Here is a 49049-nt window from a genome sequence, read left to right on the forward strand (position 1 = left end):
TAAAATTATGAATTTTTTTAAGAAAAATGAGACTAAATATGCTGCATGGGAATAATCAACTTTTAGACGCCAGGGTAATATGGTATCTAGTGTTTCGGCTTTAATAAATCCTTTCAAGAAACGCCCAGCAGCTCCCTGCACAATGACGATGCTCTGAAGATCTGTATCAACTCTTGGGCGCCAGTCATCTTCCTGTTTGGCTCCTAAAATTACCGTTGTTTCATTATTTCCCTGAGCAAGATCAAAAATGTCCTCAACCCTTCTAAACTCTCCAGGTTCTTGCTGCCCATTAAGTAGATTTTGATAATATTGAAATGCCGCAACATCAATATGTCTTGCCACTTGTGGAAGAATACTTACAGGGGGCAAACACGTGCTTGCAATTGCTCCATCTGCTCTGACAATCTGAAATCCTACCATGTATTCTTTAACGGTGTGTGGATCAGGTGAGGTCGAAAGCAAAGCAGAACTCTTAGGGTTGTGTATAAACTGAGCAATATCTAAAATAAAAGGTCTTTTGGCATAGACACCAGCACCAAATCTCCCATCTAACGCGATGTTTGCTACTTCTTTAAATCCTGACATCCCACGATGTACCCTATCTTTCTTGCTTGGCAAACTGTTTAATAACGCAGGGAACTCTAACCTTGCTTTTTTAACAGATACATGATGCATACCCTCCACATGGGGTGTTTTGAGAGGTCCAAAAAGTTTTCCTACTCCGCCAGGGTTTGTAACAAGATGATGAAGCACTTTACGGTATGGGGTAACAACTCGAGTTGATTTGCCTAACATAATTTGGCCCTCCGGTCTTATTTTAAGCCGATGCAAATATTTTAGTTAAATTGCTCACAGTTTAATCATAGCAGAGAAATTTATGTTTAAAAAATAGGCTGAATGGATTGGTTTTATAGGCTGTATGATGAAATTTTTTAAGCCCCCAATGTGCTGGAGGCTTAGAAAAGGACTTTTGTCGAATAATTATGTTTATAGATGCAGTGAGCTATCAACAGTTGTCGGTGGGATTGGTATTTTTCCAGGAATTAATTCAGCTTCATGTGTTACATACTCCAAAAGCGGTTCAACAGCACCAATAGGAATATCCTTAGGGACACCTCCCAATACTTTGGTTTTGCCAGTCGTTGTGAAATTATCTAAGAGCTCTTGATATTGAGAGGACCTCATCAGAGCACAAACATCGTCCATCGTTAAAATTCTACGGTCATCTGTTATTAATCCCAATTCTTGTGCACGCTTGTTCATTCTATCAAGATATTTGCCAAACATCGCTCCCTTACCAGAAGCTGTTGTGAAAAGCTCTAACGACATTAAATTTTTGCAAAAGTCTGGATTTGTAATGGTTACAACATCAAATGTTTCTCCCTCGGTTTTTGTAAAACCCTGCAATATTCGTCCAGAAGCGTTTTTGACAAGTTTTAACGTATGAAGATGTCTGAGTGTTGGGTGCCACTCATCTTCTGGTGTAGCGCCCAAGACGGCAGTTGTTTCATTGTTTCCCTGAGCGAGATCAAAAATATCCTCACTTCGTGTTCGGTTCCCCAATTTTAATTGTTCGTCGATAATATCTTGGTAATGTTTAAAGTGCTCCACATCGATAAGACTTACTACTTGTGGATGAAGAATTACAGCGGGCATGCCTATTGTTGCAATGGCTCCTTTCGCTTTAATAAGCTGATATCCCACCATGTATTCTCTAACGGTATGTGGATCAGGTGAGGTCGATAGAAGCAATCTACTCTTTGGTTTCTCTATAAATTTAGCGATATTTAATGAAGGATTTCTCTGCTCATAATTCCCCTTACCAAATTTACCATGTCTTGCAATACTTTCTGGTTCGGCAAAACCTGCCATCCCTCGATGACGTAGATCCTTATCAGGGGATAAACTACCCAGCAGCTGCGTATAACCTGTCTTTTCCCTTGTTACGGGGATACCTTCAAACTTTGGTATTTGAGGTAGTTTACTGCTAAAAATTGTCCCTATGCCACTGCTGTGACTCACTTCCCCTAGAATGGTTTGGCCTAATGGAGTTCGACTTAACTGGCTGACTTTACCCTTCATGATTTGGATCCTCGTGGTATATTTCAAGCATAAATAATTAAATTTAGTTTAACTGTTTCTTATTTGATCATAGCACAGGGAAATTTTTGTTCAAAAAATAGGCTGGGTTATTCCATAAATGAAATTAAGAGTAGTTTATGTGGAAACTATCGATAGTCTCTTGTTGAGACAATGTACACAGGAACCTTAGCCTGAGTATTCTCAGGCTTACCGGTTTTGCTTTGCTATGCGTAGCCTAAAGTATCATAGGCTGCGGATGGAGAGTCTTCTGCTTCCATCGCAGCTGTAGAATGATTAAAAATACTTTTACTAACTAATACAGATAGTTTTTTAGCAGATTCTGGTGTTCCAGAAGATTCTGTTTTTTCTGTTGCAACAGCACCCACTGGGGCAGAACCGGGTGGTGCTTGCAGAGTACGATTTCTTGTCATTGCCTCTTTTATCTGGAGCAAATCAGGTAATAATTCAAAAATCAGTTCAATAATTTTCGGTGCCAGTACCTTTTGATGGTGAAATGCAGAAGGCGAATCTTTATTTAAATCAAAGTCTTGGGTTTCTGTTAAAGGATCCCCATGCTCTATATAATTTCTCAAATTTCTTAATGATTCATAGCGTACAGTCAAGTACTTTGAAACTTGGGCTTCAGTATACCCTTTAATCGTATCAAGATGCTGTAAGAGTTGACCGGCATTATATTCCAGCGCATCACTTAATTGATGGTTAGAAACTAACAGTTGCACGAGATCAGGTTGTCCATGCCTGGCATGATATAAATCACATTCTTGCATATTTTTTTGAGGCTGCCCGTGAATAAGATACCCACATTCCTCCAAAAATTCGTGCATGTTGCTTAAGGCTTCAATAGCGGCATTGACCCTTTTCAATGGAGTAAGCGTATGCTCAAGAGCCGGAGGAGCAGTAAATTGTCTGGCAAGTTGACGCATATGGTCTAATCCAACAAAAACGTTTTCTCTTTTCAATTTACGTAAATTTGCTGTAGCCTTTTCTTGCATACGTTTCTGTTGTCGTTCCGCCTCTGTGGTTCGTGGTTTTGCGGCGACATTCAGGAGTATTTGCGCCATTCTTTTATAGTGTGATTCATGCTCCGTTTTTTTGAGTTTAGCGAAAGGTTGTACTATTTCACCTAACCTTTTTTTATTAGGTACGTCCGTTGTCCCATCAAAAAGTGCACGACACTCTGTAATGATTTCTTGTTGATCGGGAATAGTAACTAACCCTTGTTTGAGTAAACCATTAAATAGTGTAAAAAATTCATCTTCTTCTTGTTGAGATATTCTTCGTTCAGAAGCTTCGACAACAACCTCTTCTTTACCTTTCGCTTTTTCTTGGGCTACTTGAAAACGTTCTTGTTCCGCTTTTAATACGCGTGCCCAATAATTCTTGGGATCCTCTTTATAGGTGCCATAGATTTTTTGACGTGCTTCAATAAACTTCATAACTCTTACGAATAGGCTGTACATTTCTACTGTAGCCATTTTTTCCAGCCTGCCTTTATCCTTTAGCAAGTTATCGATAATAAATTTATTATTTCCTTCATCTTGGTGGCAAATGCCATCGCGTATGGCGATTAAAGCACGAAAATCAATTGTTTCATCAAACTCCGTAAAATCGGATTTTTTTCCAGTTAACAATTCACCTATTCGTTGAAATCTTCGTAACATCGCATGTTGTCCGGCTTTCGTTGAGAGGTCGAGTCTTCTGCGATATTGTTCACTCGGAGATGACGTCGAAATTAAAATTTTTATGCCGGATGAGAATGTATCTACGCCTTTTTGATCATATGTTTCTCGGTCAAAATAGTTAACCAGATTGAGCAAATCAATTAAGTATTTAGTTTCTAAAAAGTAACGAGTTATCGCTTTTACATTAGGCAAAACCAGTGGTCTAACTGTTGTGAGGGCAGTAGGTTGCAGCTCTTTAGTGAGAAGCGATGTAAAGAACACATTCAAAGCATCCAGTTCACTCAATACAGATGGGATTGCCTCTTCAATGAGTTCTTCTCTCTCAGAATTTTCTTGAAAAAGTGATTGTTCGGCGTCATCAAAATGCAAATCAGTTAATTTTTTTTCTAGCGAGAGAAGAAAAATCATGTTCGGTGATGTTTTTGCTGTTGCACCACCAAGTTGTTCGAGGGTTATCCAGCTTAAAGGCGCAAGTAAGGTCTTATATTTGCCACGCAATGATCCGGATAAGTTACTAATAATGATAGAAAACTTGGTCATACATTCTCTTATATAATCAATACGTTGATAATAGAGAACTTCTCTTTCAAAGGGACTCAGTTGGCATTCAACAAACGTAGAGTCGTGTAAGTTTTTATGATAATGCGCTAGATGTCTTATTATATGTAAAAGGCATATGAGCCGCTTAATATCAGATTGGGCATTTTCTTGATCGGTAAGGAATTCATTTTTTAAGGGGAGTTTATTAAATAAGGCATCAATCGATGTGCATGCCTTCATATATTCAGCATTTGAATGAGCAGCTATTTTATAAACAGCTTGGCTTAGCAGCTGCATCCATACTGGCTTTAGAAGCTTGTTTGCGTTGGCATTTGCCTTTTCAAGTAGAAAATGTAGCGTATAATTCTGATTCACTATTGTATAATCAATAGGGCTAAAGCCATTTTCTTTGATGTTCACATCCAAAGAAAGTGCTTCTCTGCTTCTGATCAATACAGTCAACAACTCGGTAAGGGCTGTATCTTCAGTGACGCAGTTTTCGCACCCGTGTAGCAGAGCTTTGTTGTATTGTTTCTGATGAATTAACTCCAAAATCAACTTATGTTTTTCTGTTGTTTTTATTTGACCTATTTCAGCAATTAAATTGTCGTGTGCTTCTTGTGTAGGCATCAACATTACCTCGAGCTAATTGTTGTTTTTTTACGCTTTTGTTTTATTTAATGCGATCAAGAATTAAATAATATTCAATATGATCAATTGATGAATGTATGATGCAATAAATTTATTTTCAAGGTTTATTTTTGTTTCTAGGTGTAGATCATGAGAGCTTAGTGATAAAAAGATGATTTCAGGCCATGATTAATATCTATATCGTCTGATAGATTTTGGACTATGCTATATAGCAGTGATCTGGAAATTAATGTTTTTCGTTAGTTAACATGGAGTGTATTCATGAGCGAAATTAAAGTAGAGCGATTAATCAAAGGTATCCTGGTACGTGAAGGTGCTGGAGTGAAATTACATCGCTATATTGGTATCGAGAGAAGCAATGATTTCGAGCCTCTTCTCTTGCTCGATTATTTCAACAGCACTGATCCTTTGGATTATATGGCAGGGTTTCCTTCTCATCCTCATCGTGGTTTTGAAACAATTACTTATTTGCTCGATGGGAGTATTACCCATGAAGACAATAAAGGGCATAAAGGAGTTATTACTGCCGGAGACGTGCAATGGATGACCGCCGGAAAAGGAATTATTCATTCAGAAATGCCCTCAAGCAATGGCCAATTGCATGGTTTTCAGCTGTGGTTAAATCTACCTGCATCAGAGAAAATGCGAGCCCCTCGTTATCAAGAAATGCAAAGTGCTCAGTTGCCCGTGGAAACAAATGACTCAGGTGGTCAAATCAAAGTAATTGCTGGCCAGACCGATAAGGGGACCATTTCACCAATTACCGGTATTGCCACTCAACCTTTATTATTCGATATTATTTTGCCGCCCGGTGCGAGCATACAACAACATATTCCCAATGATTATCAAGCGATCCTTCTTGTTATTTCAGGAACTGTTCGTATCGGAGAACAGTTAGTACAACATGATACTTTAGCAAAACTTAGTGCTGGGGAAGTTTTGCTTTTGAAAAGTGAGACGGCAAGTCAATGCATCTTGATCGCAGCCGCCAGAATTCATGAACCTATTACTCGTCATGGACCTTTTGTAATGAATACTCAGGAGGAAATAATACAAGCAATGGATGATTTTCGCAGTGGTCGATTTTGATTTTTGTGATCGATCGCAATTTACTGATTAAGAAATTTTACTAAAAATTGGTCTAAAATTGGATTATTAGGTTGTAGAAAAGGCAAGTGAATGGGAGTAAAACCTGTGCACCCAAGAAAAGAGCAATCTGCCAAAGAAATCTATAGGATTGTAGATCAATACTGTGAAGCAAACATGCATAGTAAATACCGATCAAGTTCAGCTATATCTCTAGTTTTGGGTATCTCGGATGTTGATGCTCAGAAATTGATCCATAAAATCCTGATGGCTTTACCTGATTGCTTTTTTTATTTGGCAAAACCAGAGCGCATTAGCGAGATGGTAAGTTTTATTGCGCAACAGTATTTGCTTTTTCAAGCTCAGGAAAATGTTAATGATGAGTTATTCCCTAACTTACTTATTAATTTTGTGGACAACTTAGTCGAAGAAATCATGCTTCGTTATTTTTCATATAATTGACCAGGTGATTTATGACACGAGAAGAAATAATTCAAGGAACAGGACTTAGCAGCGAAGATCTGGATGCATTATTTTTGCTGAATAAGTTAATGCCAGCAGATAACCCTGGTCAGGATTTAGAGTTAACCGGTAAAGAAAAAGAGAAGGTCGTTGCTTTTTTAGAAAAAGCGATTGGTAATATGGATTTAAACGGGCAAATCTTGGAGTTAGGAAAACTGAAAGAGCAAGATACTGGGATCAGATTTGCTGTGATTCGGACGCTGAGAAATCTAACTTTTAAATCAAGATATTGGCATGAAACTCATTTTGATGATCATGATAAAACCACACCTCCCAAATTAGGTGCTTTAGCTGATCTAGGATCACTTGCTCAGGATTTAGCGGTATTCGAATCATCTGGCATCATCAGGGAAAGCTCTCTTTTATCCCAGCTTTATCATGATGCTCAGTGGGCATTATGGTCAGGTTATTCTAAAAATCTTGATCTTTCTTCTAATCTTAAGACGATGGCTTTTGAGATTAAAGCGACAAAAGTTGGGGCGCCTATGTTTTTCCAAACAAAAAATCAAAAAGATGCATTCAACTTGGTTGAATTTCTTTATAGCGAGGAATTTCGGATTAAATTGGATAAGTTAATTGAACGTGACGAAACAAAAGAATTTTTAAAAGAACATTTAGGTGATGATTGGCTACAGCAGTTGGAAAATAAATTTGGGATAATTCAACGTGAAATTCATGATGCACAGCTAATAGGTCCCGCTCATCAAGAGCTGGTGCATCAGGATACTTCGGCTCAAGAACTTTTTCGTGCAGAAGATAAAAGTCCAGTGACCCTTATTTGCTCTCCATTTGTCGGCAATTGTACTATGGCTGTTGTTAGGGAGTTAAATACTCAGATTATGCAGGAGTTGCAAAATAAGGGGGTGACGGAAAACCCTTCTTCTTTGTTGCAATTACCTGTTAATGACGAAGTGGGCGCATTATCTCCTTCCCGTTTTATCGATGCACTGGATAAATGGGGCGCTTTAGAGCGAATACCTAAATCAGCTATGATGAAAGAGCGTTTGAGTGGTACTAAAGATGAAAGTGAAGGTGAGCATCCTCAGCCCAAGTGATAGAAAGAGCCCTCACCCCCAGCCCCTCTCCCGCAAGCGGGAGAGGGGAGATTATTTTTAGATTCTCCCACGCAAGCACTACAGATTCCCTTCTCCCACTTGTGGGAGAAGGGCTAGGGATGAGAGCTACTTAAGCCACTCGGTTAATAACGACTCCATCGTTTTGCGCGCGTTTTTCAAAGAATCTGAGTCAAGTGAAGATGGACTATGTAAATCATCACAATGAGCTGCTCCTTGAATCAATTGATAAGTCAATTTAGGATTAATCGCATTGCCATTTTTTTCTGCCAAAGACAGCGTAGACCAGGGATCGTTTTCTCCATTAGTGAAATAAATCTTAGAAGTTAGAATATCCATTAAAGGAAAGTACAGCGTATTATTGAGGTCTGTCGTGTTAACCGGTTGAGTTAGGCCAAACAAGCGTTGGCATACTTTATGATGATAATCCAGATTAATTAATGAAGAACGGGTAGAAAGAGCCGGGTTGGGATGGGCGTTTTGCCAATAACCGTATTCTTTACAGGATTGATAGTACCATTGGCGCATTCCCAAGCCATCTTTATAATCACTTGGATTTTCACTCATGGCTCCTTGAGCTGTCATCTCTACGGCATTGACCCGCATGTCTTTATATAATTGTTTTGCGAACTCAGCATAACCTTGCAGTGGTGTTGGGCTGCTCGCTAAGCTGGAACAAAATGCATCGCGCATCCCATATTGCACCGCTGCAGCACCGGTATCTGCAATCAAGTACAAGAAGTCAACCGGATCCTCAACCGCAGATGCATCAAATAGTGATTTCATTTGCGCCCACTTCGCTGCATCATTCAAGCTGGCTTCGATCTCACTGACCACCTCGCGCATTTGACTGGCACATTGTGAGCCGGCAACTTGCGTGACATGCGCATCATACTCAACGAAATCTTCTTTCGCCATTACGGGTGCAGACGAAGCCAAAGCGCCTACCACCAAATAGGGAAATTTTAAACGATAATAAGCCGATAAAGAGCCAGGGTAAGACCCCCCAAAGGCAACCCATTTTCCATTCCAATTTCTCTCATTTTTTAGTTGGCGTTGGAAATAGGCCAAATCATCTAAAGCCGCTTCTGTGGTTAAAAAACGCAAGCTTTCAGTTGATAGTGAATTGAAGGGTAAACTCTCACCATAATATCGATGCTCTAGGGCAACCAGTTTGGCATGAAATTTTTGGGCGTAATTTCTGATTGCACCATTTAATGCACGTTTCGTACAAGCTGCTTCACCGCAAATATAAAAGAACACGGGGGAATCATCTGTAGGACCATAAGATTCATCGATGTAGTAACGTTGTGAAAAAGTACCTACTGCAGGATCATTATGATCGATCAATTGCTTGAAATAAGCGGGATGAATCGTTTCTTCGGCAACCAAAGGTTTTTTTTCTTCTTGTTGTTTTTGCACATAGCGTTCTACTATTCCTGCGTGAACGGCAGAAAATGCAGTATAAAGGCTAAAGAAAAGTACGGTATATTTTTTAGCAAACATCATATTATCCTTAAAAGTTAAGTCCATTTGTAAGTTAAGCTGGGCCTATGATTCGAACACAGCGAACAAGTAAGGAGCCGAATGAGCCATTTCTCACATTAGCTCCCTGAGTACTCTGCTTGTTACCTATAAATTCCTGATACCAGGCATCAGAAGGCGCATTGTTGTATTCCGTAGAACTCCAATATTTGCCTGATAAGTCAGTCAGAAATCCTAAACTATATAAGTTAGTAACGACATTTGGAAATCCACTAGGACATCCCGCATCGCTGCCGTTAGGTATACTCGGATCAAATATTCCAAGTTCACAAACTGAGGGTAAATACCAGGTTCCTGCCGTTACCGGACCGATATTGTCCAAGGTAATGTTATAACATAAAGTAGCGGCATTGGACTGCATTTGTTCATAAAAATTAAATATCTGGGTTGTATTACAAAATCCATCGGTAGCGCCATTGCATGCATCAGGAGGATGAGTAGACGTTTCAGTGATGCCAGGAATAGTCGTCGTATCCTCACTCCAAACGGAACTTGAATCAGCATCTTGTATTACATACATGTTTGGACTTTGCACCGAATAGACCAGATAACCAGAAACGGAAAAAGCTAATGCCATTGTAGGTGGCGAGCTGATGTTATCTCCATTAACGAGGATTCCACCTTGAGCAACAAAAGCCTCAAAAGCGTTTGAAGTTAGGGTTAAGTTACACGTTCCATTCCCCGGAATAACGCTGCAGGTTGAGCTACTGACTGTCGATGTCCATGCAGGAGGTAGATTCACGGTCACATTATAAGCTGGATTGCTGGTTAGATTCATTACGGTAAAACTAACTCCAGCTGAATCACTTACAGGAATAACTGCGGTTGCAGGAACAGAGATTACTGTGGCTGGAGCAGGGCTGACATTGATTGTTATTGGAACTGAGTTTGAGGCGTTGCTCGCAGAAATTGTTGCAGTAGTACTGCCTGCACTGGAATCCGATATGAAGCTGAATTGGCACGAAGCATTTGGCGCCAAGGCAGAAGGACAATTATTTGTTTCTATAATGCCAAGAGTAGGAGAGGCTATTGTAGCCTGTACATTATTCGCATTCGCATTACCAATATTGGTGACCGTGACGTTCTGTGATGAACCCCCGAAGGCTAAATTGACTGTAGTTGGTGTGGCAGTCAATCTTGCCTGACATGCTAATGCCTGCATATCAAAAAAAGTCGAAGTTGTATTTGTCCCTTTGACCAATACATTTGGAGTTAAAAAGGCTATTGATGTATTGGTAAAAAAGGAAATCGTGCAGCTGTGTCCGGGTTGTAATGAAGCAGGGCAGCCATTGTTTTGCACTACAAAGGTATTAAAATTAGTGTCTGAAGAAGATGCTTGTATGTTTTTTGCTACAATTCTGGAGTTATTCGTAATCGTAATTGCACCCGGCTTAGGAAGACACTGAGTGAGGTTTTGGCTAATTTGGATGAGACAATTTTTCAATGAATTAGAGCAATTTTGCGCAGTATTTCCAGAGTTAATGGTCAATGTCGCTTTTTTCTTTATTTTAGGAGATTCTTGTGCCCATAAAAAATGTATTGGAACCATTAAAAATATAACACAATAGAACCATCGTAATTTTGAGCGACTCATGAATTCATCCTTATACTTAACTGGGCGCAGTTATGCAACCATATACAGAGCCTATCTTTTTTGCAAGAGTATAAGGTATTGTAATTTAGTGTAAATAATACAACTCATTAAGGATAGATGATGACTATAGGTAATAAACTACGCGTACTCTGTTTTCTAATTGTTGCCACCCCAGTATTTGCTGCAGAGAGCACATTACAATCAGCCAATAACACGGCTGCATTGATCATGCAGGTTAAGGGCGACCATAAAAATGCTGCGAGCTACTGCTCGCCATCATTACAAAATTGTACGATTCAGATTACTCAAAATAGCATAGGATGCCTGTCTCAACCTGGTTCTATTTTAATTACCAATAATTCGCGTATTAATGCGATGGACATTAATGCTTCATCGACTGATTCCAATTTTAATACCTTTGTGGTGCAAAACAATGGCTGCCCTGCTACATTGCCTCCGGGAGCAAGGTGCACGATTTCTTTTTTTACGAATGACCCAGTAGCCTTTACAGTGCTCAATGTGATTGTTAAAGGAGCGAATACCAGTACCACTTTGTTTAACATAGAGGCTTTTCAGTGTGGCTAATTTGAGCGCTACTATAGTTGGAAGTCAATTGTGACTGTAACTGATACTGGAAATACGCGTGCATGCGACATCAGGGCATCACCAACCTATGAGTTAATTCCTTGAAAAAATTGGATTTTGATTGTAATGAATTGTATAGGGAAAAATTTGCACAATTGGACTTGTGGATTGTTTATTTTCATGCCATCATGGTGCCATTGTAGGTTTTTTGAGTGATTTTTATGTTAAAAAAACTTCTGAGCTTTACTCTTGTTTTGGTCACTTATGATGCATTTGCTGTAACTGAGCTGGATTTATATCAAGCGCCATTAAGCAGTTTGAACCAATTTTCACTCAAGAAACCCTCTAACGTGAAAGCACGTGCTGCAGCAACTCCAAGTGCAGAAAAAAATACATTACAGCAAGTCAATCAGACTCAGGAACACTTAAAAACAATTATGCGGTATCAACAAATGTATCGAGGAATCCCAGTTGTTGGTGCACAAATTATGATTATCAAAGAGGATGGACAAGTAAACGGACATTTACTCAATGACATCCAACTAAATATCCAACCTGCGCTGACCTCGAATCAAGCCATTGATTTAGCTAAAAAATCTTGGTTTAGTTTTAATTCGCAAATGCCTACCTATGAAGAGTTGAGCGAGCTACAAATCAGAGCAGATCAACAGAATGAATTAAAACTGGTTTATCAGGTTTCATTTAAAACAACTCAGGGGGATAATAAGCCGGCATGGCCATTCTTTATTGTCGATGCACAAAGTGGTGAAATCACCAAGCAATGGAATAATATAAAAAATTATATGGATGGCGGTCCTGGTGGAAATGAAAAAGTTCATGAGTATTGGTATGGAAGAGATGGATTACCTTTTTTGGAGGTAATCCAAAATGGCAGCCAATGCATTATGGATACCGCCAAAGTAAAATTGGTTAATCTGGGATCCGCTTGGGATTGGAATGATCTTTTGACCACCCCTTTTCAATACTCTTGCAACAAGAATATAGAAGAAAACATTAATGGTGCCTTTTCGCCAACCAATGATGCATATTATTTTGGCCAAACAATTGTAGACATGTATAAAGAATGGTATGGGATCAATGCACTACAAAATACGAATGGTACGCCAATGCAGTTAGTGATGCGCGTTCATTTTGGCCAACATTATGATAACGCTTTTTGGGACGGACAATTCATGTCTTTTGGCGATGGCGAGGATTTTTATCCTTTAGTTTCTTTGGATGTAGCGGGTCATGAGGTCACACATGGTTTTACAGAGCAGCATTCAGGCCTTGAGTACCATGATCAGTCTGGTGCTCTTAATGAATCTTTGTCTGATATGGCCGGCCAAGCAGCGCGTGCTTATCTCTTGGAAAAATTTCCGCAGCTTTATAACAAACTTTACCTGGAACCCAATACAGTAACATGGGGTATTGGCGAGACTATTGTGCGCGAATCTTTTGGTAAGGCCTTGCGCTTTATGGATTTCCCTTCTTCGGATGGCAGTTCTGCTGATTGTTTGGATAAAAATTTGGCCCAAAGTCATGGTGCCTATTGTGCGATTAGTTATCCCGAATTACTTGCGTATGCAAAATCACGTATTCCAAACCCTCAAGAGAGACAAAGTTTCATTGTGCATACGGCGAGTGGGGTATTTAATAAAGCATTTTACTTATTGGCCAAGAATATAGGTATAAAAAAAGCTTATCAGATGATGATCCTTGCTAACAGCAAATACTGGACGCCGACGACCAACTTTATTAAAGGCGCCTGTGGTGTGCTTTATGCTGCGAAGGATTTGAGTGTGGATCAACAAATGGTTGCGTCAGTTTTTAATCAAGTCGGTGTGGATACGACAAGTTGCATGGCAAGTTAAATCGTACTCTTTTTTTCTAAATGTAGCCTGGGTGAAGGCAAAGCCGTAACCCGGGTTTCAGATAAAACGTCGGCACCCGTCCCTGGGTTCCGCTTCGCTTCACCCAGGCTACCTTGATTACAAGACCGAGTTGAAAGTGGTTTATTTGTGTCCTTATGCAACTCAAAAAGCACCTTTTTTGCTCTGCATGTTATTTGCTGGTCAGTAGAATTAGTATATAATAGCCAGTTCAATATTTATTTAGGTTGTTAGCCGAATGGTCATCTTTTTTATTACTCTAAGCATTCTGGTCTTAAGCCTGCTTTGTGCTGCCGTGATGGTGTTCAAGCTCATTCGTCAGCCCGCCGAGCCTTTATCTTTAATGCAGTACTTAAAATTAGGTGTCAGTGGAGTTATTGCTTTTATAGCAGATACTTTGGGTGTTGGGAGTTTTGCCGTTAATGTTGCTTTGGCAAAGTTTATGAACACATTTCGTGATGATGAAATGCCAGCTGTGAATAATGGTGCTCAAGTTATTCCCGGCGCGATCGAATCATTATTTTTTATGGGTTTGATTGATGTGGATTTAACTACTCTTCTAACCCTAGTTTTGGGCACTTGTGCTGGTGGCTTACTTGGTGGTTTTGTAGTGAGTCATTTGAGCAAGCAAGCCATTCGTTTGTCTATGATTTGTTGTTTTGCTTTAATTATTTTGCTCTTAATTTCACACCAGTTCCGTTTATTACCTGTTGGTGGTGAGCTCACAGAGTTGCATTCCTGGAAATTGATCGTAGGCTTTTTAGCAATGGTGGTTTGTGGTGCTTTAACCTCGGTAGGGGTTGGTTTATTCGTTATGGTGCAAGGAGTTCTCTTTTTAATGAATATTTCACCAGTAGTTGCATTTCCAATTATGACTACTGCCGGGGCCATGCAACAACCGTTAACTACCTTGGTATTCTTAAAACACAATAAAATCCCTCTAAAGAAAACCATGATTCTAAGTTTTTCAGGTTGTTTGGGCGTTCTAATTACAATTCCTATTTTTATGGAGTTAACCATTACCTGGCTGCATTATCTTTTATTATTCATCCTGACTTATAATTTCTTTGCTGTGGGACGTACGTATTTACGTTCCAGACCCAGCAAAGATTACATACACACGCCAACACCTGCTTCTCTTGTAGCAGCTGAATAATGATCGATACGTCACACGCTCATTTGGTGGGCGTGTGAAGTATATAGTATGATTAGCTAATTTTAAGATTAAAGTAACCATTCAGGGGTATGCTTGAATCTTGGGGAACGGTTGGATTTTCGCGGAAGGTGCGCCAAATACAGCCGTTCAGTGAATAGGGCATTAATAAAGAACCTGCTATGGATGAACCAGTCAGTAAATCACAGAAAAAAAGAGAAGCCGATTTCTTGCAAAAAATGGGTGTAAAATTTATCGACTTGAGTTTGGCTAAACTTGATTTACTCCCTCTTTCCGAAAATTTGTACAAAGCGATTATCGAGGCAAAATCAATTAAAAGTCATGGCGCCAAAAGAAGACAAGCACAATTAATTGGTAAGCTGATGCGTGCTTCTGATTATGAAGAAATTTTGGCTGCTTATGAGCGTTTGCTTGAGGAAGATAGTGCTGTAACCGCATCTTTTCATGAGGTTGAGCATTGGCGTGACCGCTTGCTCAATGAAGGAAAGGAAGCATTAACCGCATTTATTGAAGCCTATCAACCGGAAGATGTTCAGCATTTAAGACAACTCATTAAAAAAGCAATTGATGATCAGCAGAAAGAAAAAAATACAGGCGCCGCCAAAGCACTGTTTCGCTATTTGAGGTCATCCATAGAATGAAATACTCTCTATTCATAAGCTGTCCACGCGGGCTTGAATACTTATTAGAAGAAGAATTAAAGGCCTTAGGCCTATCGGTTACACGTGTCAGTCCGCAAGGAGTGTATGGAGAGGCTAATTTGTTGACTCTTTATGCATTATGTCTTTGGTCAAGAATCGCCAATCGAGTGCAATTAATTCTTTTTAGTGGATACGCTGGCAATGAACAAGCCCTGCACCAACTGTGTACAGAGTTTCATTGGCAGACAGTTTTCTCGCACGATAAAACAATAGCGATTGAATTCCATGGCTCTTCTGAGCACATTCGCAATACCATGTATGGTGCTCAGGTAGTTAAGGATGGAATCGTCGATCATTTCCGTCGGTTAGATCATTCTCGTCCTTCAGTGGATAAAGAAAAACCACAAATTCTTATCCACGCTTATTTGAAAAATGATGAGATCACAGTGAGTTTTGATCTTACTGGATACAGCTTGCATCAAAGAGGATATCGCCAGAAAGCAGGTGCCGCTCCATTAAAGGAAAATGTCGCCGCTGCATTACTTATGCGCGCTAAATGGCCAGAATTGGCTGCTAAAGGGTATGCATTGCATGATCCTTTTTGTGGTGCAGGTACTTTGGTTATTGAAGCAGCCATGATGGCAGCACATATTGCTCCTGGGTTGTTGCGCCAGGATCAATCCTTACAATACTGGGCACAGCACCAATCCTCATTATGGGAGAAAATGCGGGTAGATGCCTTGCAACAAGTTAAATCGATGCCTTTGACCTTATTGGGCACGGATGCGGACAACAAAATAATTGCCATAGCACGTGCAAATGCTGAACGTGCGGGTGTAGCCCCATTGGTTGAGTTTAAAACGCAAGCATTAAAAGAGGCTAAGGCTTCAACAAAAAAAGGATTAGTCGTATGTAATCCTCCCTATGGTGAACGTCTAAGTGACGCGACACATCTGGTGCCGCTCTATCAGCAACTGGGTAAAATTTTACATGACCATTATCAGGGTTGGCAGGCAGCAGTTTTAACTTCTAATCCGATTTTAGCTAAGTCTTTGGGACTACGAGCCAGTAAACAATACACGCTATATAATGGTGCACTGGAGTGTAAGCTTTATTGCTTGGATATTCACGTAGCGAACGAGCTCAAAGGGAGCATGAGTCATACTTTATCCGAAAGCGCACAAATGCTGTTCAATCGATTGGAAAAAAATTATCGTCATTTGCAAAAATGGGCGAAAAAAAATCATATTTCATGTTACCGAATCTATGATGCTGATTTACCTGAATATGCCTATGCTATTGATGTATATAATGATTATGCTGTACTTCAAGAATACGCTGCTCCTGCAAGTGTTCCTACCCATAAAGTAGAGAAACGTAGTTTAGAAGTAATGCAAGTTGTTCCAAAAGTGTTAGGACTAGAGTCTAGTCATTTGGTAATAAAGCAACGTAAACAACAAAAGGGAACTGAGCAGTACCAAAAACTAGGGCAAAGTCATCAAATCATGGTTGTTACGGAAGGCCATGCTAAATTAAAAGTTAATTTATATGATTATCTGGATACGGGTTTATTTTTGGATCATCGCATAATGCGCTTAAGCTTCGCCAAATTAAAGCCAGGAACACGGTTTCTCAATTGTTTTTGTTACACTGCGAGTGCCAGCGTCCATGCAGCTTTAGCGGGTGCGTTAACTACCAATGTCGATCTTTCCAATACTTACTTACGCTGGGCTGAAGACAATTTCAAGCTCAACCATATTGATTTATCCAAACACCAGTTTGTGCAGTTTGATTGTCGAGAATGGATGAGAGTTGCACGAGATCGTTTTGATGTTATTTTTTTAGATCCACCTAGTTTTTCTAACTCCAAACGTATGGAAGATACTTTGGATATCCAACGTGACCATGTTTCCTTGGTAAATTCTGCCATGCGTTTGTTAAACCCAGATGGAGTTTTATATTTTTCAACTAACTTACGCCAATTTAAATTGGATCCTCAACTTAAAGAAAAATATTCAGTACTAGACATTAGTGCGCAAACGATAGATCAGGACTTTAAACGGAATCAAAAAATTCATCATTGCTTTAAGATAATGATGTCGCAATTTGCCGGTACTTAAGTTGATGATATTCGTGTACAGGGAGTACAAATGAACAAACACAAGAAAAAACACATATTGACCCCGGCTAATGTATATCAGCATATGCTGCGTAATGCTTTTTTTGGGTTTCTAATGACGGCTGCGGCACTTTTTATAGGTATGTGGGGATATCATTATTGGGAGAATATGTCCTGGGTTGATTCATTCATGAATGCTTCTATGATTCTTTCAGGTATGGGACCTGCATCCAATTTGGTCACAATTCCTGGAAAAATCTTTGCCGGATGTTATGCGTTATTTAGTGGTTTGGCCTTTATAGCAATTATGGTGATTATACTTTCCCCTCTGATTCATCAGTTTTTTCGCAAAATTCATTTGGAAAGCAAAACAATCTACTCTGACGAGTAGGTTAATATTAGTCCTTGTAGCCTGGGTGAAGCGTAGCGGAACCCGGGGTTGACTGACAGCTATTCCCGGGTTCTGCTACGCTTCACCCAGGCTACTCTAAAGCCCAGCCTGCAAAAAATATCCTAAGTAATTAAAGAGTATCTTTTTCCGTACCATATATTTGTGCTTTTAACGATTGCATGAGTCCGGCCATAAAAAATAGCTCTGCAACCAAGTATAAAGGAGCGATGAGTGCTTGGCTCAAATTATCCATGAATGCTGGCTTCTTGCCTTCCAGATAATGACCGTAAAATTGTAAACCCCAGCCCACAATAAAAAGAACGACAAAGGACCAAACGCCTAATGTTGTAGGGCCATCTTGGCTAAACCAATTTGCTATTAATAGCAGGATGAGCATTATTGGCGTAAGTGCCAAAGCCAATTGCCAATTTAAACGGAAATAATAAATTAAGGCAATCAACGTTCCCAAACAGGCAAGATTTGTAGCAAAAACACCTGGCATAATTATTTTCACAAATCCCAACAGGATCATTACAGACAAAATAATGATGGGGACTCCTGCCATGTGAGTATAACGTGTCTGAACGTTTTGGTGATATGCAGCATAAAATTGTGCTTGTTCAATAAAGGGTTTCATTTTAAAAATATTCTGATTGAGATTCTTAAAACATAGCACATTCTCTTAAAAAAAGCAGTTGTATTCATTCCAAAAAACGCCCACATTGGGTATGGGCGTGAATACATTATATCTGTAGTGTTCGTTAGCATAGAACATAACAGGCATCTGATTTTATTGGCTGGGTGTCTTGGGCTCGAACGTCGTCTCAACAGAATTTGTAGATCCAAGCTTCATGCCACTGAGTTGTTTCTCAAATATCGCATGGTTATCATGTGAGCCCGTGTTTATTATAGGGAATACAATATGATCAAAGGAAAGAGCGCGCTTTTCAATTTCTTCAGCATATATCTGTGCCACGATTTTTGGATCATTTTTAAATTCCCCGCAACCCCAAGCGCCTAAAATTACATTGCGTTTTCCTTCAAGAATTAAAGTATCGAGTTGGGCTGCAATCCTTCTTCTCAAATCAGCTGTATATAGTGTCAGAGCTTTGTGATCCAAATCATGTGATTCAGCAGTGGAAAGTTCTGGGGCCGCTGATCTTAATTCGTAAAATGGGAAAATATCTGATGGGGGAAGAAATGAATAACTCCGACTGCTGTCTGGAATACGTCTATCGGGTGCAAAGTCCTCAAAACCAGAGGTGATAAGCGCTACTTCCGGCCCTCTGAAATATACTCTAGGTTCTTGGTCAAATAATACCTTATACAATATAGGTTCAGATACTTCTCGATGTTTTTTTAAGATCTCACGTTCCCCATCAGTCATTTTTATCTTAGCTTCTAACAATTTTCTTGCCGTATCATTATAGCGAAAGGTCATAGTGTCCTTATCTAGAAATATCATTTTGCCCAGTAGGGATAGCGCACAAGTGCTTCGTTGCCACATATTTTCTTCTTGGGCACTTCCACCTTCCAAAGCGGCACCTCCAGGATAAATCGAATTTGCCATATTGAGTACAGAATAAAGTACGCCATGTTTCTTGGTTGCTTCGAGTGTTGCAACGCCCCAATCTTTATGAACTACTTCAACTGACTTTGGAGGAATTATTCTTTGCTTTGCCCATTGGCTAATATTAAATTGTGCTTGTCTTTGTAATTCCTGGAGTTTATTAGGATCAAAGATGCAATCCAATGTTTTTCCCATACTTTTATGTCGCCATCTATTCCCAGAAATAGAACCTGAAAGAAAGCTGGGTTTATGTGATGCATATACGTCTTTAATTAGTGAAGAAGAGCCTGATTGGGCTCTAAATAGCTTTGCTTTCATTTCTTCTATCCTTAATGTCTAGCGCTAATACTCTATTTTGCGGACGCGATGTTCTTAAAAACTTAATGGAATAGTTTTTATTAAGAATTACCCTAAATTATAGAGTAAAGTAATAGTCAAATTTTTTGGAGTGCAACCGCTTTGAGTGGTATTCGATTAAATTTTCCTTGTATACACGTTAGCGCGCTCTTTTCTTTTGGTTTTTGATAAAAGTTTTGAACATGCAACAAAGCAAATTATTTTCCAATAGCAAACTTCTAAGCAGTTGTATCTTTACTATTTACTTTTCATTATGTTGAGCCAAAAGTAAAATTAGTAAACCAGAATGCTCAAAAAAAGTCAATTTCGTTTTTTATTGTCAAACAGCTCAAAAAGAAATTAGAGAACAGTAATGAAGAATTTTATATCACCATAACATGGCATTTTTGCATTACGGTTCCCTAATCATTGTAAATTTTTGGCTGTTTTAGTCATTCTTTTATTTCCTATTCTATATATGCGTATGGCCCATATCCTCTTTAAGGATGGAGTTTCGCTCCAATTCCTCTCGTAATGTTGACTTCAGGTATTCCAGCATCTCAGGACCATGAAGCGCCTTTGGTACAGAATCTAGAATAGTTGTGCCTGATGGTCCTGCTGCTGCTAAAAACAATACATTTAACTCTGGGTCACTCACGATTAGAGCAGCATCATCGACGGTTAAGACGCGTTGACCAGGCTCCAACTTCTTAGCACTTGTCATTGTATCGGTTAAGATTTCAAGATGTTCTGGCTTTTTTGTAAGTACAATTTTTACAGCAAGTGCTCGTTCATGGTAGTCAGGATTAATAAATGTTTCTACCAAACATGATGAGACGGGTACTAATCCTAATCTTGGCCGTCCTGTACCTACAACATGAAGTATTTTTTGTACATGCCTATCTACACTATACATTCCACCAAAACTTACGCCCTTTTGCTTACCAACTACGGCACATATTTCATCACACTGTGCTGTGACCTGAGCAACATCAGGAGCTTCTTTATCATAATCTCCTCCTTGCAACAAGCGCTCAACTGCTTTCTTTTGCTCTTTTTCGCACATTTGCGGACACATTATCGCTTGCTCGCTGATATCGGTGAATACAGCAGGAAGACATCCTATTGCAATTGCACCATCTCCCGGTAACCAGTATCTGTTTGCTCCATAAAGATTAGCTGTGCGTATATTATAGGTAAATGATAACAGATTAGGATCGCCTCCTCTGATTACTTGTCGACCTATATCACTGTGTTCTACATCTTCAACTTTTGATTTTATAAATTTTGATGATGGTTCAATTTGCGTAATCTGTTTAATTTTTAGCATATGGTTGAGCTGAGCTTTCGTCATACCACGACATATTTGTTTCGAACCCAGTGTTACAGTTCCAGGATCCCATACTTTAAGTTTGCCTTTGGATAAAACTTTAGAGACAGAGCCAACCACGCCACCTGTTGATAGGGTATTTTTTACACTTAGACTGAATGCTAATTGTGGCAATTTATACTGCATAATAAACCTCCAATATGTTCACACAAGTTAAAATTTGTACTTAAGATTTATGTTTAGTATGGTTGACAGAGTAGTAATATTCAAACATTTGAACATATTGGTCAAATTAAATAGCAATAGTTTGGAGGATGTGCAGGCATTCGGCGCAAGAGGGTTTGTAATCTAGTTTTTGTTTTTTAAATGATTGTTTTTTTGAACATATTATTGGTGGTCTTTGGCAAGCAGTGACATTGCGCAATTATTTTTTTTAGGAGAGTCTTTATCTCACGAGGTTAGCCATTTTTCCATCATTTATTAAAAAGGTTAAAGTCCAGTACTATTTATCAAAAGAGTATGTTCCTACAACATAAAGAACATTGCCGTTAGTTGATGAGCCTGGAACATAGGCGGCTTTTAAGGAAAGTTTTTTATAAAATACTCCTGCCCATGGAACTGCTCCTGGAAAAGGAATATTGTGTAGGATATCGGAACGTGATGTAACTAATACAGAAAATCCCAATCCCGCTTTGAAGTCTTTAGTCAGGTTTGCTACTTTTAAGTAGGCATATCCAGCGGTTGGTTCTAGATTGCGATGAGAGTCCAAAAAAGCAAACGCGTACAGACCGTGCCAATTACCTTTCTCGTCAAAAAAACCTTTGCCAAATCCTCCGCCCCAAGCAAGCTCGTTGTATTTTTTTTCTCGGAGTCGTTCGGCAGAATAGGTAAAGCGGTTATGCCAAGCATAGCCAGAAAGGTACAGATCCGTACTTCCCTCAGTCCATGTCTGATATAGGTGATGACAAAAAGGTTTAAATAATGAAAGACAATATTTACTCCCTGGAAGTTCTTGGGTTGTCGATGCAAGTTGCTTGTTTTTTTGTTCTTCTTGTGCTGTTTCAATTGCAGTAGAACTTGCCTTATTGGTTTTGTTATAAGATATTGATGAAGAAGGAATTCCGGATGGACTACTACTGTATGTATTAAAAGAAAACAGTGTTAATAGACCAGTAGTGATCATTCGTATAGTAAAGTTTTTCATTTAATTTAAAACCTAAGCGGGATCTATACTAAAAAATATAAATTTTGGTTAGGATTTCCTATTCTTGGTTTGGCAGCGTTCTTGCTTATTTATATAGAATATGAGTTTCAAACTGTGAGCATACCATGGACTTGTTTCGTAAAAAAGAGATCAATGCATCATTGATAGAGGAATCCAATCTTGCTAAATGTTTAACAGCTTTTGATCTGACCCTTTTAGGTATTGGGGCCATTATAGGTGCTGGTATTTTTATTTTGACAGGAATTGTTGCTGCTAGGGATGCTGGGCCAGGGGTTATCTTTTCATATGTATTGGCCGGGTTTGCTTGCATCTTTTCCGCTTTATCATACGCTGAACTGGCTGCATCTATAGGTGGATGTGGTAGTGCTTATGGATATGCTTATGCAGGTTTTGGTGAGTTAATTGCCTGGATTGTTGGTTGGGATTTGTTGTTGGAATATGCCATTTCTGTATCTGCGGTTTCTGTTGGATGGAGCAGCTATGCAAATGATTTTCTTATGGCGATAAAAATAAATCTTCCTAAAACATTCTTACATGGCCCGGCAGAAGGTGGAATTTTTAATCTATTAGCCTGTGTGATTATCACAATATTAACCGCATTGTTAATATGGGGGGTTAAATCTAGTTCCCGAGTAAATAATATTATGGTGCTGATCAAACTTTTTGTTGTGCTTCTTTTTATTGTGGTCGCGACAGGAGAAGTTCATCCATCTAATTGGTCTCCTTTTTTACCTTTTGGTTGGGAGGGTGTAATTAAAGGCGCATCATTAATATTTTTTGCCTATATTGGATTTGATGCAGTATCTACAGCTGCTGAAGAAGCAATCAACCCGCAGCGTGATTTGCCCATAGGAATAATCGGTTCCTTATTTATTTGTACTGTTTTATATATTATCGTTTCCGGGTTATTAACGGGGATAGCGCATTACAGTACGCTCAATGTTGCATCTCCAATTAGCCATGCTTTATTAGTTTTAGGTCATAAATCAGTAGCTAGCTTAATCAGTGTTGGAGCAATAGCAGGATTAACTACCGTCATGCTGGTATTATTTTATGGTTTAACGCGCGTTATGTACGCAATGACGCGTGATGGTCTGTTACCTAAGTTTTTTTCCCAAACAAATCCATATACTCGTACTCCCATACGGGTTATTTTATTGTGTGGCATTTTAATGGCCTCACTTGCCGCCTTTATTCCTATGGATGTGTTGGCCGAATTGGTGAATGTAGGCACTTTATTTGCTTTTTTTATTGTCTGTGCTGGCGTATTGTATTTACATTACAAAAAGCCAGAGATGAACCGCCCGTTTAAAACCCCTGGAATGCCCTATGTGCCTATTTTAGGAATGGCAACCTGTTTTTATCTAATAATTCATTTGCCTTCAGTGACTTTATTTCGTTTTGTGATTTGGATGGTGGTTGGATTGGTAATTTATTTTTCTTTTGGCCATGCTCATAGTGCTTTGGCAAAAAAATAGAAATCCCCTCTCCCATTTGTGGGAGAGGGGTGAGGGTGTTGATGGCGCGCATTTTTTATCTTTCACAATCAATACCCTCATCCGCCCTGACGGGCATCTTCACCCTATATGGAGAAGGGACATTACACTTAATTTTATGGCATTGGCGCTCAGCTCTTCCTAGATATGGCTTAATATCAGTGCCGCAGAAATCACTCCGGCTGCAGGAATTGTAATGAGCCAAGAAAAGAAAATTATTTTGATGACATGCCAATGTGTCCCGTTAATTCCATTAACTAAACCAACCCCGGCAATTGCTCCTGTTACGGTCTGGGTAGTTGAGACAGGAATGCCGCCTTGAGTTGCAATAAAAAGTGAAACGGCTGCGCCAGTTTCAGCAGCACAACCCTTCATTGTATCAAGTTTTGTTATTTTGGTACCCATAGTGCGTACGATGCGCCATCCTCCGGCTAGCGTTCCAAGACTAATTGCCGCCTGACATGAAATAACGACCCACCAGGGAACATAAAACGGACCTTGAATCCATGCCGATGAAAACAGTAATATGGAAATGATCCCCATAGTTTTTTGTCCATCATTACTGCCGTGGGTCAAGCTCAGTAGAGCAGAGGAGCACAACTGAAATCCTTTAGAGATTTTGAATTCAGTTTCCTTTTTATTGCGCAACAATTTATTAAAAAAACAAGTAACAAGTAGTGCAACGCATAATCCAAATGCCGGCGAAATAAAAATTCCTCCGATAACCTTAGCAAAACCAGAAATTTTAAGTGATGCAAATCCACCTTTAGCTATTGCAGCACCAGCTAACCCGCCAATAAGCGCATGAGACGAACTTGAAGGTATTCCATAATACCAAGTGACAAGGTTCCAAAATATGGCACCAATCAATGTGGCCAAAATGAAATGTGCATCGACAAAATCGGTATTAATCAGCCCACTACCAATGGTTTTTGCTACAGCCAGATTAAAAACTAAAAAAGAGATGAAATTGAAAAAAGCAGCCCATAATACCGCTTGTTTGGGGGTCAAAACTTTGGTAGTAACAATAGTCGCTATAGAATTTGCTGCATCATGGAAGCCATTGATAAAGTCAAAAACATAAGCAATCAAGATAACAAAAAGAGTGAATAAAATGGCTGAGTCCATATTCAATAGCTCCTTGTGCCATAACTTTATCTAGCCTAAACAAAGCATAACCTCTAGGAATTCAACCTTTTAATTTCGGTTCCGCTCCGTTTAATCAGCTCATTATACATAGTAACTACTTTTAGTCATTAATTTAGAGACAATACGCATTAACTGTTTCACAATATATGGAAGCTCAATAGCCCCAGCATTCAATGCTGCAGTTGCATGTTGTTCTTCATCTTCTTTCATTTTGATGAGGATGGATTGCGATTTTTTATCGTTAACTGGTAATTTATCTAAATGACGTTGTAAGTGAGTAGAGACCTGTCGCTCGGTTTCTGCAACAAAACCTAAGCTGATTTTATCCCCGGCCAAGCCAGCGACTGCGCCTAAGATAATGGATCCACAGTACCAAAAAGGATTTAAAATACTTGGGCTTGAATCCAATTCCGCTAATCGCGTTTCACACCAGGCCAAATGGTCGGTTTCTTCAGCCGCTGCATCGCTCATTTGTTGTTTAATATGAGTTAATTGTGCTGTTAAAGCCTGGCCTTGATACAGTGCTTGGGCACAAACCTCACCTGCATGATTGACACGCATGAGCCCGGCAATGTGTTTCTTTTCTCTTATAGAAAGGTCTGTGTCGGTAATTTGTTCTGCTGGAGAGGGACGAGCACTCATTCTCTGTGCAGGAGGAAATAAAGTGCGTAGTGCATTATCCACTTCCGATATTAATGTATCGAGCATGTTGTTCATATGAAACATGATTTTTTGTTATTGAAATCGTAGATCTTTATCTATGGTATACTGAGGCCCGCTGTTACTGCCAGATATTTCTTCGGTTTTTAAGAAAAGTTTTAAACCTGGCCCTGAAGTACTTGTTCTACCTGGTCCAGAGATATTTGGTTCATCTAGCATTGTAAAATCATCTCCAACCTCATTGGAACTCTCTGTCCGCTCAAAATGAACTGCCACATTACTTGGGGGGATAAGACTGCTTTTACTTTGTTCTACAGGTTCATTGTTCTCAGGATAAATAGTTTTTCGGCCAAGCATATGCAGGACACCTAAGGACAACGCTCCAATCGCAAAAGTGAGGGCTGTTCCTGTAGCAGCTGAAATCGATACGCTCAATAAAGAAAATAATTGCACAAAAGGGTAAGCCAGGAGATTTAGCATGGAAATTGCTCCAGGGCCCATGTGAGGTATGAGTGCTGCTACTATAGGAGGGGCGAATATCGCAAGCGTGGTTATTATCGCACCAATAAAACATACAGAGGCTAAGGCACTAAGATATCCTAAAGCAGGATGAATCTTATGAGCTGCTTTAAAGCTGGTCATAGGCGATGTAATGGTTCTAACCAGATAGTTTGCGCCTTTAAATAGTCCTTGTAATCCCATAGCTGCGAGTAGCAAAACACTGCGCATACCCTGGGTTATACCATTGGTAGGTGCCCAAGAAAGTAGTCCATTTTTTAAAAAGGAAAATGTTTCACTAAGCACATTAAGTGGAAACTCAATGACAAGTGACAACAAATTAGTTAATGGGGAAGTAATAAATTTCAGAGTGATAACATAAGCTATTTTAGAGCCTTTTGCCTGTGATGGCCAACCCATAAAGTAATGCCCAAAGTGATAATCATCCCTTTCATCTTCGTTAACAAGAGGCAAAAAAGTATCTTGCCAGGCCTTTTTCAAAAAGGAAAAAAAGGATACATCTACTAAGGTTGGTGAGCCTTTTCTAAGTATTTGGGCTGAGTTTGTTACGGGGTTTTTGGAAAGATCTGCAAGATCCTCAGGTGGTGGATTGTCACCTGTACTCAGATAATCTGCTAATGTTTTAATGAGATTCGCTGTATGGTAACCACAAGTAATGCCGTCAAAAAACGATTGTGTTCCTAAAGCATGGTACGTTGCAGATTGGATTTGCTCAATACCTAAATGACTTAAGTTAACTGTTTGGTCAGGACTTGCGAATGGATTTAGAGTATGCCATATCGCACTCATAATACCGCCAATGCTATTTTTGGATTTAGGAAGCGAAAAAAATCGTTCAGGGTTACTGTCTTTGGAGTCATAGACTATAGGTTGCTTATTGGGCGGGAGATGCATCGTAACAATATGCTTTTCCGTAGCTCCTTGACCGACCACTCCAAGTAGGACATGGGTTTGGGCTAAATCCACTCTTTTTTTAAGAGCATCAAAGAACCCACGAAGTGATTCAACGTGTACAGGGGTACGTACTATAACCACTTGATCTTGTTTTTCAAAAGAATAGTGTAAACCCTCTATATCAGAAATAGTCTCAATGGGTTTATTTCTTTCGAATAGGCTCGGAAAAACTAGATCATGGATTGGTGAATAACCTGACATAATAACCTTATATCCGATATATCTATTTAAAGTATATTTTTAAAGTATATATTGGCTAATATTAACACAGTATTAAGTGATTTGATATGTTGAGTAGTGCATGCATCCGGAACTTGGCTATTGTCGAATCCAATCTTGTACTGCTGCGATGGTTTCTTGATGTACTTGGAGAAACTGTTGGTAAAGTGCTTGCGGATATATTTTCGGATGGTGTTGGAAGTGTTGTTCCAACGCTTCGCATGCATGACGCATGCGAATGGTGCCACAATAAAGTGCACTGCTTTTCATTTTATGGGTGATCTTATGAATTTCAATGAGATCTTGTTTCTCCCAAGCTTGGGTTGTTTTTACTAAATCTTTGGCATTTTCTTCAATGAATAGCGGCAGTATTTTTTTGAGTGCTGTTTCTGAGCCTAAATTGTTTACACCATGAGTCAAATCAAATAATGGATATTCATTAATAGGCAGCATGGCTTCAAATTTTGTAGAAGACAAATCATAAGCTTGTAAATTGGCGTTGCTGTAATAATGTTCCAGGAATTCTTCCAGTATATTGCTACGAAGAGGTTTAGTAATTACCCGGTTCATCCCTGCTTGCAAACACTCATTTTCTACATCAGCTGCTGCATGGGCCGTCAAGCCAATGATCGGTGTGTGGGGCCGATTATGGTTTTGCTCATACAAACGAAACTGTTTTGCTAATTGTATCCCGGTAATATCAGGTAGGCCAATGTCACTTATTATCCAATCAAAAGTATGCGATTGAAACAGTTCCAGTGCCTTGCTTCCTGTAGATGCTGACAAAAATCGGATCCCATGTTGCTGCAAATGATTCTCTATCATTTTTAAGGCAATCGCATTATCTTCAACAAGCAGTACAAAAGGTGAATTACTGACTTCTAAAGTATCTTTTTTCACCGTGATGGGAGATGGGGCTGGCTGGTGTTTATTTTCAGATTTTTCTGCAAGAAGCACAGGAATTGTCAGTGTGAATGTAGTCCCAGCATGGAGTATTGAGTCGACGCGTATTTGTCCCTTTAAGAGTTGAGTGTAGCGCTTCACAATATGCAACCCTACGCCATGGCCTGAATAAATACCTTGATCGGCAGGCGTTGCACGATAAAAACGTTTGAAAATTTTATTTTTATCTTTAGGTTTAATGCCTGGTCCGGTATCTTTAACAAAAAATTCCAGGGACATTTTTCCATGACCATGCGATTTGGGTTTGACTCCAATTTCAACAAAACCTTTCTCTGTAAATTTAACGGCATTACCTAATAGATTTAATAAAATCCGATGAAGTTTTACCACGTCTGTAGTTATCCATTCAGGAGTATTGATGTCAATACTCACTAATAAATTCAATTTTTTTAAAGTAATGGTTGGAAACTCGAGATCGGCGATGCTACGAATCAACTCATGAACATTGCATACTGATTCATTGATTACATTTTCTTGTTGGCTGCCTGCAGCAATAATATCGAGTACTCCATTGAGCAGTGCTAAGAGATGCTCTGCGCTGATATTGATCATGTGCGCATGTTCTTTTTCTTGAGTATTTTGAGCTTCTTGTTCCAGAATCTGCGACATTCCAATAATCCCACTTAAAGGGGTACGAATATCGTGACTCATATGACGAATGAACTCATCTTTAGCGCGGTTCGCTGCTTCTGCTTTGTCTTTAGCTTTCTTGAGCTCAGTTTCGATTTTTTTTAGATAAGTGATGTCGATGGTATTGCCAACTATACCAACAGTTTTCCCTGATTTATCCAATAAAGGTTTTTTAGTCGAAAGCAAAATTACTTCGTCACCTGAGGGCAGAAGTGTCTTTTCTTCTCGTGACAATTCAACATTTTTTTCGATTACTTCAAGGTCATTTGCCCGAAAAAGATCAGCACTTTGTTTACTAAATAGCTCATGATCAGTTTTACCAATAACTTCATTTTCATTCCCCTCATTGATAAACTTCATATGAAGAAGACTTTCAACACACCGTTGATTGAGCCCTGACCATACCCCATTTAAATCTTTCCAATAGATATCTCCAGGTAAGGCATCAAGCAGATTTTTTAGTTGAGCGCATTGTGCTTCCAGGCGGTTGATTTTCTTTTGCAACGAATGGATTGTTTGTTCTAAATCGGCTACCAAGTCCGACGAGCTGGAAGTTTCTTTTTTTGCCATTTTTTTCCATTATCAATAATAATTCTTAATTTAAGCGTGTTGAATCACCCCATTCTAAGAAACACGAATTATCCTGTATTTTTGAGCTGGGTCAATTGACTCATTGAAATAGAAGTACGCTTGTATTTTTAAGCATAGCATAGATAAATAATCTCTAACGTAGGAATTATATTGATTTAGTTGTTCTTAAAATCGATATTATGCTTTATTTGTATTCTGTTATAATGAGCAAAGTTTAATTCTCGGTGACATTATGTTAACTCCTGATGGACATTGTGCTAATAAAATTGAAAAAGTAATGCTGTTGGCGCTATGGGCAAATACTTTAAGGGATGAGATTCAAGAGCAGGGTTTGTCCGAAACAAAAAAGTTAATCTTTGCAGGCCTTGGAAAACCAACTTACCCTATTAATTCATACACGATTGCATCTTATCTTTCATATTGGCAAAGATTAGACGATTTAACCAAGAAATGGCGAACAGAGCCGCATCAGGTTGAAGACGATATAGCCATTGATTATGGGGATCCTCGAGGTGACTTTGCACCACGTAAATTAATGGCTGATGTTATGTCGCGCTGGTATGAGACAGAAATAAAAGCAGAAAACGTATTATTTACAGTGGGTGGTATTGGTGCCTTGCGGGTATTATTTGAAACCTTGAATACTCATTATGAGGATGTGCCCGGCTATCGAATGATTACCCCTTTTCCTTATTACAGTGCTTATTCAAATAACCCATCACATTGTTTGCACCCCATTCATGTAATGGATGAACCTGGATATAAACTCACCGCTCAAGCAGTGGAAGAAAGTATTAGAGAGGCTTATGCATTAGCTGAAATGGATCATGGTTGGCCAAAAGCTCTATTAATTTGTAACCCTTCCAATCCCTTGGGAAACATTATTGATGAAGATGAGTTAATTAAAATGGCTGAGGTTTTGCGTCAGTATCCTGAGTTGTACATCATTTTTGATGAGGCTTATACTGAGATGAGTTTCTCGGAGATGCCTTCTTTTTTAAAAATTGCTCCTGATCTGAAAGAACGAGTGATTATTTTACGCTCAGCAACTAAGGCCTTATCAGCAGCTGGTGAACGCATGGCAGTTCTTTTAGTATTTGAATCAGGTTTAATGAATGAAATGCTCAATAAAAACATCAGCTATTTCATTCATGCACCACGCTCAGCACAAGCAGCTTATGCAGAAACGATGGCGAATTTCGGGACTGAGGAAAAAAAGAGTATCGCGGCATTCTATAAGAAAAAAGTTGATTATGTGGTTGAACGGTTAAAGGCTATGGGGGCGGCCATGCCCGACTCCTTATATCAAATAGAAGCTACTTTTTATGTTCTTGCCGATTTTAGTGATATGTTTGGCTTGTCTTTACCAAAGGGGGCGGCACGAGTTTTACAGAAAACAGGTATGGTCAAAACAGATGAGGAATTGGCTTATTATCTATTGTTCCAAGACAATCTGATGATTACCCCTTTATCTTATTTTGGTTTGTCAAAACATGATGGGTTTATGCGCATTACGTGCAGTGGTCGAGAAGATGAATTGAACGATTTGATGGACAGACTGGAGAGAAGGTTATTTGAAGCAAGGAAAAATAAAAAAATGGCTCTTCTAGAAAAAATTAATCAAAGGCTTCCGGAGTTAAAAAAAATAGATGCTCATATGTTTGATCTTATTTGCCAAAAACTGCGAGTGGTGGATGCGGAAGAAGATACTTGCTTGAATTTGAAATCGAGGAACCAAGCCTTAAGAAAAATTTATGACACGGTTATCGATTTTTTTGAGATCATGAAACAAGAAGCTTTTTAATCTAGGATTTCGTAAGAAATTGGAAAAAAATAGCTTGAATCAATATGAATATTCCTCACATATCTCAGGTTTTATGATACTCTTCGGCGCAACATTGACGAAATATGTTTACTGCTTTTTTTGTTGATTAAATTTGGAAAGAAATTATTCTCGCTACCAGCGCCCTCGGTAAAATTAAAGAATTACGTGACTCATTAGTTGTAGCCTGGGTGAAGGCAAGGCCGTAACCCGGGTTTCGCTGCGCTACACTCAGGCTACACGATCGCAAGCAACCTAAATTTTCGCTAAAAGATTGCATTTAAAGACAGTATCTACGTTTTACAGTTCTCTTAGAAAGGACAATTAACCCTGGATAAATTGCTTAATCGTTAGGGTCAATCGATTAACTAATTCATCAATCTCATCTTCAGTAATGATCAATGGTGGTAAAAGTCGTACCACTGTATCTGCGGTAACGTTAAATAATATGCCGTTGGCAAGCCCCACTAAGCGAGCGTCAGTAGCTGGGCGATCCAGTTCAATGCCAATCATATACCCTTTGCCGCGAATCCCTTTCACACCTGGATGTTCCCCAAGATTTTTGATTAATTTCTCCATTAAAAGGGCACTGTTTTTTGTGACCTTCTCACAAATTTTATCGCGCTCTATGACTTCCAATACCGTTAAAGCGGTAGCGCAAGCAAGGGGATTGCCACCAAAGGTCGAACCATGATTTCCCGGTTTAAATAAATCTTTTGCTCTGTTACTCATAAGGCATGCACCTATTGGGATGCCATTGCCTAAGCCTTTAGCCGTAGTCAGGACATCCGGTTGAATGTCATAGTGCATGTAGGTAAAAAGTTTTCCTGTGCGGCCATTTCCAGTTTGGATTTCATCCAGAATGAGCATCCAGTCGTGTTGTTCACATAGCTTGACTAGGGAGCGAAGATAACTTTCTTCCGCAGCATAAATTCCCCCTTCACCTTGAATGGGCTCAAGCATCACCGCAACAACATCTTCTCTATTTGCTGCAATCGTATGAATGGCATCCAAATCATTAAAAGGAGCGCGAATAAAACCGGGTACCAAGGGCTCAAAACCTGCTTGTACTTTACGACTTCCTGAGGCAGTTAAAGTGGCCATAGTTCGACCATGAAACGCTCTTTCCATAACAATAATTGAAGGAGTTTCTATCCCTTTTTTATGACCAAAAAGGCGCGTCAATTTGATGGCTGCTTCATTGGCCTCAGCACCTGAATTAGCAAAAAAAGCTTGCTCCATTCCTGTCATGGTTGTCAGTTTTTGCGCAAGTAATTCTTGTTGTTTGATATGAAACGTGTTGGATGTATGAATGAGTTTAGCTGCTTGTTGCTGTATGGTTTTTGTCACATCAGGATGGGCGTGTCCTAATCCGCAAACTGCTATCCCGCTTAGGGCATCAAGATAGGCCTTCCCTTGTTCGTCATACAACCAAACTCCTTCTCCGTGAGTAAAAGTTATTGGCATGGGATTGTAACTTGTAATTAGAGCCATAATATTTTCCTTAAAACTGAAGGATCTTCACTCAAAAATTATCTCTCCCATTTGTGAGAGAGATAATGTGTAGGTCACATTATAGCCATAACTAGGCTATGTGGGTAAAGACCTCCTCAGTAAAAAGGGCCACTTATTTCAACTTACTGGTTACAAAATCCCAATTGACTAAACTCCAGAATGCGGAAACATAATCAGGGCGTGCATTACGATAGTCAATATAATAAGCATGCTCCCATACATCGCAAGTCAATAACGCAGTTAAGCCATCAGTCATTGGCGTACCCGCATTGCTTGTACTGATTATTTTTAAAGCCCCGGCATTATCTTGAACAAGCCAGGCCCAACCTGATCCGAAAGTCGTGATTGCAGTTTGTGTGAATTGCTCTTTAAACTTACTGAATGATTCAAAATGCTTATTAATCGCTTCGGCTAACTTACCTTTAGGCTCGCCACCACCATTGGGACTGAGGCAATGCCAATAAAATGTATGATTCCAAACTTGTGCTGCATTGTTAAATACCCCACCCTTTGCTTTTTTGATAATTTCTTCCAGAGTCATGGATTCAAATTCAGTTCCAGGAATTAGTTTATTCAAATTGGTAACGTAAGCTTGATGATGCTTGCCATAATGATATTCTAGAGTTTCACTGGAAATGTGGGGTTCTAACGCATTCTTGGCATACGGTAATTCAGGCAATGTAAATGTCATCCTAATCTCCTATTATTTAATTCTGCGGGTAAGTGTAGCAGGAAGGACATGATATTCAATGAAGATTAACCAGAATACTAAAAAAAGCTGAGTAGATACCGCGAGGACTGGATTTGCTATCATTAAAGAGTATGGTTTATAGACTTCACAAGAAATTTTTGATTATTATTAGACCAAATGGGCCATTAGTTGGCTTTTAGCGTAAGATCTGTTAATCTATTGCGCTAAAAATTTATTGGTTGCGGGCTTAACAGGTTTTCGCGATAATGAGCGTAATTAATTTTATTATTTAAGGTGTGTGAGTGGATACTTTAGAAAAAATTAAAAAGCAAATAGCAGAAAATGCCATCCTGCTTTATATGAAAGGTTCGCCGAAGATGCCACAATGTGGATTTTCTGCGCGTGCAGTACAATGCATTGAATCATGTGGTGTGGATTTCGCCTATGTAGATGTTCTTGCTAATCCTGACATTCGCCAAACATTACCGCAATATTCTGATTGGCCCACTTTTCCGCAGCTCTATATAAAGGGAGAATTAATCGGCGGTTCTGATATCATTGCGGAGTTATTCCAACAAGGTGAATTAGAAACCATGCTGCGTGACGCGATTACCGCATAATATTGGGTTAATACCATAAATAATAACTATAATGATGGAGATCATAGAATGAGTGTATTAGTGGGACGAAAAGCCCCTGATTTTACCGTAGCTGCTGTTATGCCTAACGGGGAGATTATGGATAAATTTAATTTACACGAGCATTTAAAAGGTAAGTATGGTCTCGTGTTTTTTTATCCTCTTGATTTTACTTTTGTATGTCCTTCCGAATTGATTGCTTTAGATCATCGAATTGATGAGTTCAAAAGTCGTAATGTTGAAGTGGTTGCTGTTTCTATTGATTCACACTTTACTCATAATGCATACAGAAATACTCCAATTAATAAGGGAGGCATAGGCCCTGTTCGGTTTACGATGGCTGCGGACATGACCCATAGTATTTGTCAATCCTATGGAGTTGAGCATCCAGCTGCAGGTGTTGCATTCCGAGGCGCATTCATTATTGATACCAATGGTGTAGTTCGTTCACAAATCGTTAATGATTTGCCTATTGGTCGTAACATGGATGAAATTTTAAGAATCGTTGATGCGGTACAACACTTTGAAGAAAATGGTGAAGTTTGTCCTGCCGGCTGGGAAAAAGGTAAAGCAGGTATGAAGGCATCTACGGAAGGTGTTGCTGCTTATCTAGCGGAACATTCTGAAACATTGTAAGTCTATATAAGCTCGAGAGCCCAAGAATCCCTTCTCCCACTGGTGGGGGAGGGACAGGGGTGAGGGGGGGCGAATCAATACCCTCATCCGCCCTTACGGGCACCTTCTCCTCTGTGAGGAGAAGGGAAATTCCTTATTCATGTAAGTTTAAAAGTGATCTTTACATTTAAATCTTAAAGTTAGGGTGCACTTTTTAATATATTACCTGTATTTGGATTGCTTTCGTTTACAATTTCCCGCAAACCGGTTTTTAAACTTGCTGTTTTGCTTTTTGAACCGGATTTACCTAACACCTCTTCCAAACCTGTGGTAGCCTCACCAGCAGCAATACTTAATTCCATCTTAGTAAACACAGGTTTTACTTCCCCGTCTTTAATGGGAACATCGAATTTGCATTGACCTGAAATTAGGGGGGTACAGTCTTTTTTGACGGATTTCACTGGTTGAAACTCAGGTGTTTCAGCATTGCTTCTTTGTGAAATTGAGCCACTATATTGAAATACTTCTTGTACCATAAAACCGGTCTCTGTAGTATTTAAATATATACGGCGCTCTATACCAGGGGCTTTTCCTTTATAAAGCATTCTTCCCTGCTCAGTAAGAGTGCATTTTACTTCTGATTCTAAACGACAAAGGAGTCCGCCTTGATGTAACATCCCACATACTTGTTTTAGCATTTTGTTATCTAATTCAGATGGTGAAGGAATAAGCTTTTGTAAAACAGAAGTTATAAATTTTTTTTGAACCTCACTGTCGTTGCTATCAAGTTCATCAGTAGTATCCAACCCAGCATCATCAAAAAGTTTTTTCACTGATTGCCCATTAATAATTAAAACATCTTTTAAACGTGACCAATCGAGTATTAGTTGTGACACATCCGCATCCCGTGAAAAATCAAGAGATCCAATTTTTTTTTGTATTTCAGGATAGTCAGGCATTTTATGTATCCACATATTAATCTATTTGATTAATTATAGATCATATCGGGTGTGAGAGATAAATTTATGAGCACCTTCTCCTCGTGGAGAGAAGGGAAGTTCCTTATTAATGGGTAGAGCATCCCAAGCAATTAAGTTTTAATTTTTTCGAGTTATCCTTTGCTGCATCCTGATTCTTAATTTTCTTGTATGTCTTTCCAGATATTGGCCATGTGACAGAATAAATCGGCAGTTATTTCTGCATCATAAATCGCTGAATGTGCTTCTTGAGCATTAAACTGAATTCCTGCCGCTTGAACTGCTTTGGCTAACACCGTTTGTCCATAAATGAATCCACCCAATGTTGCCGTATCAAAGCAAGTAAAGGCGTGGAATGGGGATTTAACTCCGGTTCTTTTTATCGCTTCCTTTATAAACAACAAATCAAACCATGCATTATGGCCGACCAAAACAGCGCGTTGACATTGAGTTTTTTTAAGTGCTGCAAAAATAGGCTTAAATAGATTTTGTAACGCAATTTTTTCATCTACAGCAAAACGTAACGGTTGGTAGGGATCAATTTGATTGAATTCTAGGGATTTTTGATCCAATTCGGCACCAGGAAAAGGCAAAATATGTTCAAAGTAACGCTCCCCACGTTGAAGATTACCTTGTTCATCCATAAAAATTAATACGATACACATTTCCAACAATGCATTCTTGTATGGATCTACCCCCGCTGTTTCTACGTCAACAACTACAGGTAAAAAACCACGGAATCGTTCTTTTAAATTCATGCAAGGTAAACTATCACGCCGACTCATGAACGCTCCATTGTATGGTTTCACCTGCAGCAATTGGGACAACTTGACCAGAGCCGAAAGGCAAAGAGTCGGGTATAGTTTGCGGGGATTTAATTAATTCAATGTGTTGCTGATTGATAGGTAATTGATAGAACTCAGCACCAAAGCGACTGAGGAAATGGTTGAGTTGTTTTAACTGGGCCAATTCATCGAATACTTGTGCATATAAAGCGAGCGCGAATGGCGCAGAATAAATTCCTGCACAGCCACAAGCATTTTCCTTTGTATTGACACTATGTGGCGCGCTATCTGTTCCAGCAAAAAACTTAGGATTACCACTGCATGCAGCATACTGCAATGCTTTTTGATCCTTTTCATGTTTCAAAATAGGTAAGCAATAATAATGTGGTCTCAGTCCGCCAACGAGCAATTTATTTCGATTATATAATAAATGATGTGGTGTAATCGTTGCTGCAACAGTTTCAGGGGCTTCAGTCACATATTCGACTGCAGCTTGAGTTGATATATGCTCAAGAACAACTTTCAATTTGGGAAAATTTTTTACAATGGGTTTTAAATACTCGTCAATAAATAAAGATTCGCGTTCAAAAATGTCACTGTGCGTCACTTCACCATGAATTTGCAGCACTAAATTATTATTTTGTAAGACTTCAAAAAGAGGATAAAGATCTTTTAGCGATTTCGCACCTGCTTCAGAATTGGTTGTTGCACCGGCTGGGTAAAGTTTTGCACCGAGAATATAAGAAATATTTGCTGCTTGATGTAATTCTTCAGCACGCACAGAATCATTGAGATAAAAAGTCATGTACGGCTCAAAATCACTTCCTTTAGGTAGTGCGCGCAGAATTCTATTTCGATACTCATTAATGGCGGGTAACGTAGTTAGAGCCGGTTTAAGATTTGGCATAACTAACGCACGAGCAAAGTGTTGTGCACAATCTATTACTGTGTGTTGTAATACCTCATTATCCCTAAGATGGACATGCCAATCATCAGGTCGATTAATTATTAGTGTTTGCATAGTAAAGATTCCTGCGTTCTTGCCGATAACTAAGGATAACATGAAAACAGCTGCGGGAATGAGTAAAAGATGGCATTTGTGGATCACAAAGGACAATTTCTAACATGTATTGCATTGAGTGCCATGCTTACAATAAGTACAGCATATACGATGACTCCAGTTCATTTTGCAAATCCCTTGGGGGCAAAAGGATGGCGCGTAAGTCGCAATCCAATTCGATGCGGGTTATCACTTACCATTCCGAATTACGGCATTGCGTATTTTGAGCAATATGCGGCTAAACCACCTCATTTTATTATACGTACCTGGAATGAAGTACAGCGGTATTTACCTACGAAACTGATTATAACCTCACCTATGTGGAAGCCGGGAGTACCACCTGTTTTAGCAGGACAATTAATGATTAAACCCGGTGAATACGGTCTTTATCTGAGGCGAGATGCTACTTTAAAGTTACTTACTTTTCTATTGCAAGGCTATGAACCAAATTTTAGTTACCGTGCCGAAACAGGTTTTCCTACAACAGTTGCTTTGTCGCCGATTGGATTTCAAAAACCATATTCCCGCTATCAAGAATGTATTGGCAATCTATTACCATTTGATTATGAACAAGTAAGAGAGAGTGTGTTCCATTATAATGAAGATGGAAGAGAATTAACTGATGAATATAAGGATCAATTGCGTCGTATAGCAGCGTATGTAGATGCAGACAGTCAAATACAAGAAATAAGAGTCATCGGTTATGCTGATGCAAATGGTCGTAAGGGTTATAACAATGCCATATCTGAAGACAGAGCACGGACTGTTAAAAAATATCTGTTAAAGCTTGGTGTCGCTAAAGAAAAACTTCATGTGACTTGGGTTGGTGAACTTTATCCAATTGCTAGAAATGATACCGATGCAGGCCGAGCAGCAAATCGAAGAGTCGTGATTACTCTAATAAAGAAATAGATTATGAAAAATTAGGGGCTATTATTTTACTGTCTTGGTTAAATACTGCGACTTTATGTGTTCCGATATTCACATGCTTCGTGCGCCGCATTAAAATCACGTGGTTCAAACGAGCGAATTATAAACGGACATATTTATAGATCATTTAATTTATGAAAAGGTTGCAACTTATCATATATTCACTATATTACTTATCCTTAACATTTCATTCCAAGTCAAAGCTTCTTGAACATGAGACGTTGAGGGTGGTTTTGATGTGCAGATATAAAGAATTGCCATGCTGTTCAAAAAAAATATCTAATGAGCAAAAAAGATATATCCCATTGAAAAATATTAATTTTTTTTAATAAATCTTCTTGACTTATTCTATTCCACTGCTAATACTCACACTGTTGCATGCATCGACCTGAAGCGACGAAGGCATGCTAATGACAACTCCTAGTAGAGAGTTATCAATGAAATAGGAAACAATAATAATTTATGCGGAGACATAAGCATGTTAAGTTTAAAGAAAACTACTTTGGCTATATTAGCTTTGGGCAGCAGTTCACTATTTGCTGGTACTATGGGTCCAGTTTGCACCCCAGGTAACGTTACAGTTCCATGCCCAAGTACTGGATGGAATGTTGGTGGACAAGCGCTTGTTTTACAAGTAATGACCGATAACGATGTTTCTTTTGATTTGGATGCAACTCCAACTGGTGTTTCTCTTGACACTGATTTGTCTGCACAATGGGACTGGGGTTTCCAAATTGAAGGTTCTTACCATTTCAATACTGGTAATGACATCACTTTGACTTGGTATCACTTAGATACTGGCTGGAATAACCATGAGTTTTCACCAGATTTCGATCCAGATTTATTAATCGGTTTTGGTCACAAAAACAGATGGGACGCAGTTAACGGTGAATTAGGTCAATTTGTTGATTTCAGCGCTAACAAGAAAATCCGTTTCCATGGTGGTTTCCAATTCGCTAGCATCAAGAGAAGTGTTCATGCATTCGCTGATGAAGCTCCTGAGCTTGTCGATGGTGTTGTTGTAGAGCCAGGCGTTTCTTTAGGCTTCGAGGGTAGCACCCAATACAACGGATTTGGACCACGCACTGGTATCGATATGAACTATGTATTCGGTAACGGTTTTGGTATTTATGCTAAAGCAGCTACTGCAATATTAGTTGGTACAGCTAAGCATGGATTTGATTTAGATACATTTGATCCTGTAACTGGTGCTGAAGTGTTTGATTTCGACATCAGCGGAAACAGAACTGCAATCGTTCCAGAACTGGAAGCTAAGTTAGGTGCTAGCTATGATTACGCAATGGCTCAAGGTGACCTGATTCTTGACGCTGGTTACATGTGGTTTAACTACTTCCATGCGTTAAATGCGACCGTGCTGCCTGTAACAGCTACTGACTTCGGTGCTGCTGGTCCATATTTCGGCCTGAAGTATATAGGAAACGTTTAATTCGCTATCATTTTAATAAATTTAATCAATACTGTTGACTTTATGAAGGTCCGGTTAGATAATTGAGCAAGGTACGCTCTCGGTATAGAGCGAATATGCGTACCGTTGCTAACAATTTAAAATTGGTAACGAACGGAAATAATAATAAAAAAGTGGAGATAAGCATGTTAAATTTGAAAAAAACAGCGTTAGCTGTTCTTGCTTTAGGTAGCAGTGCAGTATTCGCTGGTACCATGGGCCCAGTTTGCACCCCAGGTAATGTTACTGTTCCTTGCCCAAGCAGTGCATGGGATGTTGGTGGACAAGCTCTTGTTTTACAAGTAATGACCGATAACAACGTTTCTTTAGATTTGGATGTTACTCCAACTGGTGTTTCTATTGACACAGATTTATCTGCTCAATGGGACTGGGGCTTCCAAATTGAAGGTTCTTACCACTTCAACACTGGTAATGACATCACTTTAACTTGGTACCATTTAGATACTGGCTGGAATAACCATGAGTTTTCACCAGACTTCGATCCAGATTTATTAATCGGTTTTGGTCACAAAAACAGATGGGATGCAGTTAACGGTGAATTAGGTCAATTCGTTGATTTCAGCGCTAACAAGAAAATCCGTTTCCATGGTGGTTTCCAATTCGCTAGCATCAAGAGAAGTGTTCATGCATTCGCTGCTGACGTAGATGCTGATGCTGATGACATCCTTGTTGGATTCCGTGGTGACACTCAATACAACGGATTTGGTCCACGTACTGGTATCGATATGAACTATGTATTCGGTAACGGTTTTGGTATTTATGCTAAAGCAGCTACTGCAATATTAGTTGGTACAGCTAAGCACGGATTTGACTTTGATACATTTGATCCTGCAACTGGTGCTGAAGTGTTTGATTTCGACATCAGCGGAAACAGAACTGCAATCGTTCCAGAACTGGAAGCTAAGTTAGGTGCTAACTACACTTATGCTATGGCACAAGGTGACTTAACTCTGGATGCTGGTTACATGTGGTTTAACTACTTCCATGCATTAAATGCAACTGTATTACCAGTTACTGCAACTGACTTCGGTGCTGCTGGTCCTTACTTCGGTCTGAAGTATGTTGGAAATGTTTAATTTCTTAATTGATTAAGATCTTATAAAAGCCCGTCATTAAATGATGGGCTTTTTTTTTCTAATGGAGTATTCATGTTTAAGAAAGCAACTATAGCTGTATTAGGATTGGTAGCAGGTGTAGCTACTGCTGGTAGCATGGGTCCAGTGTGTACCCCAAGTAATGTTACTGTTCCATGTGTTACAAATCTCTGGGATTTTGGTGCGCAAGCGCTCTATTTAAGATCAATTTATGGTCCTAACAAGGCTATAGATTTTGGTACATTTCCATTAAATAAAGAAATAAAAAGTGATTGGAATTGGGGATATCGTTTAGAAGGTTCTTATCATTTTAATACTGGGAATGATATAACAATTAATTGGATGCATTTCAGTACTTCCATAGACCCAACAGAATTGGCCGGTTTTCTGACCATACCAGCAATAGGATTGCCTCTAATTCCAGCTCCTTTTGATTTAGTAAGTCGCAATAGAATAGACCAAGTTAATGCAGTTATGGGTCAGTATACAGATATCAGCATGAGAGATAAAATGCGTTTCTATGCTGGTCTACAATATGCGAATATTGAATCAACGTCTAAAAACTATTACATAACTGAAGAAATTCCTTTTATTGGAAGTAATCCATTTTCTAAATTTGACAATACCGATTATAAAGGATTTGGACCAGTTGTTGGGATTGATTACTCTTACTATCTTACAAACTCACTCAGTTTAACCGCAAATGGAGCAGGCTCAATCCTCATTGGTACAAATAAATATCATGCTGGTTTTGTAGTATCACCAACTCAGGCTATAGTAGAACAAGTGTTCTTCCGCAAGAAAGGCGTTGTACCCAGCCTAGAAGCAAAACTTGGTGTGAATTATGCTCATGCTACACCTATTGGAGTTGCAAATATTCAAGCGGGCTATCAGATAGTAAATTACTTTAACGTGTTACTGGAACAACCATTCCCCAATTTAATTGGTCCCGTTCGTCCAGTTGATTATGGAGTTTTTGGCCCATATTTTGGCCTAAAGTTAATTGGCAACGCTTAACGTATTCCAATCGCATAACATAAAATCTATCATTTAATTGAAACCCATACATACGCTATGGGTTTTTTTTATACAAATCATTGAGTTGCAAAAATTAAGCAAATTTGTGAAAAATAAGCTAGCCACTCCTTGTTTACCAAGATATAATTTTCTGCCCTACCCAGTGTGGAAGTAAAAATAATGAACAGGAGTACCGCATGCAGTACAAAAAAATCATATTGGCCCTAGTCTGTTTGTCATCGCCACTCTATGCGGAACATGATCAACAGTTGCAACGTCAAATAGCTCATTTACAAAAACAGGCAGAACAATTACAAACTCAATTAAATGCCTTACAAAAGGAACTTGTCTCGAGTAAAGTAAAACACTCGGCTAAGACGATAAAAAAAGAAACAAAGAAACAAGTTCCTGCCCCTCATAAAAAGCATGGAAAAAAACACGAGCATAATCGAACGCCGCAAGACCAAATGGTTAAATACCATTCCTCAACTCTATCGGTACATACTCCTGTAGAACATCCGGAATCAATAGGATTTTATCCTACCGCTTTGGTTGCGGACAATCGTGTAGTTACTTATATCGCAGGAACACCTGTAGTCGCCTCACCCTATTTGGGGGATAGACCAGCGTTTGATGGCTCTGACTATATTGTAAACATTTCAAGTATTAATCGCGACATTCGCTTGATGCAGCAACGTCGAAGATTATATAGAGCATATCAAAATATGGGGTACCCAATCCCTGATAGACCAATTATTGCGCTTAGTGGTAAAGCAGAACCAGTAGGGATGGTAAATAGCAATTACGTTGGGGGTACCAATGTTGATTTAACTCTAGGTTCAAGCGAATTAGATGTCGCGGCTGCATTAAACCAAAATGTTGAGGCTTATATTGCGGTTGCTTATGATGCCAGTCCACCTGAGGTTGGCCCAAGAATTAATAATTCAGCGTTTAACCTTAATATGGGCTTTGTGAACATTGGTAATTTGGATAAAACTCCATTTTATTTTACGGCAGGACAATTGTATGTCCCCTTCGGACGTTATTCCAGCTCCATGATCAGTTCCCCATTAACTTTGGACATGGGACGCACAAAAACAAGACCGTTTATTCTCGGTTATAAATCCCAAGAGGATACTGGACCATTTGTCGCAACCTACATATATCGAAGTGACACCACGCTAGGAAGAGCAGGTGTAGGTGGGGTAAATGCGGGATATACCTATGCATTTAACGAGATCCATGGAGAGGTAGGCGCAAGCTACATCAGTTCGATTAATGATGCAGCAGGAATGCAAAGTACGGCAGCGAACCCAGGAACTTTTGGTGGTTTTGGTTCCTTGCTTAATGGAAATGAGGCAGTACGTAAGACTCAAGCTGTAGATGTGTACGGTAACTTAGGATACGACCGATTTAACTTTGCTGCTGAGTGGGTTGGCGCGGTCGAGGCATTTCGGGCCCAAGATTTAAGTTTTAATGGTCGTGGAGCTCAACCCCAAGCAGTGCAAACTGAAGTTGATATGACGTTTAGAGCGTTCAATAGACCTTCTTCCATTGGTGTTGGTTATCAATGGACTAAAGACGCGCTCGCTTTAAATCTGCCAGAACAACGTTTTATCGGGGTATTTAATATTTCTATTTGGAAAGACACTGTAGAAAGCATCGAATACCGACATGAAATAGATTATGGGAAAAATCAATTTGCTAATGGAGCAGCACCTCCAGGACTTGTAAACGCACCTACTGTGGGAACAGGTGGCACTGCAGATACAGTTTCTGCGCAAATCGGAGTTTATTTCTAAGCTTAGAATCTGATGTAGCCTGGGCTTTGTAGCCGCAGATTAGATCGGTAGGTTGAGCCAAGGGCCCAACCTGCTGATCAGGCTACAGTACCCGTCTCTTGTAAAGTGTCTTGAGGAAAGTCGGTTTTGGGCCACATGGGAAGCGTCCAATAAAGACAACAAACTGTGCTATCTTTTATCATATAGAGCGTATTTCATAAAGGAAAGGAGCATGTGTAAATCTTACAGCATGCCAAGGTCCATATTCACACCGTCTGGTATAAAGATATTTGCATACCGCCTAAGTGTACTGTTTGTCATGTTACTTCTGTATACTTCTTCTTACGCATCAAAAATTATTGAACTCAATATCAAGGGGACGATTGGCCCTGCTACCGTAGATTATGTTGCGCGTAACATCGATAAAGCACAACACGCAGATTTAATCCTGATTACTCTTGATACCCCTGGGGGACTTGATGAAGCAATGCGGGCAATAATTCAAAAATTTTTATCATCTAATGTTCCTGTAGTCGCTTATGTCAGTCCATATGGTGCACGAGCTGCAAGTGCTGGAACATACTTACTTTATGCCAGCACTATAGCCGCCATGGCTCCAGGAACTCAATTGGGGGCAGCAAGTCCAGTCAGTTTGGAAGCGACAGGTTTGGGCAACGAAAGTTCGAATAAACAAACAACCTTGGATAAAAAAATTACTAATGATGCTGTGGCAACAATACGTTCCTTAGCCCAATTGAGAGGAAGAAATCTTGATTTTGCTGAAAAGGCAGTTTTGAATGCTGAGACATTAACCGCTACAGAAGCCTTAAAGGAAGGAGTTATTAATTATATTGCAACGGATGAAAAGGATTTACTCACTCAGTTGAATGGTGTATCAGTAATGCAAAACAATCAAAAAATAACACTTAATACCAGTAATCCGGATATTCAGCGAGTCGAACCAGACTGGCGTACACGATTTTTGTCAATAATTACTGACCCAACAGTGGCCTATCTTCTTTTGTTGCTTGGAATATACGGTATTTTCTTCGAATTAGTTAATCCAGGACATCTATTGCCGGGGGTAATTGGTGTTATATCAATATGTATCGCACTTTATGCATTCCAATTATTACCGATTAATTATGCGGGGTTCTTCCTTATTGTGTTAGGAATAGGGTTTATTATAGCGGAAGCATTTGTACCCGCTTACGGTACTTTAGGCGGTGGAGGTACAATTGCATTTATTATTGGCTCTATCATGTTACTTGATAGGAATAATGCACTGTATCATATTGCGTGGTCAGCAATAGCGGCAATGGTGTTCGTGAATATCCTGCTTTTTGTGATTGTGTTGGGGATGGCGATAAAGGCCAGGCGACAAAGTGTAAGGCATGGTGTTGTTGTTTTGCTCGGTGCTAAAGGACGTACATTGGGCGATATAAATTTAGAAGGACAAGCAATGATTCACGGTGAGATTTGGAGCGTCCGCTCAAAAAAATTCATTGCTGCAAACACGTCAATAAAAGTTATTGCAACTTCGGGACTGGTGTTGGACATTGAAGAAGATGCAGATAATCGAGGAGAGTAAAAAATGGGACCTTTTTTAACGGTAATCATCGTACTGATTCTGCTACTTTTGATATCAGCAGTTAAAGTATTTAGAGAATATGAACGAGGCGTAGTTTTCATGCTGGGCCGCTTTTGGCGAGTAAAAGGACCTGGTTTAGTACTTATTATTCCAGTAATTCAACAAGTGGTACGAGTCGACTTACGTACCATCGTCATGGATGTCCCCAGTCAGGATGTTATATCCAAAGATAACGTTTCTGTAAGAGTCAACGCAGTCTTATACTTTCGCGTTGTGGCGCCAGAAAATGCAATCATCCAGGTAGAAAATTATTATGAAGCAACCAGTCAACTGGCCCAAACAACACTTCGCTCCGTGTTGGGACAACATGAACTGGATGAAATGCTTTCTGAACGGGAACAATTAAATAGTGACGTACAAAAAATACTGGATGCACAAACAGATAACTGGGGTATCAAAGTGTCTAACGTCGAAATTAAGCGCGTTGATTTGGATGAGAGTATGATTCGCGCAATTGCAAGACAAGCTGAGGCAGAACGTGAGCGACGAGCTAAAGTGATTCATGCCGAAGGAGAGTTACAAGCCTCTGCAAAATTATTAGAAGCATCACAAGTATTGGCACAGCAACCGCAAGCGATGCAGTTACGTTATTTGCAGACTTTAGCTACTATAGCAAGTACGAATAACTCAACCATTGTTTTTCCCATGCCAATGGAATTAGGTGATATTTTATCGAATATGGCTTTGAAGAAATAATAAAACAAATTGTAGCCTGGGTGAATGCGTAACTCGGTATTCCTGCTCATTTCCCCGGGTTGCGGCTTACGCATTCACCCAGGCTACAGCAAGCCTTTTAAAAGAAAATAAATCACCTGGAACATCGAAATATCGCGTGCACTATCAATACAATCTTTCGTTTATCCGGCTTTTATGATAGAACACTCATTTTGAAGAATTCATGAGGTTTTTACTGTGTCAATTAAATCAGATAGATGGATAGAAAAAATGGCGCTTGAACATGGGATGATCTCCCCATTTCAACCAGGACAAGTGCGTGAAAATGAGAATGGAAGAATTATTTCCTACGGTGTATCCAGTTATGGGTATGATGTTCGTTGTTCTAATGAATTTAAAATTTTTACCAATATTAATTCTGCCATTGTGGATCCTAAAGCTTTTGATGAAAACAGCTTTGTCGATGTGCACTCTGATGTATGCATTATTCCCCCCAATTCGTTTGCATTAGCGAGAACTGTAGAGTATTTCCGAATTCCACGTAATGTTCTAACCATTTGCTTAGGCAAATCTACGTACGCACGCTGTGGAATTATTGTGAATGTAACCCCCTTAGAACCGGAGTGGGAGGGACATGTCACGTTAGAGTTTTCAAATACTACGACATTGCCCGCCAAAATTTACGCGCATGAGGGCGTAGCACAAATGCTCTTTTTAGAGGCTACGGAAGTCTGTGCTGTTTCATATCGTGATCGTGGCGGAAAATATCAGGGACAAACTGGTGTTACTCTCCCTAGGACTTGAGGTTCATACGCTACTCACGGCTGTATTTGGCGCCTTTGCGCGAAAATCCAACCGCTCCTCAAGATTCTAGCATACTTCCTAAACCGTTGTATTAAATTGGATAATAAAAATAAATTCTGTAGCCTGGGTTTCACTGCGCTTCACCCAGGCATACGATATGCGACCATTGATATTGGAATAAATCAATTTACTTTATTCTTCATCAGGTAACTTATATTTATCTCGTGATGCATCAACACGTTCACGTAATTCTTTTCCTGGTTTAAAGTGAGGACTGTATTTCGCTTTAGTCACAACCTTTTCGCCAGTCTTGGGATTATGGGCATTGCGTGGAGGTCTATAATGAAGAGAAAAACTGCCAAATCCCCGAATTTCTATTCTTTGATTTTTAATGAGTGCACTACTCATTAATTCCAATATCTTATTTATACCATCAGCAACTTGCTTTTCAGTAAGATGTGTCATTCGAGCAGCGATGTGTTCAATGAGTTCCGATTTGATCATATCCACCTCGTGTTGTCGCGTTTTTCAAAGTCTGCTACCAATACAGATTAGGTGCTGACAATTGTCCCTTGTTTTATAAGTATAGACTGGGAAAAAAATTATTCAATGTTTTCAAGACAGTTAGTCAAAGTAGTTTTTCGAAAATGAATATAAGCAAAAATGACACCCCAACTCATTTCAACTTTAGTGCGTCTTATCAAAGTAAAATGGCTTGAGGATAATGTTTTGCTGGTTGTAATGACTGTTTTAAGATGCGGCAAATGATCAAGTTTAGCGCAGAGCTTTTCCCACATAGGTCCAAAAAAAGCAGTGGAATTGATAAAAACAAGAGTTGCATCATTTAAATTCACTTCAAGAAAATCACCTAAAATAAATTTAATTTTTTTTGCTTGCGCTGCATAGTCTGCTATTTTTGCCAATTGTTCGGCTTGTTTGCATGCTACAACATAAAGTTGGGGAAACAATTCAATTCCTACACTTTTGCACACAGGGAAGACCATGCCGCAGGCCAATACTGCTTTACCTGTTCCTGAGCCCAAATCATAGAATACGGTTGTCTCGTCGGGGCGGGTTAAGGATAAAAGAGCAATAAACGATGAAAATTCGATTTCTCCATAAGCATATTCCATTGCATCATATTCTTTGCGAGCATTTTGTGAGAGTATGAAGCCATTGACACCTGTATAGAGTTGATGGAACACTTGAGCGTGCCTTTGTAAGTTTAATGATTTTTGCCAACGAATTACATTAAATTGCTTTCTTCGGAGCCTTACATGAACGAGCAAGGTTAAAAGTACAAGAAGTAAGCAAAAAAAATAGGGTATCCAGTGGTTCAAAATAATCCTTTATTTATGTGCCATTCCAAAACTAGGAATTGTTAATATATCCGATTTATTCGGTTTTATAATGCATTTCCTATAGAAGTACTCTACTTAGGTATCGGACGATTATAAAGTACGTAAAAACACATTGATATCTGTCTTATTATTGTATAATAGAGTAAAATTATATCATCTAGTATAGAATTATAATGTTAAGTATTATTTTATGACTAGGTTTTGATTTAAGAAGAGCGAGAGTCATTGTAAATTTATGCTCATGATGTTTGTTAGTTAATATTTCCTTAATTTTGATTCATTAGAATGAAATTATATTAAGGGGTGGGAGAGTATTATGGCGGGTTTTTTTAATAATAGAGCTTATGTGCATCATGAGCCTAGGCCACGTGCAGAATACCGTTTTATCAACGTCGGTACAGAACAATTTCATGCTGTTGCTGTGGCTATGATCGATTCGTTACAAAGTACTTCCCAACGGGGTAATGATGCGATTTTGAAAAAAATTTTGGAACGTTTTTATCTACACTTCCCCAAATACATAAACAACCAGCCTTACTTAACTCTACCAGAGCGTATGGGAATGTTACTCAATAGTTCGCGTAAGTCAGAGTTAGTGGAATGTATGGCTTATGTATTACGCCAGCTGACGGTGGATGAGCTATATACTCATCCTTTGATGTATCGTGACGTGTTTGATGGATTAAGCGCTGATACTCCAAAAAGTTATTTGCGTGATCCCACAGTAAAATTACCATCAAGTGCTTTAAAGGCCTTGGCGCAGACACTGGGGATTAGTGTTACATTATCTTTTAAAGAGATCGGAAAGGAACTGAGAAAAAGAGAAGTATTACCCTGGCGTCTAAAAGTTATTGATTTTATGTGATATTCTACGCGCTTTTGACTAAATCAATTTGTTGAGATGAGT

At 39.3% G+C, this 49049-nt stretch carries 41 protein-coding genes and 1 pseudogene; 22 read left to right on the top strand and 20 right to left on the bottom strand.

Annotation, left to right across the window (positions count from 1 at the left end; all coding sequences use genetic code 11):
* From Lstg_RS17170 to Lstg_RS17180, 3 genes and pseudogenes are all read right to left on the bottom strand, one after another.
* Nucleotides 1-795, bottom strand: a pseudogene (locus Lstg_RS17170) (hypothetical protein); the annotation flags it as partial.
* 192 nt (nucleotides 796-987) lie between these two features.
* Nucleotides 988-2082: a hypothetical protein gene (locus tag Lstg_RS17175; protein ID WP_058478842.1), complete on the bottom strand. Its 1095-nt coding sequence runs from the start codon at nucleotides 2080-2082 to the stop codon at nucleotides 988-990.
* A gap of 224 nt (nucleotides 2083-2306) precedes the next feature.
* Nucleotides 2307-4955: a hypothetical protein gene (locus Lstg_RS17180; protein ID WP_058478843.1), complete on the bottom strand. Its 2649-nt coding sequence runs from the start codon at nucleotides 4953-4955 to the stop codon at nucleotides 2307-2309.
* Nucleotides 4956-5237: 282 nt separating this feature from the next.
* On the opposite strand from Lstg_RS17180, the gene Lstg_RS17185 reads away from it, so the two are divergent.
* The 3 genes from Lstg_RS17185 to Lstg_RS17195 all read left to right on the top strand — a co-directional run bounded on the left by Lstg_RS17185 (nucleotide 5238) and on the right by Lstg_RS17195 (nucleotide 7639).
* Nucleotides 5238-6065: a pirin family protein gene (locus Lstg_RS17185; RefSeq protein ID WP_058478844.1), complete on the top strand. Its 828-nt coding sequence runs from the start codon at nucleotides 5238-5240 to the stop codon at nucleotides 6063-6065.
* A gap of 90 nt (nucleotides 6066-6155) precedes the next feature.
* A complete protein-coding gene (locus Lstg_RS17190; RefSeq protein ID WP_238585478.1) occupies nucleotides 6156-6524 on the top strand; it encodes a hypothetical protein in 369 nt (122 codons plus the stop codon).
* Between the two features lie 11 nt (nucleotides 6525-6535).
* Nucleotides 6536-7639, top strand: coding sequence for a hypothetical protein (locus Lstg_RS17195; RefSeq protein ID WP_065235628.1), 1104 nt, complete (start codon nucleotides 6536-6538; stop codon nucleotides 7637-7639).
* Between the two features lie 126 nt (nucleotides 7640-7765).
* Here Lstg_RS17195 and Lstg_RS17200 read toward each other — a convergent pair whose 3' ends face one another.
* Complete coding sequence (locus Lstg_RS17200) at nucleotides 7766-9166, bottom strand: S28 family serine protease (RefSeq protein WP_115324513.1); 1401 nt, start codon at nucleotides 9164-9166, stop codon at nucleotides 7766-7768.
* 31 nt (nucleotides 9167-9197) lie between these two features.
* Nucleotides 9198-10796 carry a DUF1566 domain-containing protein gene (locus Lstg_RS17205; protein WP_058478846.1) on the bottom strand — a complete coding sequence of 533 codons (1599 nt, stop codon included), beginning with the start codon at nucleotides 10794-10796 and terminating at the stop codon, nucleotides 9198-9200.
* A 117-nt stretch (nucleotides 10797-10913) separates the two neighbouring features.
* On the opposite strand from Lstg_RS17205, the gene Lstg_RS17210 reads away from it, so the two are divergent.
* The 6 genes from Lstg_RS17210 (at nucleotide 10914) to Lstg_RS17235 (ending at nucleotide 17598) form a co-directional block, all read left to right on the top strand.
* On the top strand, nucleotides 10914-11381 hold the full coding sequence (locus tag Lstg_RS17210; protein ID WP_133129213.1) for a hypothetical protein: 468 nt from the start codon (nucleotides 10914-10916) through the stop codon (nucleotides 11379-11381).
* 221 nt (nucleotides 11382-11602) lie between these two features.
* Nucleotides 11603-13255, top strand: a complete 1653-nt coding sequence (locus Lstg_RS17215) for a M4 family metallopeptidase (RefSeq protein ID WP_058478848.1) — start codon at nucleotides 11603-11605, stop codon at nucleotides 13253-13255.
* Nucleotides 13256-13511: 256 nt separating this feature from the next.
* Nucleotides 13512-14429 (top strand): TSUP family transporter, encoded by a 918-nt coding sequence (locus Lstg_RS17220; RefSeq protein WP_058478849.1) that lies wholly within the window; start codon nucleotides 13512-13514, stop codon nucleotides 14427-14429.
* A 179-nt stretch (nucleotides 14430-14608) separates the two neighbouring features.
* Complete coding sequence (gene yjgA / locus Lstg_RS17225) at nucleotides 14609-15088, top strand: ribosome biogenesis factor YjgA (protein WP_058478850.1); 480 nt, start codon at nucleotides 14609-14611, stop codon at nucleotides 15086-15088.
* Nucleotides 15085-17208 (top strand): bifunctional 23S rRNA (guanine(2069)-N(7))-methyltransferase RlmK/23S rRNA (guanine(2445)-N(2))-methyltransferase RlmL, encoded by a 2124-nt coding sequence (gene rlmKL / locus Lstg_RS17230; protein ID WP_058478851.1) that lies wholly within the window; start codon nucleotides 15085-15087, stop codon nucleotides 17206-17208. The genes yjgA and rlmKL overlap by 4 nt, the downstream gene beginning before the upstream one ends.
* A 30-nt stretch (nucleotides 17209-17238) precedes the next feature.
* Nucleotides 17239-17598, top strand: a complete 360-nt coding sequence (locus tag Lstg_RS17235) for a hypothetical protein (protein WP_058478852.1) — start codon at nucleotides 17239-17241, stop codon at nucleotides 17596-17598.
* Nucleotides 17599-17728: 130 nt separating this feature from the next.
* Here the strand turns inward: Lstg_RS17235 and Lstg_RS17240 are convergent, their stop codons facing one another.
* The 4 genes from Lstg_RS17240 to pagP form a co-directional block, all read right to left on the bottom strand.
* Nucleotides 17729-18235 carry an Mpo1 family 2-hydroxy fatty acid dioxygenase gene (locus tag Lstg_RS17240; RefSeq protein ID WP_058478853.1) on the bottom strand — a complete coding sequence of 169 codons (507 nt, stop codon included), beginning with the start codon at nucleotides 18233-18235 and terminating at the stop codon, nucleotides 17729-17731.
* A 153-nt stretch (nucleotides 18236-18388) separates the two neighbouring features.
* Complete coding sequence (locus tag Lstg_RS17245; protein WP_058478854.1) at nucleotides 18389-19486, bottom strand: poly(ADP-ribose) glycohydrolase domain-containing protein; 1098 nt, start codon at nucleotides 19484-19486, stop codon at nucleotides 18389-18391.
* Between the two features lie 490 nt (nucleotides 19487-19976).
* The gene (locus Lstg_RS17250; RefSeq protein WP_058478855.1) at nucleotides 19977-21020 is read right to left on the bottom strand and encodes a hypothetical protein; all 1044 of its coding nucleotides are present in this window, start codon (nucleotides 21018-21020) and stop codon (nucleotides 19977-19979) included.
* Between the two features lie 316 nt (nucleotides 21021-21336).
* The gene (pagP, locus tag Lstg_RS17255; RefSeq protein ID WP_058478856.1) at nucleotides 21337-22038 is read right to left on the bottom strand and encodes a lipid IV(A) palmitoyltransferase PagP; all 702 of its coding nucleotides are present in this window, start codon (nucleotides 22036-22038) and stop codon (nucleotides 21337-21339) included.
* 125 nt (nucleotides 22039-22163) lie between these two features.
* Here pagP and Lstg_RS17260 point away from each other — a divergent pair, with 125 nt between their 5' ends.
* Nucleotides 22164-23537, top strand: coding sequence for an amino acid permease (locus Lstg_RS17260; protein WP_058478857.1), 1374 nt, complete (start codon nucleotides 22164-22166; stop codon nucleotides 23535-23537).
* A 159-nt stretch (nucleotides 23538-23696) separates the two neighbouring features.
* Here Lstg_RS17260 and Lstg_RS17265 read toward each other — a convergent pair whose 3' ends face one another.
* From Lstg_RS17265 to Lstg_RS17280, 4 genes are all read right to left on the bottom strand, one after another.
* Nucleotides 23697-24683 (bottom strand): inorganic phosphate transporter, encoded by a 987-nt coding sequence (locus tag Lstg_RS17265; RefSeq protein ID WP_058478858.1) that lies wholly within the window; start codon nucleotides 24681-24683, stop codon nucleotides 23697-23699.
* A 102-nt stretch (nucleotides 24684-24785) separates the two neighbouring features.
* Nucleotides 24786-25421 carry a 2-polyprenyl-3-methyl-6-methoxy-1,4-benzoquinone monooxygenase gene (gene coq7 / locus Lstg_RS17270; protein WP_115324514.1) on the bottom strand — a complete coding sequence of 212 codons (636 nt, stop codon included), beginning with the start codon at nucleotides 25419-25421 and terminating at the stop codon, nucleotides 24786-24788.
* Nucleotides 25422-25439: 18 nt separating this feature from the next.
* On the bottom strand, nucleotides 25440-27038 hold the full coding sequence (locus Lstg_RS17275) for a hypothetical protein (protein WP_058478860.1): 1599 nt from the start codon (nucleotides 27036-27038) through the stop codon (nucleotides 25440-25442).
* A 117-nt stretch (nucleotides 27039-27155) separates the two neighbouring features.
* Nucleotides 27156-29219, bottom strand: a complete 2064-nt coding sequence (locus Lstg_RS17280; RefSeq protein WP_058478861.1) for an ATP-binding protein — start codon at nucleotides 29217-29219, stop codon at nucleotides 27156-27158.
* A gap of 253 nt (nucleotides 29220-29472) precedes the next feature.
* Here Lstg_RS17280 and Lstg_RS17285 point away from each other — a divergent pair, with 253 nt between their 5' ends.
* Nucleotides 29473-31044, top strand: a complete 1572-nt coding sequence (locus tag Lstg_RS17285) for a pyridoxal phosphate-dependent aminotransferase (RefSeq protein ID WP_058478862.1) — start codon at nucleotides 29473-29475, stop codon at nucleotides 31042-31044.
* Between the two features lie 342 nt (nucleotides 31045-31386).
* Here the strand turns inward: Lstg_RS17285 and Lstg_RS17290 are convergent, their stop codons facing one another.
* Nucleotides 31387-32556 (bottom strand): aspartate aminotransferase family protein, encoded by a 1170-nt coding sequence (locus Lstg_RS17290; protein WP_058478863.1) that lies wholly within the window; start codon nucleotides 32554-32556, stop codon nucleotides 31387-31389.
* 133 nt (nucleotides 32557-32689) lie between these two features.
* Complete coding sequence (gene sodB / locus Lstg_RS17295; protein ID WP_058478864.1) at nucleotides 32690-33268, bottom strand: superoxide dismutase [Fe]; 579 nt, start codon at nucleotides 33266-33268, stop codon at nucleotides 32690-32692.
* Between the two features lie 302 nt (nucleotides 33269-33570).
* Here sodB and grxD point away from each other — a divergent pair, with 302 nt between their 5' ends.
* Nucleotides 33571-33888: a Grx4 family monothiol glutaredoxin gene (gene grxD, locus Lstg_RS17300; protein WP_058478865.1), complete on the top strand. Its 318-nt coding sequence runs from the start codon at nucleotides 33571-33573 to the stop codon at nucleotides 33886-33888.
* A 48-nt stretch (nucleotides 33889-33936) separates the two neighbouring features.
* A complete protein-coding gene (locus Lstg_RS17305; protein ID WP_058478866.1) occupies nucleotides 33937-34542 on the top strand; it encodes a peroxiredoxin in 606 nt (201 codons plus the stop codon).
* Nucleotides 34543-34721: 179 nt separating this feature from the next.
* Here the strand turns inward: Lstg_RS17305 and Lstg_RS17310 are convergent, their stop codons facing one another.
* From Lstg_RS17310 to pyrC, 3 genes are all read right to left on the bottom strand, one after another.
* A complete protein-coding gene (locus Lstg_RS17310) occupies nucleotides 34722-35354 on the bottom strand; it encodes a hypothetical protein (protein ID WP_133129212.1) in 633 nt (210 codons plus the stop codon).
* A gap of 302 nt (nucleotides 35355-35656) precedes the next feature.
* Nucleotides 35657-36283 (bottom strand): ribonuclease T, encoded by a 627-nt coding sequence (gene rnt, locus Lstg_RS17315; protein ID WP_058478868.1) that lies wholly within the window; start codon nucleotides 36281-36283, stop codon nucleotides 35657-35659.
* On the bottom strand, nucleotides 36270-37304 hold the full coding sequence (gene pyrC, locus Lstg_RS17320) for a dihydroorotase (RefSeq protein WP_058478869.1): 1035 nt from the start codon (nucleotides 37302-37304) through the stop codon (nucleotides 36270-36272). The genes rnt and pyrC overlap by 14 nt, the downstream gene beginning before the upstream one ends.
* Nucleotides 37305-37373: 69 nt before the next feature.
* On the opposite strand from pyrC, the gene Lstg_RS17325 reads away from it, so the two are divergent.
* From Lstg_RS17325 to dcd, 8 genes are all read left to right on the top strand, one after another.
* A complete protein-coding gene (locus Lstg_RS17325; protein WP_058478870.1) occupies nucleotides 37374-38255 on the top strand; it encodes a flagellar protein MotY in 882 nt (293 codons plus the stop codon).
* 496 nt (nucleotides 38256-38751) lie between these two features.
* Complete coding sequence (locus Lstg_RS17330) at nucleotides 38752-39720, top strand: Lpg1974 family pore-forming outer membrane protein (protein WP_058478871.1); 969 nt, start codon at nucleotides 38752-38754, stop codon at nucleotides 39718-39720.
* A 164-nt stretch (nucleotides 39721-39884) separates the two neighbouring features.
* The gene (locus tag Lstg_RS17335; protein WP_058478880.1) at nucleotides 39885-40835 is read left to right on the top strand and encodes an Lpg1974 family pore-forming outer membrane protein; all 951 of its coding nucleotides are present in this window, start codon (nucleotides 39885-39887) and stop codon (nucleotides 40833-40835) included.
* Nucleotides 40836-40907: 72 nt separating this feature from the next.
* Entirely contained in the window at nucleotides 40908-41870 is a 963-nt protein-coding gene (locus Lstg_RS17340) for an Lpg1974 family pore-forming outer membrane protein (protein WP_058478872.1), read from the top strand.
* Between the two features lie 197 nt (nucleotides 41871-42067).
* Nucleotides 42068-43672 (top strand): LbtU family siderophore porin, encoded by a 1605-nt coding sequence (locus Lstg_RS17345; protein WP_058478873.1) that lies wholly within the window; start codon nucleotides 42068-42070, stop codon nucleotides 43670-43672.
* Between the two features lie 211 nt (nucleotides 43673-43883).
* Nucleotides 43884-45242: an NfeD family protein gene (locus Lstg_RS17350; RefSeq protein ID WP_415583212.1), complete on the top strand. Its 1359-nt coding sequence runs from the start codon at nucleotides 43884-43886 to the stop codon at nucleotides 45240-45242.
* A 3-nt stretch (nucleotides 45243-45245) separates the two neighbouring features.
* Complete coding sequence (locus Lstg_RS17355) at nucleotides 45246-45998, top strand: slipin family protein (RefSeq protein ID WP_058478874.1); 753 nt, start codon at nucleotides 45246-45248, stop codon at nucleotides 45996-45998.
* 216 nt (nucleotides 45999-46214) lie between these two features.
* Nucleotides 46215-46781 (top strand): dCTP deaminase, encoded by a 567-nt coding sequence (dcd, locus tag Lstg_RS17360; protein WP_058478875.1) that lies wholly within the window; start codon nucleotides 46215-46217, stop codon nucleotides 46779-46781.
* A 192-nt stretch (nucleotides 46782-46973) separates the two neighbouring features.
* On the opposite strand, the gene Lstg_RS17365 is transcribed toward dcd, so the two are convergent.
* Together Lstg_RS17365 and Lstg_RS17370 are read right to left on the bottom strand one after the other, a co-directional pair.
* Complete coding sequence (locus Lstg_RS17365) at nucleotides 46974-47285, bottom strand: integration host factor subunit beta (protein ID WP_058478876.1); 312 nt, start codon at nucleotides 47283-47285, stop codon at nucleotides 46974-46976.
* 98 nt (nucleotides 47286-47383) lie between these two features.
* Nucleotides 47384-48121: a methyltransferase gene (locus tag Lstg_RS17370; RefSeq protein WP_058478877.1), complete on the bottom strand. Its 738-nt coding sequence runs from the start codon at nucleotides 48119-48121 to the stop codon at nucleotides 47384-47386.
* 337 nt (nucleotides 48122-48458) lie between these two features.
* Between Lstg_RS17370 and Lstg_RS17375 the strand changes: the two genes are divergently transcribed.
* Complete coding sequence (locus Lstg_RS17375) at nucleotides 48459-49007, top strand: hypothetical protein (protein ID WP_058478878.1); 549 nt, start codon at nucleotides 48459-48461, stop codon at nucleotides 49005-49007.
* Nucleotides 49008-49049: the final 42 nt, after the last annotated feature.

The organism is Legionella steigerwaltii (genome assembly GCF_001468065.1).
GTDB lineage: Bacteria > Pseudomonadota > Gammaproteobacteria > Legionellales > Legionellaceae > Legionella > Legionella steigerwaltii.

Excerpts from the sequence above, each read along its gene's own strand:
- Lstg_RS17195 (WP_065235628.1), top strand. The coding sequence starts at position 6,536 with ATGACACGAGAAGAAATAATTCAAGGAACAGGACTTAGCAGCGAAGAT.
- Lstg_RS17275 (WP_058478860.1), bottom strand. The coding sequence starts at position 27,038 with ATGTCAGGTTATTCACCAATCCATGATCTAGTTTTTCCGAGCCTATTC.
- Lstg_RS17175 (WP_058478842.1), bottom strand. The coding sequence starts at position 2,082 with ATGAAGGGTAAAGTCAGCCAGTTAAGTCGAACTCCATTAGGCCAAACC.
- coq7 (WP_115324514.1), bottom strand. The coding sequence starts at position 25,421 with ATGAACAACATGCTCGATACATTAATATCGGAAGTGGATAATGCACTA.
- Lstg_RS17235 (WP_058478852.1), top strand. The coding sequence starts at position 17,239 with ATGAACAAACACAAGAAAAAACACATATTGACCCCGGCTAATGTATAT.
- Lstg_RS17220 (WP_058478849.1), top strand. The coding sequence starts at position 13,512 with ATGGTCATCTTTTTTATTACTCTAAGCATTCTGGTCTTAAGCCTGCTT.
- pagP (WP_058478856.1), bottom strand. The coding sequence starts at position 22,038 with ATGAAAAACTTTACTATACGAATGATCACTACTGGTCTATTAACACTG.
- Lstg_RS17280 (WP_058478861.1), bottom strand. The coding sequence starts at position 29,219 with ATGGCAAAAAAAGAAACTTCCAGCTCGTCGGACTTGGTAGCCGATTTA.
- sodB (WP_058478864.1), bottom strand. The coding sequence starts at position 33,268 with ATGACATTTACATTGCCTGAATTACCGTATGCCAAGAATGCGTTAGAA.
- Lstg_RS17340 (WP_058478872.1), top strand. The coding sequence starts at position 40,908 with ATGTTTAAGAAAGCAACTATAGCTGTATTAGGATTGGTAGCAGGTGTA.
- Lstg_RS17190 (WP_238585478.1), top strand. The coding sequence starts at position 6,156 with ATGGGAGTAAAACCTGTGCACCCAAGAAAAGAGCAATCTGCCAAAGAA.
- Lstg_RS17365 (WP_058478876.1), bottom strand. The coding sequence starts at position 47,285 with ATGATCAAATCGGAACTCATTGAACACATCGCTGCTCGAATGACACAT.
- Lstg_RS17260 (WP_058478857.1), top strand. The coding sequence starts at position 22,164 with ATGGACTTGTTTCGTAAAAAAGAGATCAATGCATCATTGATAGAGGAA.
- rnt (WP_058478868.1), bottom strand. The coding sequence starts at position 36,283 with ATGAGTCGGCGTGATAGTTTACCTTGCATGAATTTAAAAGAACGATTC.
- Lstg_RS17240 (WP_058478853.1), bottom strand. The coding sequence starts at position 18,235 with ATGAAACCCTTTATTGAACAAGCACAATTTTATGCTGCATATCACCAA.
- Lstg_RS17245 (WP_058478854.1), bottom strand. The coding sequence starts at position 19,486 with ATGAAAGCAAAGCTATTTAGAGCCCAATCAGGCTCTTCTTCACTAATT.
- Lstg_RS17325 (WP_058478870.1), top strand. The coding sequence starts at position 37,374 with ATGGCATTTGTGGATCACAAAGGACAATTTCTAACATGTATTGCATTG.
- Lstg_RS17185 (WP_058478844.1), top strand. The coding sequence starts at position 5,238 with ATGAGCGAAATTAAAGTAGAGCGATTAATCAAAGGTATCCTGGTACGT.
- Lstg_RS17215 (WP_058478848.1), top strand. The coding sequence starts at position 11,603 with ATGTTAAAAAAACTTCTGAGCTTTACTCTTGTTTTGGTCACTTATGAT.
- Lstg_RS17265 (WP_058478858.1), bottom strand. The coding sequence starts at position 24,683 with ATGGACTCAGCCATTTTATTCACTCTTTTTGTTATCTTGATTGCTTAT.
- Lstg_RS17200 (WP_115324513.1), bottom strand. The coding sequence starts at position 9,166 with ATGATGTTTGCTAAAAAATATACCGTACTTTTCTTTAGCCTTTATACT.
- Lstg_RS17305 (WP_058478866.1), top strand. The coding sequence starts at position 33,937 with ATGAGTGTATTAGTGGGACGAAAAGCCCCTGATTTTACCGTAGCTGCT.
- Lstg_RS17290 (WP_058478863.1), bottom strand. The coding sequence starts at position 32,556 with ATGGCTCTAATTACAAGTTACAATCCCATGCCAATAACTTTTACTCAC.
- Lstg_RS17375 (WP_058478878.1), top strand. The coding sequence starts at position 48,459 with ATGGCGGGTTTTTTTAATAATAGAGCTTATGTGCATCATGAGCCTAGG.
- Lstg_RS17210 (WP_133129213.1), top strand. The coding sequence starts at position 10,914 with ATGATGACTATAGGTAATAAACTACGCGTACTCTGTTTTCTAATTGTT.
- pyrC (WP_058478869.1), bottom strand. The coding sequence starts at position 37,304 with ATGCAAACACTAATAATTAATCGACCTGATGATTGGCATGTCCATCTT.
- Lstg_RS17355 (WP_058478874.1), top strand. The coding sequence starts at position 45,246 with ATGGGACCTTTTTTAACGGTAATCATCGTACTGATTCTGCTACTTTTG.
- Lstg_RS17350 (WP_415583212.1), top strand. The coding sequence starts at position 43,884 with ATGTGTAAATCTTACAGCATGCCAAGGTCCATATTCACACCGTCTGGT.
- Lstg_RS17180 (WP_058478843.1), bottom strand. The coding sequence starts at position 4,955 with ATGCCTACACAAGAAGCACACGACAATTTAATTGCTGAAATAGGTCAA.
- Lstg_RS17285 (WP_058478862.1), top strand. The coding sequence starts at position 29,473 with ATGTTAACTCCTGATGGACATTGTGCTAATAAAATTGAAAAAGTAATG.
- Lstg_RS17345 (WP_058478873.1), top strand. The coding sequence starts at position 42,068 with ATGCAGTACAAAAAAATCATATTGGCCCTAGTCTGTTTGTCATCGCCA.
- Lstg_RS17250 (WP_058478855.1), bottom strand. The coding sequence starts at position 21,020 with ATGCAGTATAAATTGCCACAATTAGCATTCAGTCTAAGTGTAAAAAAT.
- Lstg_RS17330 (WP_058478871.1), top strand. The coding sequence starts at position 38,752 with ATGTTAAGTTTAAAGAAAACTACTTTGGCTATATTAGCTTTGGGCAGC.
- yjgA (WP_058478850.1), top strand. The coding sequence starts at position 14,609 with ATGGATGAACCAGTCAGTAAATCACAGAAAAAAAGAGAAGCCGATTTC.
- rlmKL (WP_058478851.1), top strand. The coding sequence starts at position 15,085 with ATGAAATACTCTCTATTCATAAGCTGTCCACGCGGGCTTGAATACTTA.
- Lstg_RS17335 (WP_058478880.1), top strand. The coding sequence starts at position 39,885 with ATGTTAAATTTGAAAAAAACAGCGTTAGCTGTTCTTGCTTTAGGTAGC.
- Lstg_RS17205 (WP_058478846.1), bottom strand. The coding sequence starts at position 10,796 with ATGAGTCGCTCAAAATTACGATGGTTCTATTGTGTTATATTTTTAATG.